This window comes from Xanthomonas sp. SS (genome assembly GCF_014236835.1).
Lineage (GTDB): Bacteria > Pseudomonadota > Gammaproteobacteria > Xanthomonadales > Xanthomonadaceae > Xanthomonas_A.
In genome coordinates, this window is the sequence record NZ_CP051190.1 from 3,535,542 (window position 1) to 3,591,735 (window position 56,194).

Below are 56,194 nucleotides of genomic sequence, written 5' to 3' on the forward strand. Positions count from 1 at the left end.
TGAAGCAACACCGAGCTCGCGGCGCCAGGGGGTGACGCGGGCCGGCCAACCACCGTCGCGCCCTCGCATCGGGCGCCGCGCCACGCTGCACCGGGGACAACCAAGCAGACCATGTCGACGTCCATGCCGTCCGCCAGATCGTGCTGTCGCGCCACTGCCTGGCTGCGTCCGTTCGCAGTTGCGGCGGCGCTGTGGCTGGCCGGCTTGGCCAGCGCCGCGGCGGCGGTCCCGGCGCATGCCGACGTGCAGGTGCGCTCGGCCGGCAGCGTCGCCGTCGAGGGCCATGGCACGCTGCGCTACGCGGCCGAGGCCGGGTTGCTGCCGATCCACGACGATCCGACCGGGCGGCTGCTGGCGTCGGTGTTCTTCGTCGGCTACAGCGTCCCGGCCAGTGCCGGCGCGGTGCGGCCGCTCACCTTCCTGTGGAACGGCGGCCCCGGCTCCAATGCCGCGCAGCTGCACATGGGCGTGGGTCCGCGGCGCCTGGATACCGCCGATCGCCTGCCGGACTGGACCCCGGCGCAGAGCGAGCGGCCGCTGGTCGAAAACGCCGACAGCTGGCTGGGCGCCAGCGATCTGGTGTTCGTCGATCCGCTGGGCACCGGCTACAGCCGCGCAGTCGACGCCAAGGACCTGCCGACGCTGTACACCTCGCATGGCGATGCGGAAGTCATCGCCGAAGCGATCCGGGTCTATCTCACCCGCCACGACGCCTGGGACCGCCCGCTGTACCTGGCCGGCGAAAGCTATGGCGTGACCCGCGCAATGCTGGTCGCCGCAGCGTTGCAGCGACGCGGCATGCCGGTACGCGGCGTGGTGTTGGTGTCCTACAACTTCGACCTGGGCACGCCGCCGGCAGCCTACCCGGAAGACGCATTGAACGTGCCGCAGTTCACCGCCGCGGCGCACTACCACCGGCGCCTCGACGCCGCGCTGCAGGCGCTGGACGAAACGACTGCGGTCGCCCAGGCGCAGGCTTGGATGCAGCAGGATTACCTGCCGTTTCTGACCACGCCAGCGACGCAGACGCCGGAGTCGCGGCGGCGGATCCTGGCCGGGCTGGCGCGCTTCAGCGGCCTGCGCGCGCAGGACATCGACGCCAGGCAACTGACCATCTCCACCGCCGATTTCGCCGACCGCCTGCTCGCCGACCAAGGCCTCGAGCTGGGCCGCTACGACCTGCGCATGACCGCGCCGCGGCGCGCCAAGGACGCCCCGTGGATGCCGGGCATCGACCCGAGCCTGCTGCCGATGGCCGGCCTGATGAACGGCACCTCGCGCGTGTTCAACCGCTATCTGCGCCAGCAGCTCGGCTTCGAGAGCGACCTGCTGTATCGCGGCCCGTTCGGCAACGCATTCCATCCATCGCCGCGCTACACCGACCCGAAGTCCGGCATGCCCGACGACTGGATGGCGCAACTGTGGGATTTCTCGCAGAAGCTTCCCGAAGGCGCCGATGCGCCGCTGCGCAAGGCGATGGACCAGGACCCGCAGCTGCGCGTGCTGAGCCTGCGCGGCCGCTACGACGGCTGGCCCTGCGAAAGCTCGGTGGAGACCGCCCGCGCCGCCGGCCCGCGCTACGCCGCGCGGGTGACCAACCTGTGCCTGCAGGGCGGACACATGTGGTACTCCGAACGCGCCAGCCGTGCCCAGGGCCGCCGCGCGTTCGAAGCCTTCCTCGCCGCCTCTCCCTCGCTTCCCAGCACGGACTAGCCCATGCGCTCCGCGACCGCACGCCCCGGCCCTGTGCCGCCGAAGACCCGACTGCTGCAGCCGCTGCTGGCGCTGGCCCTGGCGATGGCCTTGCCTGCCGGCAACGTGGTGCACGCCGCCGAGTTGGGCTTCGTCGATCCAACCACGCTGGACCAGGTGTCGTTGCCCACGCCGGTCACCACGCAGCACCGCGGCGTGTTCAACGGCCAGCGCATCGCCTACGCGGCGACAGTGGAAACCTATGCCACCACTGACGCCGCCGGGCGCCCGGCGGCACGCCTGGTCTCCACCGCCTACGTCGCCACATCCGCCGCCGGCGCGCGGCCGCTGATCTTCGCCTTCAACGGCGGCCCGATCGCCGCCAGCACGCCGCTGCATTTCGGCCTGCTCGGTCCGCAGCGGCTGGCCGTGCCCGACGACCTGCAGGCCAACGCCGCCGGCTTCAAGCTGGTGGACAACCGCTATTCGCCGCTGGACGCGGCCGACATCGTCATCTTCGATCCGGCCAGCACCGGCTACAGCCGCGTCGCCGAGGGCGTGGCGCCGGCCAGCCAGTTCTCCACCCGCGCCGACGCGCGCCAGCTCGCGCAACTGGTGGCGGCGTGGCTGGACCGGCATGGCCGCCGCGGCTCGCCGGTGTACCTGCTGGGCGAAAGCTACGGCACGCTGCGCGCACCGGAAGCGGCCACGCAACTGCAGGCCGCCGGCATCGGCGTGGACGGCATCGTCCTGCTCGGCCAGGCCGCCAACATCCTCGAATACGCGCAGCGGCGCGACAACATCGTCAGCTACGCGGTGTCGCTGCCGACCCTGGCCGCGCTCGGCTGGTACCACGGCAAGGTCGATCGCAAGGGCCGCAGCCTCGCGCAATTCGTCGATGAAGCCTCCGCCTACGGCCGCGAGCGCTACCTGAGCACCCTGTTCCTCGGCAACCGCGCCAGCGCGCAGCAACGCGAAGAGGTGGCGCAGGCGCTGCAGTCCTTCACCGGCCTGTCGGCGGACACCTGGCTCAAGGCCGACCTGAAGGTCTCCAAGGTCGCCTACGCGCGCCAGCTGTTCCCGGGCCGGATCCTGGCGTCCAGCGATGGCCGCTACCTGCTCGACGCGCAGGGCAATTCCGGCAGCGTGCCCGACTACAACGCCGTGGCCGAACGCTACTACCGGCAGGTGCTGAACGTCCCCGCGCAGGTGGGCCACTACTCCACCGCGCTGCCGACCTCCAGCGACTTCAATGCCTGGGACTGGGACGCCAACAAATCGCCGTTCGGCGACTACCCGTGGGTCGGACAACTGCGCCAGCTGCTGGTATCGAATCCGAAGTGCCGGCTGCTGGTCGGCAACGGCTACTACGACAGCCAGACCACGATCGGCGCGATGGATTATCTCGCCGCGCAGTCGGGCTTTCCGATGCAGCAGGTGCGCACTCGCTACTACGAGGGCGGACACATGATGTACACGGTCGAGCACACCGCCGCCGGCCTCGCCGACGACATCCGGCAGATGGTCCGCCGCACCTGGTGACATGACATTCCGCAGTTCCCGCAGCACCCGTGGTTCGCGCTCCACCCATCCCGCCCACCGCCCGCCAGACGAGTCCCGCCCATGTCATCCGTAGCCCGCCGCAACCGTCTCTCCCAGTTCATTTCGCGCGCCCTGTGCTGCCCGGCCAGCGCGCTCCTGCTGCTGCCGTCCATCGCGCTCGCCCAAGACGACGGCGCCACAGCGGCCAAGCAGCTGGACACCATCACCGTGACCGCGCAGAAGCGCAGCGAGCGGCTGCAGGACGTGCCGATGTCGATCCAGGTGCTCAACACCGAGAAGATGAGCAGCGAAGGCAGCTACAAGCTGGCCGACTATTTCGCGCAGTTGCCCGGCCTGTCCTACATCCAGTCGCCGATGAGCAGCAACATCGTACTGCGCGGCATCGCCACCGATTCCGGCCTCGGCAGCCGCCCGACCTCGGGCATCGTCATCGACGACGTGCCGTACGGTTCGGCGCTCAGCACCGGCGCCATCCCCGACCTGGACCCGTCCGACCTGCAGCAGATCGAAGTGCTGCGCGGCCCGCAGGGCACGCTGTACGGCGCCAGCAGCATGGGCGGGCTGATCAAGTACGTGATGACCGATCCGGACACCAGCGCGACCTTCGGCCGCGTCGAGGCCGGCGGCTCCACCGCCGCGCACGGCGGTTCCGGCTACAACGCGCGCACCTCGGTGAACCTGCCGTTCTCCGACCGCTTCGCGCTGCGGGTCAGCCTGTTCCAGCGCCAGGATCCGGCCTTCGTGCACAACACCAACAGCGGCGACGAGAACGACAGCCAGGTGCGCGGCGGCCGCGTCTCGGCGCTGTGGAACGTCAGCGACACGGTGACCGTGCGTTCCTCTGCGCTGTTCCAGGACACCGAGACCGGCTCCAGCTCGGTGGTCGACACCGATCCCGACCTGCATCCGCTGTACGGCCAGTACAGCCACGACCGCATCAGCGGCGGCGACACCTTCAAGGGCCAGGTGCGCTTCTACACCACCAAGGTCAGCTGGGATCTGGGCTGGGCGATGCTGGACAGCATCAGCGGCTACGCCCAGCACCGCAGCCGGGCCTACCAGGACGTGGGCTACACCACCATCGGCCGGCTCGCGCCGGTGTTCGCCGGCATCTTCGGCCTGGACAGCGACAACCCCAGTTCGCTGATCGACAACCGCTACAACACCGACCGCACCACCCAGGAAGTGCGCCTGGTCTCGCAGGGCGAGCATGCGCTGGACTGGCAGGTCGGCGCGTTCTACAGCGACGAGGAAGCCAAGAGCACGCAGAACTTCTACATCGCCGACAAGACCAGCGGCACCATCTACCGCGACTTCCCGCTGCTGGTCTCGCTGGGCGACAGCACCTACCGCGAGAAGGCGGTGTACGCCGACGGCACCTACCATTTCACCCCGCAGTTCGATATCCAGTTCGGCGCCCGCTACGCACGCAACAGCCTGCGCGAGAACAGCGACACCGGCGGCCTGCTGCAGGACCCGAACCAGAGTTTCGACAGCAACAAGGACAGCGCCACCACCTACCTGTTCTCGCCACGCTACCGCTTCAACGACGAGTTGATGACCTACCTGCGCGTGGCCTCCGGCTACCGTGCCGGCGGCAGCAACGGCACCCTGGTGGCCAACGTCCCGTTCTCCTACGACTCCGACAGCCTGTGGAGCTACGAGCTGGGCCTGAAGACCCAGTTGCTGGACCACTCGCTGAGCCTGGATGCGGCGCTGTTCTACATCGACTGGAGCGACCTGCAGATCTCGCAGGTCGAGCCGACCCTGGGCAGCAGCTACACCACCAACGCCGGCAAGGCCAGCAGCCAGGGCCTGGAACTGTCGGTCAACTGGGTGCCGTCGGCCGACTGGAAGGTCACCGCCAGCTACGCCTACACCGACGCCACCCTGGCGCAGGACATCCCCGGCTACACCGAGGGTTCCTCCGCCTACGGCAAGGACGGCAATCGCCTGCCGTACTCGGCGCGCAACAGCGCCTCGGCCTCGCTCAAGCGCTATTTCCCGCTGGGCAGCAACCTGGAAGGCTTCGCCGGCGCCGACGTGGCCTACATGGGCGATCGCGACATGGAGTTCACCACCTCGGCCAGCATCCCACGCATCCACCTGCCCAGCTACACCACCGTCGGCCTCAACGCCGGCGTGCAGGGCCAGGCCTGGAGCGCCACGCTGTACGTGCGCAACCTCACCGACGAGGTCGGCTACATCAACGCCAACCGCCGCGGCTCGCTGGCCAGCTCGCCGCTCGGCGCGACGATCATCCAGCCGCGCACCGTGGGCCTGACCCTGGCCTGGGATTATTGATGCGCATCGCCGGCCGCCGCACAGCGGCCGGCCCTTCTTCCCGTTGCGGAATTCCCCGATGAAATGGATCCACGGCCTGGCTCTGCTGCTGTGCACGGCGTTGCCGTTCGCCGCAGCCGCCGAAGATGCGGCGCCGCTGCCGAAACCGACCCTGCTGTCCAGCCCGCAGCAGGCCCGCCTCGGCGAGCAGCGGCTGCGCTATCGGGTCAGCTTCGACCAACTCGATTTCGCCGGCGCGGACGGCGCCCGCGTCGCCTCGATCAGCGCCATCGGCTATCTGGCCGAGCGTACCGATGCCGACACACGGCCGGTGCTGTTCGCCTTCAACGGCGGGCCGGGCGCATCGTCGGTGCTGCAGGTCGAAGGCCTCGGCCCGCGGCTGCGCGTGCGCGACGGCAAACGGCAGACACTGATCGCCAATCCGCACAGCATTCTCGATGCCGCCGATCTGGTGTTCATCGATCCGCCCGGCACCGGCTTCAGCCAGGCCCCTACCGATGCCGCCGCACGCGCGCGCTACTGGTCCGACCATGGCGACGCCAAGACGGTGGAGGCGATGATCCGGCACTGGCTGAAGACGCACGGGCGCGAACGCGCGCCGCTGTACATCGCCGGCGAAAGCTACGGCGGCTACCGGCTCGCCCTGCTCGCCGCGGACATCGCCGACCTGCGTCCGGCCGGCGTGCTGCTGGTCTCGCCGCTGCTCGATGCCAGCAGCGGCGACGACAGCCCCGGCAACGACCTGCGCGCTGTGTTCGACCTTCCCTCGCTGATCGTCGCCGCCGCCGCCCACGGCAAGGGCGAGCTGGCCGGACAACCGGTGGAAAGCGTCTATGCGCAGGCGCGTACGTTCGCGCTCGGCGATTACGCGCAGGCCCTGCTGCAGGGCAGCGCCCTGCCGGCCGACGCGCGCAGCCGCATCGCCGCGCGCCTGGCCGCGCTGCTTGGCGTGCCGGCGCAAACGCTGCTCGCAGCCGACCTGCGCCCGGACGTGGAAAGCTTCCGGCTTGGCGTGCTCGCCGCCGACGGCCAGCAGATCGGCCGGCTCGACAGCCGCGTCGCCGCGCCGCTGCCGGCGCCGCAAGCGGCGGACAACGGCCGGCCCTCGGCCGCCAACGATCCGGCGCTCGGCCTGGGCCGCAGCAACCAGATCACCTCCGCGGTAATGGCCGACTACCTGCATGGCCTGTTCGGCGACGGTTTGCCGCGCGACTACGTCAGCCTGGACATCGATATCGCCATGGCCTGGCGCTTCAGCGCCGACGATGGCGCCGGCCCGCGTCCGTTCGGCAGCGCGCTGCGCTTCAATCCCACGCCGAACCTGGCCCGCCTGGCGCAGGCCAATCCCGGCTTCCATGTGCTGGCGCTCAACGGCTATTACGACCTGGCCGTGCCCGCGCTCGGCCCCTGGTACGCGCTGCACCACAGCGCCCTGGATCCGGCGCGCATCGATTTCCGCCTGCTGCCCGGCGGCCATGCGGTGTTCGCGGAAGACGCATTGCGCCCGCAATTGCATGGCCTGCTGAAGGACTTCCTGCAATGAGCCGCACGCTGCCGCTGTCCATCGCCATCGCCATCGCCATCGCCTGCACGTTCGCCGGCCACGCCGCGTGCGCCGCCACCGCGCCGCAATCGCTGGTGCTGATCGCCAACGGCGAGAACGTCGGCTACCTGAAGGCCACGGCCAACGGCGACACCTACGAGGTCGACTACCACGTCGACAACAACGGCCGCGGTCCCAAGCACCACGAGACCATCGTGCTCGGCGCGCATGCGCTGCCGCTGGCGTGGTCGATCGCCGGCACCTCGCTGATGGGCGGCAAGGTCGCCGAGCGTTATCAATGGCGCGACGGCATCGCCGAATGGAGCAGCCAGGCCGACAGCGGCCGCACGCCGCGGCCGCGACCGGCGCTGTACATCGCCAACGACAGCAGCCCCTGGGCGATGTGGACCTACGCCAAGGCCTTGCTGGCCGCGCCGGACCACGCCCTGGACGTGCTGCCCAGCGGCCGCATGCAACTGGAACTGGTCGGCACGCTGGCATTGCAGGGCCAGGCCGGGGCGCCGCCGCTGCAGGCGCGGCTGCTGCGGCTGTCCGGCCTGGACCTGGAACCGCACTACCTCGCCGTCGATGCCGACGACGCGCTGCTGGCCGACATCGACGACGACGCCATGGCGATCCGCGACGGCTACCAGGCGCAGGTGGCGACCATCGCCGACGCGGTGAAGGCGCAGCAGTTCGCGCATGCGCAGGCATTGCAGCGCCAGCTCGCGCATCCGCTGACGCGCGATCTGTGGCTGCGCAACGTGCATGTGTTCGATCCGGTCAACGGACTGCGCAGCGACGCGGTGAACCTGCATGTCGCCGACGGGCACATCGTCTCGATGGACGCGCGCTGGCAGCCGGCGCCCGGTGACAGCGTCTACGACGGCAACGGCGGCACGGTGATTCCCGGCCTGCACGACATGCATTCGCACAGCACCCTGTCCTCCGGGCTGTGGTACCTCGCCGCGGGCGTCACCAACACCCGCGACATGGGCAACGACAACGCCTTCCTGCTCGACCTGACCGCGCGCATCGAACGCGGCGAGATCGCCGGCCCGCGCATCGTGCGCAATGGCTTCCTGGAAGGCCGCAGTCCGTATTCGGCGCGCAACGGCTTCGTCGTCGATACGCTGGACGACGCGCTGAAGGACGTCGCCTGGTACAAGGCCCACGGCTACTGGCAGATCAAGCTCTACAACTCGATGAACCCGGCCTGGGTGGCGCCGATCGCCGAACGCGCGCATGCGCTGGGCATGGGCGTCACCGGCCACATCCCGGCCTTCACCAACGCCGACGCGATGATCGCCGCCGGCTACGACGAGATCACCCACATCAACCAGCTGATGCTCGGCTGGGTACTGTCCCCCGAAGAAGACACGCGCACGCCGCTGCGGCTGACCGCGATGCGGCGCGTCGCCGACCTCGACCTGGACGCGCCGAACGTGCGCCACACGCTGCAGCTGATGCGCCAGCGCGACATCGCCCTGGACACCACCGAGGTGATCGTGGAGCGGCTGATGCTCAGCCGTGCCGGCAGCGTGCCGCCCGCCGATGCGCCGTACCTGTCGCACATGCCGATCGCCTACCAGCGCTACCGCCAGCGCACCTTCGTCCCCGACCTCGACGCGCAGGCCGACGCGCAGTACCGCCGCGCGCTGGACAAGACCCTGCAGCTGATCGGCCGCCTGCACCGCCAGGGCACCGTGCTGCTGCCTGGCACCGACGACAGCACCGGCTTCACCGTGCACCGCGAACTGGAACTGTACGTCGCCGCCGGGCTGACCCCGCAGCAGGCGCTGCGCGCCGGCACCTGGCAGAGCGAGCTGCATTTCGGCCGCACCGACCGGCTCGGCAGCGTGCATCCGGGCAAGCAGGCCGACTTCGTGCTGCTGCCCGGCGATCCGACCACCGACATCGCCGCGATCCGCCAGCCCGCGCTGGTGGTGAAGGACCAGACCCTGTACCTGCCCGCCGAGATCTACCGCGCCCTGGGCGTGGCCCCGTTCGCGCCGGCCCCGAAGAAACTTCAATGAACCCGATCCCGCATCCCATGCAGACCCCGCACGTCCTCCCCTCCGACACCGTGAGCGCGCGCCTGCGTGCGCTCGGCATGACCTTGCCGCCACCGCTGCGCGTGCCCGACGGGGTGATCCTGCCGTTCGCGCCGGTGCACGTGATCGGCACCCGCGTGCTGATCTCCGGCCACGGCCCGCAACACGCCGACGGCAGCATGGCCGGCGGCGTCGGCCGCGTCGGCGACGAACTGGATGAAGCCCAGGGCTATGCCGCCGCGCGCGCCACCGCCCTGTCGATGCTGGCCAGCCTGGAACGCAGCCTGGGCAACCTGGAACGCATCAAGCGCTGGGTGCGCGTGTTCGGCATGGTCCGCTGCGCGCCCGGCTTCCAGCGCCTGCCGAACGTGATCAACGGCTGCTCGGACCTGTTGCTGGCGCTGTGGGGGCCGGAACTGGGCCAACATGCGCGCAGCGCGGTCGGCATGGCCGAGCTTCCGTTCGGCATCCCGGTCGAGATCGAAGCCGAAGCCGAACTGCATTGAACTGACCCTCGCCTGCCGGAACGCCACCATGGACACCCGCTCGCCCCGTTTCGACCTCACCCGCCGGCAATTGCTGGCGGCCGCCGGCGCATTGCCGCTGTCCGCAGCGCTGTCCGGCCTCGCCGACGCCAGCAACGCAACAACCGCTGCTGCGACCGCCGCCTCCACGCCCGCACGCGGCCTGCAAGGCCTCGGCAATGCCTTCGAGATCGCCGGCTGCTATCTCAACGGCGCCTACATGCATCCGGTCAGCCGCGCCGCCGCGCAGGCGCAACGCGGCTTCCTCGATGCGCGGCTGATGAATGCCAATGCCGACGAGGTCGACATGGGCGGCGACCGCGAGCGCGCGATGGCCGCGCTGGGCCGGCTGCTGCATGCCGACCGCGACGAACTGGCGTGGATTCCCAGCACCATGGTCGGCGAGAACCTGGTGTTGAACGGCCTCGGCATTCCGCACAGCCGCCAGCGCGTGGTCACCGACGCCTACCACTTCAACGGCTCGCTGTTTATGTACATGGAACTGGCCAAGCGCGGCCTCGACGTGCAGGTGGTGCGCCCGCACGACAACCGCATCCGCCTGGAGGATCTGGACAAGGCGATCACCCCGGGCACGCGCCTGGTCGCGCTGACCCTGGTGTCCAGCGTCAACGGCTTCCAGCACGACCTCAAGGCGGTCTGCGACCTGGCCCACAGCCGCGGCGCGCTGGTCTACGCCGACTTGATCCAGGCCGCCGGCAACACCCCGATCGACCTGCACGGCAGCGGCGTGGATTTCGCCGCCAGTTCCACCTACAAGTGGCTGATGGGCGACTTCGGCCTGGGCGTGATGTATGCGCGCCGCGCCAGCCAGGACGCCTTGCGGCAGATCGTCTGGGGCTACCGCCAGGAAGGCGAGACGGTCTCGCACCTCCTGCCGTTCGACCCGCCCGGCGAGCCGCCGCTGGAAACGCAGGCGATCGGCGGCCTGGCCGGCAAGATCGAAGTCGGCACGCTCAACAATTCCGCCGCCGCCGCGCTGGCGACCTCGCTGGAACTGATCGAGCGCATCGGCGTGGACGCTATCCAACAATGGCGGCAACCGCTGCTGGCGCGCCTGCACGCCGCGATCCCGCGGCTGGGCTTCGACCCGATGACCCCGCCGGATTCCAACTCCGCGCTGGTGTCTTTCGCCCAGCGCGACGTCGGCAAGCGGCTGGCGCCGAAGCTGAAGGCGGCCGGCGTCGAAGTCACCCTGTACCGCAATTACTTCCGTGTGTCGCCATCGTTCTACAACGGCAGCGACGATGTCGAACGTCTGATCGAGGCCCTGTCATGAAGCGACTCCCATTGCTGCTGTGCGCGCTGCTGCCGTGGACCGCACAGGCCGCGCCGGCAGCGCTGCACCACTACGGCGCCGCGCCCGGCGCGCCGTTCTCGGCCGCGGTGCGTGCCGGCGACACGCTCTACGTCTCCGGCCAGATCGGCAGCGCCGCGCAGGGCGGATTGCCCGAGGAGTTCAGCGCCCAGGCCAACAACGCGCTGGACAACGTCGCCAGCGCCCTGGCCCTGGCCGGCGCCGGCATGGACGACATCGCCAAGTGCACGGTGATGCTGACCGACATGGCGCAATGGCCCGCGTTCAACGCCCTGTACGTGCGCCGCTTCAAACCCGGCCACCTGCCCGCACGGAGCGCCATCGGCGCCAACGCCCTGGCGCTGGGCGCCAAGGTGGAAATCGAATGCATCGCCTACCTGCCCCAGGCCAAACCATGACCGCACGCACCTCCCGCTGGCTCCCCCTCGCCCTGCTCCTGGCGCCGGCCTGCGCCGCGCTCGCCGCCGAACCGCATACGGACCGAGTACTGCTGGCCCCAATCCCGCTGGACGTGGTGCTCACGCCCAAGGCCGATGCCGGCCAGATCGGCGCGCTGCAGGTGCACCTGCACCTGCCCGCGCCCAAGGTCGCCGCCGGTGCGCCGCTGCTGCGCATGCCGGTGGAGCTGGTGTCCACGCCGACCGCCGCCTACAGCGCCGAACAGATCCAGGTGCGCGACGCGCGCGGCGCCCTGCCGCTGCGCGCCGTCGACGAAGCGCCGGACCCGTCCGGCAAGTACCGCAACTACCTCGCCACCCGCGCCAGCGTCGGCGACGTCGACGTGGACTACGCCACGCCGCCACGCAAGGTCGATGCCGACACCCGCAACGGCCCGCTGTTCGACCTGCGCGCGCAGGACGGCGGCCTGATGGGCGCCGGCGTCTACTTCATGGCGCTGCCGCCGGGCGAGGCGCCGCGCCAGATCCACCTGCGCTGGGACCTGAGCGCACTGCCGGCCGGCGCGCGCGGCGTGTGGAGCGTCGGCGAAGGCGAGCAACGCACGACCGGGCCGACCGACCTGCTGCGCTTCTCCTACTACGCCGTCGGCGCGATGCAGCGGGTGCCGGAAAACGACGACGACGTCTTCCACTTCTACTGGATGGATGCTCCACCGTTCGACGCGCAACTGCTGGCCAGGCAGACCGGCCAGCTGTACCGCTACATGGCGCGCTTCTTCGGCGACGACGGCTCGGACTATCGCGCCTTCGCCCGCCGCAACCCGTACCCGGCCGGCGGCGGCACCGGCCTGGCGCACTCCTTCATGTTCGGCTACGGGCCGCAGGGCCAGACCATCGCCGAGGGCCCGCAGGCGCTGCTGGCGCACGAAATGGCCCACACCTGGCCCAAGCTCGACGGCGAGGAACACGCGCTCACCGCCTGGTACACCGAAGGCACCGCCGAGTTCTACTCGCTGCTGCTGTCGCTGCGCGCCGGCGTGTACGCCAAGGATGCTTTCCTGCAGGCGATCAACCACCGCGCCGACGGCTACTACGACAACCCGTTCCGCGCGCTCGACAACAGCGCCGCCGGCGAACGCTTCTGGAAGGACGCGCGCGCCCAGCGCGTGCCGTACGGCCGCGGCTTCATGTATCTGGTGAGCGTCGATGCGCAGCTGCGCCAGTACGGCCGGCAGGCGCATTCGGTGGACGACCTGGTGCTGGAAGTGCTGAAGCGCCAGCGCGCCGGCGAAACCATCGGCGTGCCCGAATGGCGCGCGATGGTGGTGCGCGAACTCGGCGCCGGCGCCGGCGGCGACTTCGACGCGATGGTCGCCGGCAAACTGATCGTGCCGCCCGCGCCGGTGTTCGGCTGCTACCGCGTGGTGCCGGCGCCGCACCAGCCGTTCGAGCTCGGCTTCGATCGCATGCGCATGGGCGTGATCAAGAACCTGCTGCCCGACTCTGCCGCCGCCCGTGCCGGCGTGCAGGAAAACGACCGCATCGTCGAATACACCCCGCTGGAACAGGCGATGGCCGACGAGCACACGCATATGCAACTGAAACTGGAGCGCGACGGCAAGCCGGTGCAAATTGACTACCTGCCGCGCAGCGCGCGCGTGGACGCCTGGCGCTTCGCCGTCGATCCGGCCCTGGCCGCCCGCTGTTCGCCCTGATCCCCACCTGCCGCGACCCTTGCCGATGAAGATGCCACTCCACCGCTGCCTGTTCCTGGCCCTCGCCGCGGCCGTGTCTCCGGCCCTGGCCGCGACCGACGCGCCGTACGCGATCACCATCCACGCGCAGGCGGACACCGCCGGCAGCAGGATCGAGGCACTGCTGGTGGACGAAGCCATCCCGCTGCCGGCCACACCGGCCGGCACCACCGTGCTGGCGATGCCGCACGTGACCAGCAACGTGCCCACCATCGCCGCCAGCGTCGGCGAACTGGCCGCGAGCGACGACCGCGGCGCCGTGCAGTTGCGCTATCGCGACCAGGGCGAAGGCCCGGCCCGGCAGCGCGAGTGGTACGCCGATCGCGCTGTCGCCGGCATCCTGCGTTTCTCTTATCGCGCGGCGATGACCGAAGCGCTGGCCGCGCGCGGCGCCGCACCGCCGATCGAACTGCGCAGCGAGGAAGGCGCGTTCTCCGGCGCCGGCGCCACCTTCCTGCTGCATCCGACCAGCGGCCAGCACGACATCGACCTGCACTGGGACCTGTCGGCGCTGGGCGCGGGCGCGCATGCCGTGAGCAGCCTGCAGGACCGCAACGCGCGCGACGTCGGCATGGAAGCGCTGGACAGCAGCTACTTCATGGCCGGCAAGATCGGCCTGTACCCGCAGGCGCCCGACGCCACCGGCTTCTTTTCCGCCTGGCAGGGCAACACCCCGTTCGACGCGGAAAAACTGCTGACCTGGACCCAACAACTTCGCCAGCACTACCAGGCCTTCTTCGCCGTGCCGGCCACGCCCTATGGCGTGTTCCTGCGCCGCAACCGGGTCAACCCCGGCGGCGGCATGGGCATGTACAACTCCTTCGTCGTCACCTACGACGACGACCGCGGCAACGACCCGCAACAGCTCGAACTGACCCTCGCCCACGAGATGTTCCACACCTTCCAGCCGCACATGAGTTCGCAGTACGACGGCGAAAGCCTGAGCGAAGCCTGGTTCAACGAAGGCACCGCGGTGTTCTATCAGGCGCGCCTGCCGTTCCGCTACGGCATGATCGACGCCGACGCGTTCCTGAAGGACCTCAACTACACCGCCGCCCGCTACTACACCAACCTCCTCGGCAACGCGCCCAATGGCGACGTGGCCACGCGGTTCTGGCAGGACACCCGCATCCGCACCCTGCCCTACGACCGCGGCTTCCTGTACTTCGTCACCGTCGACGACGCCCTGCGCAAGGCCAGCGGCGGCCGCAAATCGCTGGACGACCTGATCCTGGCGATGCTGCATCGCCGGCAACGCGACAAGCCGCTCGGCATCGCCGACTGGGAAGCACTGCTGCGCGACAACCTCGGCGAAACAGCGGTACGCCAACTGCACGCCATGCTCGACGGCGCCGCACCGCTACCGGCCAGCGACGCCTTCGGCCCCTGCTTCGAACGCATCTCCCAACCCATGCGCCGCTACGAACTAGGCTTCGCCCCCGCCGTGCTGACCGAATCCCCGCGCATCGTCCGCGACCTGATCCCCGGCTCGGCGGCCGCCAAGGCCGGCATCCGCAACGGCGACGAAATCACCCGCCCGGTCGGCCAGGATCAGTTGCAGGGGGAGCAGGACGGCGTCCTCGCCTTGCAGTTGCTGCGCGATGGCAAGCAGTTGACGGTCTCGTACAAGCCGCGCGGCGAGACCGTGGCGACGTGGCAGTGGCGGCACAAGCCGGGCAGCGCGCAGACCGCCTGCTCGTTGCCCGCCACCGCGGCTGCGCCATGATCGATCGACTCCTGCCCGTGGCGTGCGCCTGACAGGGTTTCCGCCGCCAGCGCGGGCGGGACAGGCTTCACGCAGGTACGGATCGCGGGTCTGCTAGCCTCGCCCTCGAACCGCCTGCGCAAGCAATGCCGAGGCTCATCCTGCGCATCGGCGGGGCCGAGCAGGCAAGCGAACGACAGGCGCTCTGGTTCTGGTGCGTGCAGATCGTCTGGTTCCGCCACCGGATGCGGATCGCCCTATGGCGCAGCGCGGTTGCCGCCGCTATCACCCTACTGATAGGTGCGGGGATCAACTTGGGTGTTGGGCATGCATTGCCGCATGTCCAAAGTTGGAAAGCGGCATCGGTGGCGGAGCCAAACACGAAGGCCCGCTCAAGCGAATAACACTGGCGGCCCAAAATGCCAGAGCATGGAGCCGCCATTATTGCTTCGACACGTGCTCACACTTGAAAGTTAAACCCTGCTCCAGTAAAGCAATAAAGTGGACCAATCACTTATGCAACCAGATTTAGAGTTTGACTCCCGAAGCATCCACATAAACCGAGAAAAAAATGACAGCGCTATTAAGAAAACCAAAGCATCCATCCATTGATAGTAAAAATGCATGGAAGGGCGACCCCTTCAATCGCAAGCGGGATGCAGAAGTTCTATGCCGACTAATTGCATCCAGTACGGCCGACCCAATTGTCATATCACTGCAATCCCCTTGGGGAACGGGAAAAACCACCTTCCTAAGAAGGCTAGCCACCCATATCGATAGCGAATTCTCAATTCCAACAATCATTGTGGACGCGTGGAAGAATGACAGCTTTGACGATCCACTCGAAGCCATAACGACTGAACTCATCGCAAGCCTCGATGAGAAGAAAAAGAGAAGCAAAAGCGATTCAAAGAAAGCCATGACAGAGAAAACGATCCTTAAGATCGCCAAGCACAGCTGGGAAGTATTGCGGTCCACTTCTGCACCAGCCGCCGAGGCAATATATCCGGGAAGCGGACAGGTTATTGCTCCTATTGCAGAGATCGCTGATCAGTGGGTTGAAAATCAGCGATCAAAGAGAGAGGCACTGCCTAAATTCAAAGAGACACTTATTGAAATACGGGATACATTAACTAGTCGCACCAAGAATCGCCCTATCCTTCCAATCCTTCTTATTATCGACGAACTGGACAGATGCCGGCCAGACTACGCAATCAAGATGCTAGAACGCATCAAGCATTACTTCGACGTAGCCGGAGTGACTTTCCTGATTGCAACGGACCGTGGAAACTTGCCTTCTGCGGTAAACACAGTCTATGGATCACACGTGGATGGAGAGTTGTATCTGAGAAAGTTCTTTGATTTCGAGTTTCACCTTCCCCCACCATCCAAGGAGGTCTATGCCATATATCTTGCCAGCACTTACATTCTGCCTTACGCATCGCCCGATGACGCTCTCAGCTTCAGCACTGGAATTAACAGACATGCAATTGAAGAATCCTTCAATTATCTAAAAATTGATGATATAGATAAAGCGGCCTATCAGCTCCACTTTCCATCTATGGCCAACGCAATGGATCTCAGTCTTAGAGACCAATCTCAGGCGCTTACAATGTTAGCGGCGTTTATACATTCACGAGAAGACAACCCCAAAAGACTCCCAGTCATTGACTGCTTCATTTCTTGCATTCGGTTTTCTTGTCCTCAGTTCTTTAACGAGCTAATAAATGATCAATCTTTCACTCCAATTCCTAACGATGCCCCTCAGTCTCGAAAGACACTTTTCGCATCAATTGGGCGTACTGCACAGTGGGCTGCGATTGAGAAGTTTTTCTCACGACCGTCTACTGTGATGGTGATGTTCGACGGAGATATGCGACGCTCTAACGATGAAGAGACGCAGCCATGGGAACGAATGGCATCCTCTTTAAAGAGAGGATCAATGGCCACGCAAGGAGAATTTATAATTTTTGACCTGGCAATGCGCATGAAGCGTGATTTCCATAGAGATCCGTTTTCATACGCCCTGAACTTTGTTCGCCTTACCCCGCCAACACTAAAGCGAGGCAATTCCAGTTAATTTAGCCATTCAGTTCACGGTTTTAATTGTAGAGAAAGATCCGCTTGGAAGACTAATCACTCCAGAGCACCGTCCAAGTGGCGAGCCTCTTAAGCCACTGACGTCGCGTGCCTCCACGATAGTCGGCGGCATCAAGTAAACCATAGGCAGAAGAATCTTCAGCCCTCGCCTTTTCATCAGAATAGAGAGTTAATAGCTTCGAACCCATCGCAAGCTTACCTAGCCCCACTTAGTCACAGGAAGCGACCTGATTCAACTACGGATGGCCTCAACAGATTGCCCCTCGCCGATTGACGTCGAAACCACTTCGAGATGCATTAGGTAGCACGTCTAGAAGCGACACTCTGCCTCACGACTCCTGTCCCCAGCTTCAGTCCAGATAGGCCTTGTGAGAGGCAATGACCTAGATTTCATGGACTTTGCCCCAGTCCCGCCCACAAAAAACCCCGACCAAGGCCGGGGTTTTTCGCTGAATCTGGTGCCGGAAATAGGAATCGAACCTACGACCTACGCATTACGAATGCGCCGCTCTACCAACTGAGCTATTCCGGCTGAACCGCCAATTCTAGGGGGGCGCCGGCCGCCGGTCAATTGACAAGGCGCAGGCGCAGTTCCTTGGGCAGGGCGAACACCATCGACTCCGGTTCGCCGGCCAGTTCGCCGACGCCGTCGGCGCCCAGCTCGCGCAGCCGCGCGATGACCCCATCCACCAGTACCTGCGGCGCGGAGGCGCCGGCGGTCAGGCCGATGCGGCGCTTGCCGACGATCCAGGCCGGGTCGATCTCCTCGGCACCGTCGATCAGGTAGGACTCCACCCCGTCGCGCCGCGCCAGCTCGCTGAGCCGGTTGGAATTGGAGCTGTTAGGCGAGCCGACCACCAGCACCAGGTCGCACTGCCTGGCCAGGTCGCGCACCGCGTCCTGGCGGTTCTGGGTGGCGTAGCAGATGTCGTCGTTCTTCGGCCCCTGCATCGCCGGGTAGCGCTCGCGCAGCGCGTCGATGATGCCGCGGGTGTCGTCCACCGACAGCGTGGTCTGGGTGGTGTAGGCCAGGTTCTCCGGCTGCTGGATGTCCAGCGTGGCGACCTGCTCGATGTCCTCGACCAGATAGATGCGCCCGGCGCCGCGTTCGCGGTTCCACTGGCCCATCGTGCCCTCCACCTCGGGGTGGCCGGCATGGCCGATCAGCACCACGTCGCGGCCGGCGCGGCAGTGCCGGGCCACTTCGAAATGGACCTTGGTGACCAGCGGGCAGGTCGCGTCGAACACTTTCAGCCCGCGCCGCTCGGCCTCCTGGCGCACCGCCTGGGACACGCCGTGGGCGCTGAAGATGACCGTGTTGCCGTCGGGCACCTCGTCCAGTTCCTCAACGAAGATCGCGCCGCGCTGCTTCAGGTCGTCGACCACGAAGCGGTTGTGCACCACCTCGTGGCGCACGTAGATCGGCGCACCCAGGGTCTCGATGGCGCGTTTGACGATCTCGATCGCACGGTCGACGCCGGCGCAGAAACCACGGGGATTGGCGAGCAGGACGTCCATGGCTCCAATTATCCCGCTTTTCGCTTCGACTTGCCGTCGAACACGCCGAACAGGGCGATGCCCACGGCGCCGGCGACGATCGCCGAGTCGGCGATGTTGAACGAGGGCCAGTAGTGGTCGCCCACGTACCACTGGATGAAATCGACCACATGGCCATGCATCAGCCGGTCGATGACGTTGCCGATCGCGCCGCCGATGACCAGGGCGTAAGGCATGGCGCTGCGCCAGTCGCCGCGCGGGGTGCGCGCCAGCCACCAGGCCAGCAGGCCGCTGATGCCCACCGCCAGCGCGGTGAAGAACCACAGCTGCCAGCCGCCGGCCTGGCTCAGGAAACTGAACGCGGCACCGGTGTTGTAGGTGCGGTACCAGTTCCAGAAGCCGTCGATCACCGGCACCGCGGTGAACTCGGGCAGGCTGGACAGCACCCAGGCCTTGCTCCACTGGTCCAGGCCGATCACCAGCGCGGACAGCAGCAGCCAGATCAGCGCGGAGGGTTTGGGTCGTACGGTCATGCGCGGGGTCCGCCTCGGGCGAAGGGTGGGTATGAAAGACAACGACGCGGCGTAAGTCACGACGGCGACGGCGAAGGCATCGCCGCCGCCGCGCAGGAACGGATCAGAACCAGGTGCGCTCCTCGCCCGGTCCGTCGATGTTGCCGACGCAGCGGCCGCACAGTTCCGGGTGCGCCGGATCCACGCCCACGTCGGCGCGATGGTGCCAGCAGCGCACGCACTTCTGCTTGGCGGTGGCCTGGGCGCTGACGAAGATCTCGTCGGTGCTGGCCTCGCGCACCACCACGTCGCCGCTGATGAACAGGAAGCGCAATTCCTCCTGCAGCGGCTGCAGCCTGGCGGCCGTGGCCGCGTCGGCGGCGACGGTGATCTCCGCCTCCAGCGCCGCGCCGATCACGCCGTTGCCGCGCATCGGCTCCAGCACCTTGGCCACCTGCTCGCGCAGCGCCAGCAGCTGCTCGAAATCGGCCGCGCTCAGCGGCGCATCCTCCGGCAGCGGCGCCAGGCCTTCGTACCAGGTCGCGAACAGCACGTTGCCGACGTGCGCGCCGGGCAGGTAGCCCCATAGTTCGTCGGCAGTGAAGCTCATGATCGGCGCGATCCAGCGCACGAACGCTTCGGCGACATGGAACATCGCGCTCTGCGCCGAACGCCGGCCGTGCGAGTCCTCCGGCATCGTGTACAGCCGGTCCTTGGTCACGTCCAGGTACAGCGAACCCAGGTCCACGCTGCAGAAGTTCAGCAGCGCCTGCACGATCGCGGCGAAGTCGTAGCGCGCGTAGGCGGCCTTGATCTGCTCCTGCACCTCGTAGGCGCGATGCACGATCCAGCGGTCCAGCGCCACCAGCTCCGGCAGGGTGCGCAGGTGCGCGGCGGGGTTGAAGCCGTGCAGGTTGCCGAGCAGGAAGCGCGCGGTATTGCGCAGGCGCCGGTAGGCGTCGGAGTTGCGCTTGAGGATCTCCTGCGACAGCGACATCTCGTTGCTGTAGTCGCTGGAAGCGATCCACAGGCGCAGGATGTCCGCGCCCAGCGTCTTCATGATGTCCTGCGGCTCGATGCCGTTGCCCAGCGACTTGGACATCTTGCGGCCGTGCTCGTCCACGGTGAAGCCGTGGGTCAGGCACTGCCGGTACGGCGCCGCCTGGTCCAGCGCCACGCCGGTCAGCAGCGAGGACTGGAACCAGCCGCGATGCTGGTCCGAGCCTTCCAGGTACAGGTCGGCCGGCTTGGGAATGCCGCGCTCGGCCAGCACCGCCTCGTGGGTCACGCCCGAATCGAACCACACGTCGAGGATGTCGGTGATCTTGTCGTAGTCGGCGGCTTCCTCGCCGAGCAGGTCGGCGGCGTCGAGCGTGTACCACACGTCCACCCCGCTCTCCTCGACGCGGTCGGCGACCTGGCGCATCAGCTCGGTGCTGCGCGGATGCGGCTCGCCGGTCTCGCGGTGCACGAACAGCGCGATCGGCACGCCCCAGGTGCGCTGCCGGGAGATGGTCCAGTCCGGACGCCCGGCGACCATGCCGGCGATGCGCGCCTGGCCCCAGGACGGATACCAGTGCACGCCCTCGATCGCCTTCAGCGCGTCGGCGCGCAGGTTGGCCTGCTCCATCGAGATGAACCACTGCGGGGTGGCGCGGAACGCGATCGGGGTCTTGTGCCGCCAGCAGTGCGGGTAGCTGTGGACCATGCTCGCGTGCGCCAGCAGCGCGCCGCGCGCGGCGAGCACCTCGGCGATGGTGTCGTTGGCCTTCCAGATGTGCAGCCCGGCCAGCACCACGCCGTCAGCCGGCGGGGTCGAAGGCAGGTACACGCCGCGGCCGTCGATCGGGTTGATCTGCGCGGCGGTGTAGCGCTCGATCAGGCCGTACTGCTTGGCCGCCACGTAGTCTTCCTGGCCGTGCCCGGGTGCGGTGTGCACCGCGCCGGTGCCGTCCTCGTCGGAGACGTGGTCGCCCAGGATCAGCGGGATGTCGCGCTCGTCGTAGAACGGATGCGCCAGCAGTTGGTTCTCCAGCGCCGCGCCAGCGACGCGGCCATGCACCACCACCTCGGTCACGCCGTAGCGCTGCAGCGCGCGCTCGGCCAGCGCATCGGCCAGCACCAGCCAGCGGCGGCGGCCGTCGTGCGCCGGGCCTTCGACCAGGGCGTAGCTCAGGTCCGGCCCCAGCGACACCGCCAGCGAGGCCGGCAGCGTCCATGGCGTGGTGGTCCAGATCGGCACCGCGACCTCGACACCTTCCGGCAGGTCGACGCCGAACGCGGCCGCCAGCGCCGCGCCGTCGCGCGCGGTGTAGGCCACGTCCACGGTCGGCGACTGCTTGTCGGCGTATTCGATCTCCGCCTCGGCCAGCGCCGAGCCGCAATCGAAGCACCAGTGCACCGGCTTCACGCCGCGGGTCAGTTGGCCGTTGTCGACGATGCGGGCCAGCGCGCGCATCTCGTTGGCTTCGAAATGGAAGTCGAGCGTGCGGTACGGGTTGTCCCAGTCGCCGATCACGCCCAGGCGCTTGAAATCGCGGCGCTGGATGTCGATCTGCTCGTTGGCATACTCGCGGCATTTCTGCCGGAACTGCGCCGCATCCAGCTTGACCCCGACCTTGCCGTACTTCTTCTCGATCGCGATCTCGATCGGCAGGCCATGGCAGTCCCAGCCCGGGATGTACGGCGCATCGAAGCCGGCCAGGTACTTGGACTTGACGATGATGTCCTTGAGGATCTTGTTGACCGCGTGGCCGAGATGGATCGCGCCGTTGGCGTACGGCGGGCCGTCGTGCAGCACGAACAGCGGCCGGCCCTGGGCGTTGTCGCGCAGCTGCGCGTACAGCCCCTCGCTCTCCCAGCGGGCCAGCGTGTCCGGCTCGCGCTTGGGCAGATCGCCGCGCATCGGGAAGTCCGTCGCCGGCAGATTGAGGGTGGCTTTGTAGTCCTGGGTCACGGGGATTTACCGGTTGTCTTCATTGGAGAGTCCGCGCACGGAGGCGCGGGCTTGTGCGAGCGGCAGCGCGGATCGCGGCGCGGACGCGAGCAGGCGCCGGGCCAGCGCGGCGTCGCGGTGCATCTGTTCGGTCAGCGCCGGCAGATCGGAAAATTTTTCTTCGTCGCGCAACTTGGCGACGAATTCCACGGCGATGTGGCGCCCGTACAGGTCGCCGTGGAAATCGAACAAGTGCGCTTCCAGCAGCGGCTCCACACCCTGCACCGTCGGCCGCGTGCCGAAGCTGGACACCGACGGCCACGGCTGCTCGCTCACCCCGTGCACCCAGGTCGCGTAGATGCCCGACAGCGCCGGCGTGCGCGGGAAGCGCAGGTTGGCGGTGGGATAGCCGAGGGTGCGCCCGAGCTGCTTGCCGCGCACCACGCGGCCGTCGATCGCGTACGGACGGCCGAGCAGGTCGGCGGCGTGGGCGAATTCGCCGGCCACCAGCAGTTCGCGGATGCGGGTGCTGGAGATGCGCTCTTCGCGCAGGTGCACCGGCTCGATCTCGCCGGCGGAAAAGCCCAGTTGCGCGCCCATCTCGCGCAGCAGCGCGATGTCGCCGCCGCGCTTGTGGCCGAAACGGAACGCCGGGCCGATCCACACTTCGCGCGCCTGCAGCCGATCGACCAGGGTGCGCTGCACGAAGTCCTGCGCGCTCATCGACGACAGCCGCCGGTCGAAGCGCAGCAGGCCCACGCTGTCCACGCCGAGCTGCTGCAGGCCTTCGACCTTGGCCCGCGCCAGGGTCAGCCGCGGCGGCGGCGCGGCCGGCGCGAAGAACTCGCGCGGCAGCGGCTCGAAGCTCAACGCCACCGCCGGCACGCCCAGCGCGCGGGCACGCGCCAGCGCATGGCGCACCAGCGCACGGTGGCCCAGATGCAGGCCATCGAAGGCGCCGATGCAGACCACGCTTCCCTGCGGGAACAAAGTCCCGCCCTCGACGTCTCTAAACAGCCTGCTCATTCCTCGGTCCGAAGCGCCGGCGCTGGAGTGCGCCGGCCGATGATGCGTAACCGTCGAGTATAGCGGGGTGCGGCAAGACCCGGGACAGCAGGGCCGCCGGAGGAACCCGCGCCAAGCGATCGGCCCGGGGCGGGCAAGCACCGCTCTTCTGTAGGAGGGGCTTCAGCCCCGACGCCTTACCGGTAGAGCATCGGGGCCTGAAGCCCTCCTACAGAAAGCGCAAGTGCCGCACTTGCGAATCCCCAATCCCGAATCCCCAATCCCGGCCCTTAGTGCTCGCGCAGATCCCGCGGCCTGAACCCCAGCGCCAGCAACGCCAGCAGATACACCAGCCCACCACCACATACCAGCGCCAGCAGGCTGCCGATGCGGTGCCACTTGTCCATCGTGGTGAACCCCGGCAGCCAGTGCAGGCCCAGCCCCAGCACCGCGGCCATCGCCGCGCAGGCCACGCCCAGCCGCAACAGGTAACCCGCCCAGCCCGGCCGCGGCCGGTACACCTCGGCGCGGCGCAGCCAGCGCCACAGCAGCGACAGGTTGATGTAGCTGGCTACCGCGCTGGCCAGGCCCAGCGCCAGGTGCAGGCCCGGCACCGCCGCCAGCGCCGCGCGCACGCCCTGCGCGCGCAGCTCGGCCGGCACCCACAGGTGGTACAGGATCGCCAGGAACAGCAGGTTCAGCACCATGTTGGCGACCAGCGCGACCACGCCGGCGCGCACCGGGGTGCGCGTGTCCTGGCGCGAGTAGAACGCCGGCAGCAGCACCTTCAGCAGCGCGAACGCGGGCAGGCCGAAGCTCAGCCCGAACACCGACATCGCCGCCATGCGCGTGTCGAACGCGGTGAACTTGCCGTACTGGAACAGCGTGGCCACCAGCGGCTGGCTCAGCAGCATCAGCCCCAGCATCGCCGGCACCGCGATCAGCAGCGTGGTGCGCAGGCCCCAGTCCAGCGCGTTGGAGAAGCCGACATGGTCGGTCTTGACGTGGTGCCGCGACAGCGCCGGCAGGATCACCGTGCCCAGCGCCACGCCGAACACGCCCAGCGGCAGCTCCAGGAAGCGGTCGGCCTGCGACAGCCAGCTCTGCGAGCCGGCGAACAGAAACGAGGCGATCACCGTGTCCAGCAACAGGTTGATCTGCGCGATCGAGGAGCCGAACAGGGTCGGCACCATCAGCGTCAGCACCCGGCGCACGTCCGGGTGACTCCAGCCCCAGCGCGGCAGGGTCAGCAGGTCGATGCCGCGCAGCGCCGGCAACTGGAACAGCAGCTGCAGCAGCCCGGCGACCAGCACCGCCCAGCCCATCGCCAGGATCGGCACCTCCAGCTTCGGCGCCAGCCACAGCGCACCGGCGATCATGCACAGGTTGAGGATCACCGGCGTCAGCGCCGGCAGGCCGAAGCGATTGAAGCTGTTCAAGGCACCGCCGGCCAGCGCGGTCAGCGACACGAACAGCAGGAACGGGAAGGTCAGCCGCAGCAGATCGACGATCAGCCCGAACTTGGCCGGATCGTCGCTGGAGCCGGGATTGAACAGCAGCGCCACCTGTGGAGTGAAGATCAACCCCAGCGCGGTGACCAGCAGCAGGATCCCGCCCAGGGTGCCGGACACCCGCGACATCAGCGCGCGCAGGTCGGCATGCGGCCGGGTTTCCTTGACCTCGGTGAACACCGGCACGAACGCCGTGGCGAACGAGCCCTCCGCGAACAGCCGGCGCAGGAAGTTCGGAATGCGGAACGCGACCCAGAAAGCGTCGGTGGTCGCGTTAGCGCCGAACGAAATGGTGATAGCCTGATCGCGTACCAGCCCCAGCACGCGCGAGACCATGGTCATGCTGCTGAACGAGAGTAGCCCGCGGAGCATGCGCGGCGTGCTCATGCAGCGACCCTCTTGACAATTGGCTTGACGCAGTTGTTTAGAACCTTCATACTCTCCCGCTTGTTTTTATCCACCACACAGCTTTCCAGGAAACCACCACCGTGGCCAATATCAAGTCCGCCAAGAAGCGCGCCAAGCAGACCGTCGTGCGCAATGCGCGCAACACGGCTCAGCGTTCGATGCTGCGCACCGCCGTCAAGAAGGTCATCAAGGCCCTGGACGCCAACGACGCCGCCGGCGCCGAAGCCGCTTTCGCCGTTGCCCAGCCGATCCTCGACCGTTTCAGCTCGCGCGGTCTGATCCACAAGAACAAGGCTGCGCGCCACAAGAGCCGCCTGACCGCCCGCATCAAGGCGATCAAGACCGCCGCCTAACCGGCTGCGGTCGTTGCCGGAAGCGCTCGCGCTTCCGGCACTACGAAAAAGCCCGGCCTCGGCCGGGTTTTTCGTGTGCGTGCGATCCGCTGGCGACAACCGCGCGCCGGACCGGCCGCCGCGCTCAGAGCGCATCGGCGGCCGGGGCATTGGCGGCCGCTTCCAGCGCATCCTCGCGCTGGCGGTCGAAGAACGCCATCACGTCCTTCATGATCGGCCAGGTGCCGTCGCGACCCAGCGCCGACACCAGGTACCACGGCTGGGTCCAGCCGAGTTCGGCGACGACCTGCTCGGCCAGCGTGCGCGCCTCGTCCTCGAACAACAGGTCGGCCTTGTTCAGCACCAGCCAGCGCGGCTTGGCCAGCAGCTCCGGGTCGTGCTTTTCCAGTTCGCGCTCGATCGCCCGCACCTGCTCGGTCGGCGACACGCCATCCACGCCGCCCTCCATCGGCGCCAGATCCACCAGGTGCAGCAGCAGACGCGTGCGCTGCAGATGGCGCAGGAACTGCGCGCCCAAGCCGGCGCCGTCGGCCGCGCCCTCGATCAGGCCCGGAATGTCGGCGATCACGAAGCTGCGGTAGGCCTCGACACTGACCACGCCCAGGTTCGGATACAGCGTGGTGAACGGATAGTCGGCGACCTTCGGCGTGGCCGCGGACACCGCGCGGATGAAGGTGCTCTTGCCGGCATTGGGGAAGCCGAGCAGGCCGACGTCGGCGAGCAGCTTCAGCTCCAGCTTCAGCGCGCGCTCCTCGCCCTCCTCGCCCGGCGTCGCCTTGCGCGGCGCGCGCGTCACCGAGCTCTTGAAATGCATGTTGCCCAGGCCGCCCTTGCCGCCCTGCGCGACCAGCAGCTTGTCGCCGTGCGCGACTAGGTCGCCGATGGTCTCGTCGGTATCGACGTTGATCACCACGGTGCCGACCGGCACGGTGATGACCAGATCTTCGCCAGCCTTGCCGTACATCTGCCGGCCCATGCCGTTCTCGCCGCGCTGCGCACGGAACGCGCGCTGGTGGCGGAAATCGACCAGGGTATTGAGGTTCTCGTCGGCGACCAGCCACACGCTGCCGCCGTTGCCGCCATCGCCGCCGTCCGGCCCGCCCAGCGGGATGAACTTCTCGCGGCGGAAGCCGATGCAGCCGTTGCCGCCATTGCCGGCACTGACCTGGATTTCTGCTTCGTCTACGAGTTTCATGAATTTACAACCGGGAATGGGGAATGGTGAATCGAGAATCGGAAAAGCCAACCGGCGCCGCGGCGTCGATTCTAATTGGCAGCACCCGATCGGCAAAATCCGACCAGCTGCATGACCAGGAAACGGAACGAGTCGACGGGAGACGCCTTTGCCATTCCCAATTCCCCATTCCCGATTCCCAGCCGTAAAAACAAAAACCCCGCCGAAGCGGGGCTTTCGTCAGCAAGCCCGCGCCGTGGCGCAGGCCCTGGAGGCGAAACGCTTACGCCTCGGCGGTAGCCGCTTCGGTCACCACGCTCACGGTGCGACGCTTCTTGGCGCCCTTCACCGAGAACTCGACCTTGCCGTTCACCAGCGCGAACAGGGTGTGGTCGCGGCCCAGGCCGACGCCCGAACCCGGGTGGAACTGGGTGCCGCGCTGACGCACGATGATGTTGCCCGCCTCGATCGCCTGGCCGCCGAAGATCTTCACGCCCAGGTATTTCGGGTTGGAGTCGCGGCCGTTGCGCGAGGAACCTACGCCTTTTTTATGTGCCATGACTGCTGCTCCTTACTTCTTTTCGCCACCGGCAATGCCGGTGATCTCGATTTCGGTGTAATGCTGACGATGTCCCTGACGCTTCATGTGGTGCTTGCGGCGGCGGAACTTGATGATGCGCACCTTGTCGGCACGGCCATGGGCCACGACCTTCGCGGTGACGGTGGCGCCGTTCAGCGCGTCACCGAGCTTGATGCCGTCGCTGTCGCCCAGCATCAGGATGTTGTCGAACTTGATCTCGTTGCCGGCTTCGACTTCGAGCTTTTCCACGCGGAGCGTTTCGCCCTGCGCGACGCGGTATTGCTTACCGCCAGTTACCAGTACTGCGTACATGACCAGACTTCCTCTGTAGTTATTGTGGTCGCCCCTGCCGTGCCTCTTCGGGCAGACAGGAGCGGAATTGTAATGGCTTCAGCGGGTTAGGGTCAAGTCCCCACCCCGGCGCGGGCGCGGTCCCGGCGCCCCGTCACGATTGGCTGAACCGGCCAGCCGCGGCAGCCCCCGAATCCTGGCAAATCCGGCAATTGCCCCCACCTGACAAGCTGGGTACGCTGATCGATTGCCGTCCCCTCTCCGCCCCCACGCTGGCCCTGGCTGACGCCCGGCCGGCACAACACGGACCCCTCATGGCGATGGATTTCATCCGCATCCGCGGCGCGCGGACGCACAACCTCAAGAACCTCGACCTCGACCTGCCGCGCGACAAGCTGATCGTGATCACCGGCCTGTCCGGCTCGGGCAAGTCGTCGCTGGCGTTCGACACCATCTACGCCGAAGGCCAGCGCCGCTACGTGGAGTCGCTGTCGGCGTACGCGCGGCAGTTCCTCAGCGTGATGGAAAAGCCCGACATCGACCACATCGAAGGCCTGTCGCCGGCGATCGCGATCGAGCAGAAGTCGACCTCGCACAACCCGCGCTCCACGGTCGGCACCATCACCGAGATCTACGACTACCTGCGCCTGCTGTACGCGCGCGTCGGCCAGCCGCGCTGCCCCGACCACGGCTATCCGCTGGAAGCGCAGACGGTCAGCCAGATGGTCGACCACATCCTGGGCCTGGACCCGGAGCAGCGCTACATGCTGCTGGCGCCGGTGATCCGCGACCGCAAGGGCGAGCATGCGCAGGTGTTCGAGCAGCTGCGCGCGCAGGGCTTCGTGCGCGTGCGCGTGGACGGCGAGCTGTACGAGATCGACGCGGTGCCGGCGCTGGCGCTGCGCCAGAAGCACACCATCGAGGCGGTGATCGACCGTTTCCGCCCGCGCGAGGACATCAAGCAGCGCCTGGCCGAGAGCTTCGAGACCGCGCTGAAGCTGGCCGACGGCATGGTCTCGGTGCAGTCGCTGGACGACACCGCGGCCGCGCCGCAGCTGTTCTCGTCCAAGTACAGCTGCCCGGTCTGCGACTACTCGCTGCCGGAGCTGGAGCCGCGGCTGTTCTCGTTCAACGCGCCGATGGGCGCCTGCCCGAGCTGCGACGGCCTGGGCGTGGCCGAGTTCTTCGACCCCGAGCGGGTGGTGGTGCATCCGGAGCTGTCGCTGTCGGCCGGCGCGGTGCGCGGCTGGGACCGGCGCAACGCCTACTACTTCCAGCTGATCGCCTCGCTGGCCAAGCACTACAAGTTCGACGTGGACGCGCCGTGGCAGTCGCTGCCGGCGAGCGTGCGCCAGGCGGTGCTGTACGGCAGCGGCGACGAGACCATCACCTTCACCTACTTCACCGATGCCGGCGGCCGCAGCCAGCGCAAGCATCGCTTCGAAGGCATCATCCCCAACCTGGAACGCCGCTACCGCGAGACCGAATCGCCGGCGGTGCGCGAGGAACTGGCCAAGTACATCAGCCAGCGGCCGTGCCCGGACTGCAAGGGCGCGCGCCTGAACAAGGCCGCGCGCAACGTGTTCGTCGCCGACCGTCCGCTGCCGGACCTGGTGGTGCTGCCGATCGACGACGCGCTGAACTTCTTCCGCCAGCTCGACCTGCCCGGCTGGCGCGGCGAGATCGCCAGCAAGATCGTCAAGGAGATCGCCGAGCGGCTCGGCTTCCTGGTCGATGTCGGCCTGGATTACCTGACCCTGGAACGCAAGGCCGACACCCTGTCCGGCGGCGAGGCGCAGCGCATCCGCCTGGCCAGCCAGATCGGCGCCGGCCTGGTCGGGGTCATGTACGTGCTCGACGAACCGTCGATCGGCCTGCACCAGCGCGACAACGAGCGCCTGCTCGGCACGCTGACGCGGCTGCGCGACCTGGGCAACACGGTGATCGTGGTCGAACACGACGAGGACGCGATCCGCCTGGCCGACTACGTGCTGGACATCGGCCCCGGCGCCGGCGTGCACGGCGGCGAGATCGTCGGCCAGGGCACGGTGGCGGACCTGCTGAAGGCGCCGCGCTCGCTGACCGGCCAGTACCTGTCCGGCAAGCGCCGCATCGAGATCCCGGCCAAGCGGCACAAGGCCAACCCGAAGATGACCCTGCACCTGCGCGGGGCCACCGGCAACAACCTCAAGAACGTGGACCTGGACATCCCGGCCGGGCTGCTGACCTGCGTCACCGGCGTGTCCGGTTCGGGCAAGTCGACGCTGATCAACGACACCTTGTTCACCCTGGCCGCCAACGAGATCAACGGCGCCTCGCATACGGTGGCGCCGTACCGCGAGATCGAGCATCTGGACCTGTTCGACAAGGTGGTGGACATCGACCAGTCGCCGATCGGGCGCACTCCGCGCTCCAACCCGGCCACCTACACCGGCCTGTTCACGCCGCTGCGCGAGCTGTTCGCACAGGTGCCCGAATCGCGTGCGCGTGGCTATTCGCCGGGCCGTTTCAGCTTCAACGTGCGCGGCGGCCGCTGCGAGGCGTGCCAGGGCGACGGCCTGATCAAGGTCGAGATGCACTTCCTGCCCGACGTGTACGTGCCCTGCGACGTGTGCCACGGCAAGCGCTACAACCGCGAGACGCTGGAGATTCTGTACAAGGGCTTCAACATCAACGACGTGCTGCAGATGACAGTGGAGGACGCGCTGCGGCTGTTCGAGCCGGTGCCGACCATCGCGCGCAAGCTGGAGACGCTGGTCGATGTCGGCCTGAGCTACATCAAGCTCGGGCAGAGCGCGACCACGCTGTCCGGCGGCGAAGCGCAGCGGGTGAAGCTGTCCAAGGAACTCTCGCGCCGCGACACCGGCCGCACCCTGTACATCCTCGACGAGCCGACCACCGGCCTGCACTTCCACGACATCGAGGCGCTGCTGGGCGTGCTGCACAAGCTGCGCGACGAAGGCAACACCGTGGTCGTGATCGAGCACAACCTGGACGTGATCAAGACCGCGGACTGGGTGGTGGACCTGGGTCCGGAAGGCGGCCATCGCGGCGGCACCATCCTCGCCACCGGCACCCCGGAGGACATCGCCGCGCATCCGGATTCCTACACCGGCCATTTCCTGGCCAAGCTGCTGCCCGCCGGCACCGCGGCCAAGCCGACCAAACCGGCGGCGATGGCCAACAAGCCCGACGCGCTGCCGCCGCGCAAGAGCAAAGCCGAGAAGGCCGCCGCCAAGAAGGCGGCCAAGAAGACCACGACCAAGAAGGCCGCACGATGAGCACATCCCCCGCCGATTCCTCCCCCTCGCACAAGCCGCTGGCGCGCGTGCCGATCAGCGTGCGCTGGCGCGACATGGACAGCATGGGCCACGTCAACAACGCCAAGTACATCTCCTACCTGGAAGAAGCGCGCGTGCGCTGGCTGCTGCAGGTGGAAGGCTTCTCGATGCGCAACCGCATCGCCCCGGTGGTGGCCGCGACCAACGTCAACTACCGGCGCCCGATCGTGTGGCCGAACGACATCGTGGTGGAACTGTTCGTCGAGCGCATGGGCAGCAGCAGCATCACCGTCGGCCACCGCATCGTCGACCAGAAGGACGACAGCGTGCTGCACTCGGACGGCAACGTGGTGGTGGTGTGGATCGACACCGAAACCGGCAAGAGCGCGCCGCTGCCGGACGAGATCCGCGCAGCCTGCGGCTGATTGAAAAGCCGGGATTGGGGATGACCAGCCGTTCGGCTGTGGAAAGCCGAAATTCGGGATTGGCAGAGCCACACAAGATCGCTTTTGCGAATCCCAAATCCCCAATCCCCGCCCTTGTAGGAGCGGCTTCAGCCGCGACAGGCACCATCCGAAATCCTGGCACCGAACCGGTCGCGGCTGAAGCCGCTCCTACAGAAAAGCCAGGATGCAGCGCACTCGGGACCATCCCCCGGGTCCCCGGTCCCCGGTCCCGAGTCCCGCCAAAAGCTACGGCTTGCTCGCACTCACCTTCAACTCACCCTGCACTTCGCGCCCGTCCTCCAGCACGAAGCTGATCGGCAGACTCGCCCCCTCGCGCAGCGGCTGCGCCGGCTGCATCAGCATCAGGTGCAGGCCGCCGGGCTGCAGCACCGCATCGGCGCCGGCGGCCAGCGGCAGGCGCTCGATCTCGCGCATCTTGCTGACCCCATCCACCTGCGTGCTCTGGTGCAGGCTCACGTCGGCGAACGCTGGGCTGCGCGCCGACACCACCGCCAGCGCCTGCTTGCACGGGTTGTGCAGCCGGCCGAAACCGGCGGCCATCGGCATCGCCGCGTTCGGCGGCAGCCGCACCCAGCCCGCCTGCCACTGCGGCAAACAGCCAGCGGCCTTGGGCGCGGCCGGCGCCGCGAAGGCGGCTCCCGGCGCCAACCCGGCCAAACACGCCAGCCCGATGGCCAGCCCCCGTACGCATGCGGATGGTTTGAGCTTCATGGCTCTATGATAGCGGTCCCGCACCGCGCCGCCTTCGGAAGCTTTCGCATGACCTCGCTGATCCAGGTTCTCGACCACGGCCCCATCCGCCAGCTGCGCCTGGCACGCGCGCCGGTCAACGCGCTCGACACCGCCCTGTGCGCCGAACTGGCCGCGGCGGTCGCGCAGGCGCAGGCCGACGCGGTGCACGCGCTGGTGCTGTCCGGCAGCGAACGCATCTTCTCCGCCGGCATGGACGTGCCGCACCTGCTCGGGCACGGCGACGACCGCGCCAAGCTGCTCGCCAGCTGGCAGCAGTTCTTCGGCGCGGCCCGCGCGCTGGCCAACAGCGCGATCCCGGTGGTGGCGGCGCTGACCGGGCACGCGCCGGCCGGCGGCTGCGTGCTGGCGCTGTGCTGCGACTATCGGGTGATGGCGCGCAGCCCCGAGCCGGCGCATCCGGTCAGCATCGGCCTCAACGAGACCCAGGTCGGCCTGGTCGCGCCGGAAGGCATCCAGCGCCTGCTGCGGCGCGTGGTCGGCGCGCACCGCGCCGAGCGGCTGCTGGTCGGCGGCGACCTGGTCAGCGCCGAGCGCGCGCTGGAAATCGGCCTGGTCGACGAACTGGTGGACGCCGAACTGGTCGTCGCGCGTGCGGTGGCCTGGCTGCAGGAACTGCTGCAGCGGCCGCGGCAGCCGATGCTGCAGACCCGCGCGATCGCCCGCGCCGACCTGCACGCCGCGCTGGCCGACGAGCACATCCAGCTCGAGCGCTTCGTCGACAGCTGGCAGGCGCCGGACACCCAGGCCGCACTGCACGCGCTGGTGGCCAGGCTGGGCAAGCGCTGAGCGGCGCCTGCACGCAGGCGGGCGCGGGCGGCCCGGTATAATCGTCGACACTCATTGCCCAGGCCCCGCCTCTTGTCCGCCAAGCCGCCCGCTCCCGTCGTCTCCGAACTGATCGAACTGCTGTCGCTGGAACGGCTGGAGGACAACCTGTTCCGCGGCCAGAGCCGCGACATCGGCACCAAGTACGTGTTCGGCGGGCAGGTGCTGGGGCAAGCGTTGTCGGCGGCGCAGGCGACGGTGGACAACGGCCGCCGCGCGCATTCGCTGCACGCCTATTTCCTGCGTGCCGGCGACATCGATCACCCCATCGTCTACGACGTGGACCGCACCCGCGACGGCGGCAGTTTCTCGGTGCGCCGAGTCACCGCGGTGCAGCACGGCAAGGTGATCTTCTTCTGCGCGGCCTCGTTCCAGGAGCAGGAAGACGGCGCCACCCACCAGCTGAAGATGCCGGAAGTGCCACAGCCGGAGGACATCGAACCGACCCAGGCGGCGCGCCCGGACGTGCTGGCGACGCTGCCGACCAAGGTGCAGCGCTGGCTCTCGCGCGGCGGCCCGTTCGAGTTCCGCCACGTCTACCCGCGCGACGAACTCAACCCGCCCAAGCGCCCGCCGTTCCAGCAGATGTGGCTGCGCCTGAGCGAGCCGGTCGGCGACGCGCCGGAACTGCACCAGGCGCTGCTGGCCTACGCCTCGGATTTCCACCTGCTCGGCACCGCGACCTTCCCGCACGGCATCAGCTACTACACGCCGAACGTGCAGATGGCCTCGCTCGACCACGCGCTGTGGTTCCACCGCCCGTTCCGCGCCGACGACTGGCTGCTGTACTCGCTGGACAGCCCCAGCGCGCAGGGGTCGCGCGGGCTGGCGCGCGGCCAGTTCTTCACCCGCGACGGGGTACTGGTCGCCAGCACCGCGCAGGAAGGCCTGATCCGCGTGGTGCCCGAGGCCGGCGCCGCGGCGCAGGTTCCGGCCAAGGACTGAGGCGACGACGATGCGGCAGATCTTCAGCAGTCAACGCGTGGAAACCGCCGAAGGCGTGGCCAAGCTGTTGCGCGAGCAAGGCATCGAGGTGCGGCTGAGCAACGGCCGCTCCTATCGCAGCCGGCGCAGCGGCCAGTTCAGCTACATCGACCCGGTGGCGACCCAGGTGCAGCCGACCGTGTGGGTGGTGCATGCCGACGACCAGCCGCGCGCGCGCGCCTTGCTGCGCGAGTCCGGCCTGATCGACAGCACCCGCCAGGACCCGGCGCAGACGCTGCCGTACCTGAGCGAATTCCGCTCGCAGGCGGTGCCGGACAGCGGCAAGCGCTGGGCGTGGCGGCTGCGCGTCGCGCTGCTGCTGGCGATCGGCGCGGTGGCGCTGGTGACGGTGCTGCGCCATCGCGGTAACCAGGCCCCCGTCCCCGCTCCGGCCGCAGCGCCAGCCTCCGCACCGGCGTCGCAACCGGCGCAGGACAGCGACGAAGTGCGCGTGCGGGTGCAACCGGCGCAGCGCGGCAACTGAGCCGTCATCGTCAGCGAAGGCATGCTGTTTTTGCAGGGTTTGGAGTGGCCGTTGACGATCGACGGCCGCCGAAGCCGGCGATTTCGTCACAGCGTCCGTGGCAGTTGAAACCGCTCGCGACCGACCGACTGACCGACTGACTGACTGGCGGCACTGTTGGCTGGCTTCACTGTAGGAGGGGCTTCAGCCCCGACAGGCTGCCGAAGTTCTCCACTTCGCCAAGGTGCCTGTCGCGGTTGAAACCGCTCCTACAGGAGCATGGCGATTGACCCGGTGTGCTGCGGGAACGCTGCTTGGACAAATAAAACAAAAACGCCCCTGCGCATCGCTGCGCAGGGGCGGTTGTCGATCGGCGCCTTGTTGCTGTTGCTTGTTGCTTATTGCCTGTTGCGGGTTATCTGTTGCGTGGTGGAACGATCAGTGCGCGTCGGGTGCGGCCGGCATCGGCTTCGCGCCATGCTTCTGACCGGGCTTCTGGCCGGGCTTGTGCATCCACATCGATTGCGCCGCATCGAACTCGGCGCGGCTGAGCATGCCGTCCTTGTTGGTGTCGGCCTTGGCGAACCATGCGTCGCGATGCTGCTTGGCGCGCAGCTCGAAATCGGCGCGATCGACGAAGCCGTCCTTGTTCGCGTCCATCTTGTCGAAGCGCTCAGCGAACTTCGGATCGGCCTTGGCCTCGTCGCGGCTGATGCGGCCGTCCTTGTTGGTATCCAGCTTGGCCCACATCGCGCCGTGCTCGCCGCGTCCGCCGCGCTCGCCGTGACGGCCATGGCGCGGGAACTCGTCGGGGCTCAGCTTGCCGTCGTGGTTCTTGTCCATCGCGTCGAAGTGCTCGGCCAGGCGCGGGTTGGCCGCAGCCTCGCTGCGATCGACGACGCCGTCGCCGTTCTTGTCCAGCTTGGCGAACCAACCGGCGTCGGCCGGCGCGGCGGAATCGGCCGGGGGCGGATTGGCGGCATAGGCACCGCCGGACAGCACGGCGAGCATGGCCAGGGCGAGCAGCGGATTGCGGTAATTCATGGAAAACTCCCTGAGGGAAAGGAAGACACCTGCCGGCGCGGCAAGCGCGTGCGGCAGTCACCAGCGCAGCAGCGACGGACCGCAAAGCGGGCCGGCGCAGCGGCGCCTTCACTGCAATCAACGCCCCGTTGCAGGCGCGGTTGACCCGTGCCGGGGCGCATTCATGCGGCGGACAGTCGCGGCCGCTGCGATCGCGAAGCGCTATGCTCGGTGCATGGCCATCCACACCGACGCCAGCGACGACCTGCGCCTGTTCCAGACCGGCCAGCACGCGTGCGGCTATTGGCCCGAGCGGCAGGCGCGCGATCTGGTGCTGGACCCGCACGACCCGCGCCTGGGCGCGCTGTATCCGCTGGCGCTGAGCTGGGGGTTCCGCCGTTCCGGCGACCTGGTCTACCGGCCGCATTGCGACCACTGCCGCGCCTGCGTGGCGGTGCGCATCCCGGTCGCCGAGTTCGTGCCCGATCGCAGCCAGCGCCGCTGCCTGGCGCGCAATGCCGACATCGACACGCGCATCGTCGCCGCCGAACGCAACGAGGAACAGCTGGCGCTGTACCAGCGCTACCTGCGCATGCGCCACCCGGGCGGCGGCATGGATGCGCACGGCGCCCACGAGTTCGACCAGTTCCTGATCGGCCGCTGGTCGCACGGACGCTTCCTGGAGATGCGCCAGAAGACCGCCGACGGACAGCGCGGGCCGCTGCTGGGGGTGGCGGTCACCGACATCGCCGAGCAGGCCCTGTCGGCGGTCTACACCTTCTACGATCCCGACGTCGCCGCGCGCGGGCTGGGCACGCTGGCGATCCTGCAACAGATCGCCTGGGCCAAGCGCGAAGGCCTGAGCCATCTGTACCTGGGCTACTGGATCCGCGGCCACCAGAAGATGGACTACAAGCGTCGCTTCCGGCCGCTGCAGGCCTACGACGGGCGCACCTGGCGTGACTTCGACGACAGCGCCGGCCGCCTCGGCGACTGAGCCTGCAGCCAGTCGAGCGCGCTGCGCGCAACACATGCGCCGACCCGCCCCGCTGCAACACTGTAGGAGGGGCTTCAGCCCCGACCCGACCCCATCCGATGCCGCGAACAACCGCGTGCACCGCCCCACACCACCGCGCAATGCCGCCCCGCGCACCGCCACCGCGCCATCGTTCCGACATGCGCCGCATGCGAACATGCGCGCATGAACCCACGCGCCCTGTTGCTCGCCCTGACCCTGCTGTGCGGCGCCTGCTCGCACACCGGCTCCGCCCCGACCGCCACCACGCCCGCGCCGCCCGCCGCCGCGGCACTGCGCCTGGCCACCTTCAACACCTCGCTGAATTCGGACGAGGACGGCGGCCTGATCGCCGCACTGCAGGGCGACAGCGCGCAGGCGCGCAAGATCGCCGCGGTGCTGCAGCAGGTGCGCCCGGACCTGGTGCTGCTCAACGAATTCGACTACGACGATGCGCACCGCGCCGCCGACCTGTTCCAGCAGCGCTACCTGGAAGTCGCCCAGCCGCTCGGCGGCGCCGCGTTGCACTACCCGTACCGCTACCTGGCGCCGGTCAACACCGGCGTGCCAAGTGGACTGGACCTGGACAACGACGGCAGCGTCGGCGGCGACGGCCGTGCGCTCGGCAACGACGCCTGGGGCTACGGCCTGCATCCCGGCCAGTACGGCATGCTGCTGCTGTCCAAATATCCGATCGACGCCGCGGCGGTGCGCAGCTTCCGCCTGTTCAAGTGGAGCGCGATGCCCGGCGCGTTGCGCCCGACCGTTCCGCCCGACGGCCGCCCGTTCTACAGCGATGCGGTGTGGGCGCAACTGCGGCTGTCGTCGAAGTCGCACTGGGACGTGCCGGTGCGCACGCCGCTGGGCCTGGTCCATGCCCTGGTCGCGCATCCCACGCCACCGGTGTTCGACGGCGCCGAGAAGCGCAACGCCGCACGCAACCACGACGAACTGCGGCTGTGGCGCGAGTATCTGGACAACAATGCCAGCGCGACATGGCTGTGCGACGACGCCGGCCGTTGCGGCGGCCTGGCCGCCGACGCGCGCTTCGTGATCCTGGGCGATCTCAACAACGACGTCATCGACGGCGAAGGCCGCCACGACGCGATCCGCGCGCTGGTCGAGCACCCGCGCGTGCTGCACTACCCGACCCCGCACAGCGCCGGCGGCGAAGAAGCCGCGCGCGCCTATGCCGCGCACGGCATCGCCCACCGCGGCCCGCCGCAGCAGGTCACCGGCGATTTCGGGCCGAAAGCCGGCGCGATGCGGCTGGACTACGTGCTGCCGTCCAATGGCTTCCGCTACCTGGACAGCGGCGTGTTCTGGCCGGCCTCCAACGTCCCGGCCGCGGCGATCGCCGACGGCAGCGACCATCACCTGGTGTGGGTGGATGTGGCTGGGGAGCCGGGATTGGGGAGTCGGGATTAGGGAGTCGTAGCGCTGGCGGTCGCCGGCGACTGAGCTGATCCGGGCTTTGGGGGTCGCCGCGCCGCGGCCTTGATCCAGATCAAGGGCAAGACTGCGCAAACGCTATCCAATGCATCCCGCACCCCGTCGGGATGCATCACCGGATAGCGAGCATGCGAACGCAACAGCTGCAACAGGCGCTGGAGGGACTCAACGGCGCCACCGCCGACATCGAGGCCTCGGCGCTGATCTCCCTGGATGGACTGACGATCGCCTCGGCGATGCCGCAGGGCATGGACGAGGACCGCGTCGGCGCGATGTCGGCCGCGCTGCTGGCGCTGGGCGAGCGCAGCGCGCGCGAGCTGGCACGCGGGCCGCTGGAACGGGTACTGATCCAGGGCGAACTGGGCTACGTGATCATGAGCGCGGCCGGGCGCGAAGCGGTGCTGACCGTGCTGGCCAAGCCCAGCGCCAAGCTCGGCCTGGTGTTCCTGGACATCAAGCGCGCCGCCCACGCGCTGCAGCAGATCCTCTAGGAGCGACGCCATGCCGCTGCCGCCGATGGATCCGCCGCACGAACCGCACCGCAGCGCCGAGCTGCGCTACCACGACGGCAGCCGCCGCCTGGTGTACTGGAGCGAACGCGAAGTGGCCTACCCGGACGGGCGCCTGATCGTCTCGCGCACCGATCTGGACGGCGTCATCACCCACGCCAACGACGCCTTCGTCGAACTCAGCGGCTGGCCGCGGGCGACGCTGATCGGTGCGCCGCACTGCATCCTGCGCCATCCGGACATGCCCAGGCGTGCGTTCGCCGACCTGTGGGACACGGTACTGGACGGCGAAAAGTGGCACGGCTACGTCAAGAACCTGCGCCGCGACGGCGCCTGTTACTGGGTCTACGCCACCGCGCTGCCGAACGTGCGCAACGGCCAGGTGGTGGGCTTCACCTCGGTGCGGCGCAAGCCCTCGCGGCGGCGCATCGACGCGCTGCAACCGCTGTACGCGCAGTGGCTGCAGGACGAATGCGCGGAGAGCCCGGCATGAGCCTCGATTTCCTGGTCGCGCCGGATTTCGCACCGGAAAACTTCGGCGGCTGGTACCTGCTCAGCACCGTGCTGCAGCGCCGCGCCGGGGTCGGCCTGCACCTGCTGATGCCGGCCGATGCGGCCGAACAGAAGCAGTTGCTCGACCGCAGCGTGGTCGATCTGGTGTACGCCAGCCCGTTCGATGCCAGCGCCTTGATCCGCACACACGGCTATCTGCCGGTCGCACGCCCGCGCGGTCACGCCGACGAAGTGGTGATCGCCGCCGCCGCGGACGCGCCGGCACGCTGCGTCGAAGACCTGGCCTACGGCTGCCGCATCGCGCTGACCGACAACCACGACGTGCGCCTGATCGCGTTGCGCCTGCTGGAGCCGGCCGATCTCGATCCCGAACGCATCGCCTGGCGCCCGGCGAGCAGCTACGCCGCGGTGGCGCGGCTGCTGCTGGAAGGCGAGGCCGATGCCGGCCTGTTCCTGGCCGACGCCTACCACCGCCTGTCGCGGCTGACCCGGGAGCGATTGCGGCCGCTGGTGCAGAGCGCACTGTGCGACATCGGCCATGTGCTGCTGGCGCACCCGCGGATCGCCGCGCAGGTGCCCGCGCTGCAGGCGCAACTGCTGGCGCTGGGCGATGCCGTGCACCGCGAGGATCGGGGCGTCCTCGATGCGCTCGGCCTGGAGCAGGGCTTCGAGGCGATGGCGATGGAAGACGCGGAATTCATGATCGACCTGATCGACACCTTGCTGGACTGAGCGTACCGCCATGGCCAACCGCCCCGCTCCAGATCCGGCCCGCTTGCTGATGCGCACCCATGCGCGCGCGCTGCTGCGCGATCCGCACGACACCGGCGCGCACCTGGCGCGGCTGCATGCAGCGCTGCAGTTGGCCGACGACGAACCGGTGCAAGGCGTGCTCGCCGACCTGTTCGTCGGCCTGCCGCGCCACGACAGCGCGCTGCGCCACGCCGCGCTGCAGATGGCCGAGCAGCGCCTGCCGCCGCACATCGCCGCAGCGTTCCTGCGCCACAGCCAGGGCCATGCGCTGCTGCCGATCACCGCGCTGGCCACGCGCTGGAGCGTGCTGGCGCGGCCGTCGGCCGACGTGCCGGCGCGCATGCGCCGGGCCAATCCGGATCACTCGCGGCGGCTGGCGCGCGAGGTGGTGGAGGCGCTGTGCGATGGCGAGCCGCTGGCGGCCGCGCGCAGCGAGCGCGAATTCCTCGACTACTGCGTCAGTTGCCAGGACAAGCTCGCCTTCATGCTCGCCAGCCGCGACCTGCGCCGCCACGCGCTGGCGCTGGACGACCGCTGGGACCGCGCCGCGCGCTGGTTGCAGCAACGCGATCTGCTCGGCGGCCGCAGCGTTTCCGCCGCCTTCCCTCTTCCCACCGCAAGCCACTGGCCATGAACGATCAAGACCCCACCTGGCTGATGCCGACGCCGCACGGCGTGCTGCACGGTTTCGCCAGCGCCGCACCGGACCGCATGCAGCGCGCCTTGCAACTGCTGCTCAGCGCGCACGGCGCGCTGTCGCTGCCGGAATGGCGCATGCGCGTGGACGGCGACGTGCAGCGCCTGCTGCACGAGGCGCGCGAGCGGCAGTGGATCCAGTTGCTGCGGCGCCCGGTGCCCGGCCCGGAGATCCGCCTGGACGATTTCGCCCAGCACGTGATCGCGCCGCTGTCGGCCGAACGCCGCGCGGTGCTCGCCTCCGACGGCGGCTTCCGCCTGGGCCATGCCGGGCTGAGCCAGGACGAGGCCGACACGCTGAGCGTGGCCGCGGCCGATTTCTCCGACTTCGCGCAACGGCAGAGCGCACGCGGCTGGAGCGGGGCGCAGGGCTATGTGTCGTTCTACAGCGAGCCGCAGCTGTTGCTGCCGGACTGGTCGTTCGTCCCGTTCTGGGTGGACGGCAGCGGCTACTGGCTGATCCTCGGCGGCGAAGCGCTGCTCAACAACCTGGCGATGGTGGAACTGGTGTGGAGCATCCGCCTGGCGGCGGCGCGGTTCGCGCCGCCGGGTTGAAGAGCCGGGATTGGGGAATCGGGATTGGGGATTGGGAACGGCGTGACTGGCGCGTCCCTTTTCCGTGCCGTCAGGCCTTCAGTTCGATGGTCAGCGCGGCTGCCGCATCGCGGGCGGTCTGGCGCGCTTCGTCGATGCTGGCGCCGCGCGCCAGGGTCACGCCGACGCGGCGGTGGCCGTGCACGCTGGGCTTGCCGAACAGGCGCAGTGCGGTGTCCGGGGCCTGCAGCGCGGCGGCGACGTTGCCGAACAGCGGCACGCCCTCGCCGTGCGCCAGCAGCGCGCACGAGGCCGACGGCCCGCTCTGGCGGATGACCGGGATCGGCAGGCCCAGGATCGCGCGCGCATGCAGCGCGAACTCGCTCAGTTCCTGCGAGACCAGGGTGACCAGGCCGGTGTCGTGCGGTCGCGGCGACACTTCGCTGAACCAGACCTCGTCGCCCTTGACGAACAGCTCCACGCCGAACAGGCCCCAGCCGCCGAGGTCGTCGGTGACCGCGCGCGCGATCTCCTGCGCCCGCTGCAGCGCCAGCGCCGACATCGGCTGCGGCTGCCAGCTCTCGCGGTAGTCGCCGTCCTTCTGCCAGTGCCCGATCGGATCGCAGAACGAGGTGCCGGCGGCATGGCGCACGGTCAGCAGGGTGATCTCGTAGTCGAAGTCGATGAAGCCTTCGACGATGCAGCGGCCGGCGCCGGCGCGGCCGCCGGTCTGCGCGTATTCCCAGGCGGCGTCGATCTCGGCTTCGCTGCGCAACGTGCTCTGGCCCTTGCCCGAGGACGACATCACCGGCTTGACCACGCATGGCAGGCCGACCGTGGCGATCGCGGCGCGGTACTCCTCCGGCGTATCGACGAAGCGGTACGGCGAGGTCGGCAGGCCCAGCGTCTCGGCGGCCAGGCGGCGGATGCCCTCGCGATCCATGGTCAGCCGCGCCGCGCGCGCGGTCGGGATCACCCGCTGGCCGTGCTCGCGCTCCAGCGCCACCAGCGTCTCGGTGTGGATCGCCTCGATCTCCGGCACGATCAAGTGCGGCTGCTCGCGCGCGATCAGCTCGCGCAGCGCCATCGCATCGAGCATGTCCAGCACGTGCGAGCGGTGCGCCACCTGCATCGCCGGCGCGTCGGCATAGCGGTCGGCGGCGATCACCTCCACGCCGAAGCGCTGCAGCTCGATCGCCACTTCCTTGCCCAGTTCGCCCGAGCCCAGCAGCAGCACGCGGGTGGCGGAAGCGGACAGCGGGGTTCCCAGGGTGGTCATGGCGGCGGTGCCTGCGCGGAAAGAGGGGCGCCATTCTAACGGCCCGACGCGCCCGTCCCATTGCGAACGTGCCGGACACCCCCTTGCAAAGAGATATCAAAGTGATATCTTTCCGCCACACACCTGGGGAGACCGCCATGAAAGAACGCACGCTTCGCTCACTGCCCGGCATTCCGCTTCTGCTCGGCGTCCTGGCGCTGTCCGCGCTGGCGCTGTGGCTGTTCGTGATGGGCATCATCAAGGACCCGGTCAGCGGCGGGCCGAGCTCGCTGCCGCTGGTGCTGCTGTCGCTGCTGCTGGGCGCGGCCGCCCTGTTCAGCCTGTGCGGCCTGTACACGGTGCAGCCGAACCAGGCCGCGGTGCTGAGCCTGTTCGGCAAGTACGTGGGCACGGTCAAGGACAACGGCCTGCGCTGGAACAACCCCTTCTATTCGAAGAAGAAGGTCAGCCAGCGCGTGCGCAACTTCGAGAGCGGCCGGCTCAAGGTCAACGAACTGGACGGCAGCCCGATCGAGATCGCCGCGGTGATCGTGTGGCAGGTGATCGACGCGTCCGAGGCGGTGTACAACGTCGACGACTACGAGAGCTTCGTGCACATCCAGTCCGAATCGGCGCTGCGCGCGATGGCCACCAGCTATCCCTACGACCAGCACGAGGACAACCAGATCTCGCTGCGCAGCCATCCCGCCGAGATCAGCGAGCAGCTCAAGCGCCATCTCGACGAGCGCCTGACCCAGGCCGGCGTGGACGTGATCGAGGCGCGCATCAGCCACCTCGCCTATGCGCCGGAAATCGCCCAGGCGATGCTGCAGCGGCAGCAGGCCAACGCGGTGATCGCCGCACGCACGCGCATCGTCGCCGGTGCGGTGGGCATGGTCGAAATGGCGCTGGCCGAACTGGAGAAGAACGGCACCGTGCAGCTGGACGAGGAGCGCAAGGCGCACATGGTCAGCAACCTGTTGACCGTGCTGTGCTCGGACCGCGGCGCGCAACCGATCGTCAACGCCGGCTCGCTGTACTGATGCGCGAGCCGCGCCACTTCCGTGCGACAGCGGCCGCACGGATGCACAGGAGCCGTCCCGCATGAGCGAGAAGAAGGCCTATCCGCTGCGCATCAACGCCGACGTGCTGGCAGCGGTGCAGCGCTGGGCCGACGACGAGCTGCGCAGCCTCAACGCGCAGATCGAATACGTGTTGCGCGACGCGCTGCGCAAGGCCGGACGGCTGCCCAAGCCGCAGGACGACAAGGAACCGGAAGCATGAGCAAGCGCTGGGAATACCTCACCCTCGAAACCAAGACCAATCTGCTGATGGGCCTGAAGATGGAGGAACTGCAGGCCGAACTGAGCAAGCAAGGCAAGCTGGGCTGGGAACTGATCAACGTCCTCACCCTGCCGGGCACCAAGCCGCTGCTGATGTTCAAGCGGGAGCTCTGACATGCGCCTGCGCTGCGCGTCGCGGCTCGCGCTGCCGTTGCTGCTGGCGTGCTCCTGCGCGCTGGCGGCCACGCCGCAACAGGCTGCCGACACGCTGCTGGATCGCTTGCAGGCCGGCGACATCGCCGCGGCCGAGCGCGACTTCACGCCGGCGATGGCGCAAGCGGTGCCGGCCGAGAAACTGGCCGAGGCCTGGCACATGGTGTCCGCGCAGATGGGCGCGTTGCAGCATCGCGGCACGGCCAGCGAACGCCAGCAGCAAGGGCTCAGCCTGATCGAGCGACGCCTGCAGTTCGAACGCGGGGCGATGCTGTTGCATGTCTCGGTGAACGCCGAAGGCAAGATCGCCGGCCTGCTGCTGACCCCGGCGGCGCCACCGGCCCCGCCGCCGCCCGCCGCCGATGCCGGCTTCGCCGAACAGGCGTTCGCGGTCGGTCCGCTGCCCGGCACCCTGGCCTTGCCGGCCGGCAAGGGGCCGTTCCCGGCCGTGGTGCTGGTGCAGGGCTCCGGCCCGCTCGACCGCGACGAGACCATCGGCCCGAACCGGCCGTTCCTGGATGTCGCGCGTGGCCTCGCCGCGCAAGGCATCGCGGTGCTGCGCTACGACAAGCGCACCTTCGCCCTGCCGGAAAGCTTCGCCGGGCGCATGGAAGACGGCTTCACCATGGACGACGAAACCACCGACGATGCCGTCGCCGCGGTCGCGGCGCTGGCGCGCACACCTGGCATCGACCCCAGGCGCATCTTCGTGATGGGCCACAGCCAGGGCGGCATGCTCGCCGCGCGCATCGCGCGCATGTCCGGCAAGACCGCTGGCATCGTCCTGTGGGCGGCACCGGCGCGCTCGCTGCTGGACCTGCTGCTCGACCAGAACCGCTACCTGCTCGGCCTGCAAGGCACGCCATCCGCCGAGGGCAAGGCGCGCGTGGCCGAGATCGAGCGGCGCGTGACCAAGGTTCGCGGCGACGGCGCGGTGGCGCGGACCGATTCGCCGCAGGACTTGCCGGCCGCGTACTGGCGCGCGTTCGACAAGGTGGATCCGGTGGCCGACGTCCTCGCCCTGCGCCAGCCGGTGCTATGGCTGCAAGGCGAGCGCGACTTCCAGGTCACCGCGCCGGACTGGCAGCGCTGGCAGCAGGCGCTGGGCGACAACCCACACGCGACCCTGCACCGCTATGCGCAGCTCAACCACCTCGGCATCGCCGGCAGCGGCGCGCCCGGCCCGGCCGAGTACGGGCAACCCGGGCATGTCGACCCGCAGCTGATCGCCGATACCGCGCAGTGGATCCGCGCACAACGAATCCGCGCACAACAATGACCGCCATGCACAGCCGTTCCCGCGCCGCACCGACCTCCCGCGACTACCGCGTGGCCACGCCCGGGCGCCTGCCGCTGCTGGGCCTGTGGCTGCCGCTGCTGCTCGCCGCCGGCCTGGTCGCCGCCGTGGGCCTGTCCAGCCCGGACCGCGGCCATCGTCTGCACTGGGCCACCCTGGTGCTGCTGCCGGCGACCGGTACGGTGCTGAGCCTGTTCTACCTGCGGCGCGGCATCCGCCTGCAGGAACGGACGCTGCTGGTCCGCTCCAGCATGTTCGCCGCGCGCACCGACATCGCGCAGATCGATCTGGCGCATGCGCGCGTGGTGGACCTGGCCGAGCACGGCGAATTCGCGCCGACCCGCAAGACCATCGCCTACGCGTTGCCCGGCTTCAAATCCGGCTATTTCCGCATGCGCAACGGCCAGCGCGCGTTCTGCCTGGTCACCGACGCCAGCCGCGTGCTGGCGCTGCCGCTGCGCAACGGGCGCTGGCTGCTGCTGAGCCCCGAACAGCCGCGGCAGTTGCTGCAGGACCTGCAACGGCTGGCCGCGCACCGCGCTTAGCCCTACCCTGTGCGGATGCGCCCCACTCCCGCCCTGCTGCTCAATACCGAATGCATCGAACTGCTGCCGGCCGGGTTGCTGCGCGCGCGCAGCAACCTCGATGCGCGCCTGCTCGCGCAGGCGACCTGGCTGCTGCGGCGCAAGTGCGACGGCCGCTACCTGGCGGCCGCCTCCGCGCGCGGCCTGCACGCGCTGCTGCCGCGGCTGATGCACGAACCCGGCATCGAGGCGGCGCTGGATCGCCTCGACGCCCTGCCCCTGCGCCGGCAACCCGGCGACGCCGGACTGCTGCCGCTGAGCGCCTTGCACGAACGCCTGGCCGGCCTCGGCCTGGACGCCGAGGACTACGCGCGCGACACCGGCCTGCCGCTGCAGGCCGAACCCGCCACCCTGCATGCCGCCGGTCGCGACCGCTACCGGCGCCCGCTGTGGCTGAGCGCCGGCGCCGCGCGCGCCTGGCCGGCGCTGCAGCGCGCCGCCGCGCGCGACGGCGTGGTGCTGGAGGCGATCTCCGGCTACCGCAGCCACGACTACCAACTGGGCATCTTCGCGCGCAAGTTCGCGCGCGGGCAAAGCTTGCAGAAGATCCTGCAGGTCAATGCCGCGCCCGGCTACAGCGAACACCACAGCGGCGATGCGCTGGACATCGGCACGCCCGGCGAGCCGCCGGCCGAGGAGAGCTTCGAGCGCACCGCGGCCTTCGCCTGGCTGCGCGCGCATGCCGCCGGCTTCGGCTACCGGATGAGCTATCCGCGCGACAATCCGCACGGCATCGTCTACGAACCCTGGCATTGGCGCTGGCACGCGGGAGCGTCGGCATGAAGGTCGGCATGGAGCATCGTATTGAACGCTTGTTGCGCGGCGGCCTGACGTGGTGCGCCCTGGGATTGCTGTTGCTGCCGGTCGGCGCCTCCGCGCAGTGGCACGACCGCCAGGGCAAGCCGGTCGCCGACAGCGCCGAGCGCGCGCACGACAAGAACTTCGCGGCGACGGTCCACGTCGCCGACGAAGCCGCATTCGCGCGTTTCGGGAAAGAGTGGACCGAGACCGACAGCAGCCACGGCCCGCAACTGCGCACGGCCGCCCGCGTGCGCCGCGGCGAACCGCTGCGCGTGGTCGTGCTGTATTCGGGCTGCGCGCCCAGTCCCAACAACGACGGCGCCTGCGACGCGCGACTGAGCCTGCGCATGCTCGGGCCGGACGGCCAGGTCGCGCTGCAGGAACCTGCGCGAGCGCTGACCACCGGCGGCAAACCGGCCGCGCCGGGCATGCTGGAACTGGCACCGCTGTCACTGCAGCTGCGCTTCGAACCGGCGGATCCGCTCGGCACCTATACGCTGCACGCCACGCTCAACGATCCCAGCCAGGATGCCTGGGTGCGCGTGCAGACGCAGGTGGAACTGGTCGCCGATTGACATACACCCCCTGCCAATCCCACTGAGAACACCTTGCTTATGGACGAGCACATCGACAAACAGCGCCGTGCGGCCACTGCCGCCCTGATCGGTGCCGGCGCCGCACTGGCGATGCCTGGCTGCCGGCGCGAGACTGCCGCCGCTGCGCAGGTCACCGACATCGCCGGCATCGACCGCACCGCGGTCGCGCGCATCGCCACGCCGCGCAGCGTGGCCGACGTCGCCGCGCTGTTGCGCGGCAGCCGCGGCGCGGTCTCGATCGGCGGCGCGCGCTACAGCATGGGCGGGCAGATCGGCGCCGCCGGCTCGCTGCATCTGGATCTGCGCGAACTGGTCGGGCTGGTGCGTCTGGACCCGGCCGCGCAGCGCATCCGCGTGCGCAGCGGCATGCGCTGGCGCGACGTGCAGGACCTGATCGACCCGCACGACCTGGCGGTCGCGGTGATGCAGAGCTACAGCAATTTCAGCGTCGGCGGCTCGGTCGCGGTCAACTGCCATGGCCGCTACCTGCATGCCGGGCCGATCGCGCATACGGTGCAGGCACTGCAACTGGTGGATGCGCAGGGCGAGGTGCACGAACTCGACCGCGAGCGCGATGCCGAGCTGTTTTCCGCGGCGATCGGCGGCTACGGCGGACTCGGCGTGGTCACCGAAGTGGAACTGTCGCTGGCCCGCAACGACATGCTGGAACGGCATGCGCAGCGCGTGGCGCTTGCGGACTATCCGGCCTTCTTCGCCGAACGCATCGCCGCCGACCCGCGCGCGGTGATGCACAACGCCGACCTGATGCCGCCGCATTTCGATCGCCCGCTGGCGGTGACCTGGCTGCGCAGCGACGCGGCGCCCACCGACACGCGCCGGCTGGTGCCGCGCGGGCAGGACTACGCGCGCGAACAGAACCTGATCTGGGCCGCCTCCGAACTGCCGCTGGGCGAATCGTTGCGCGAGCGCTATCAGACCGAACCGCTGCTGCAAACGCCGGCGGTGATGCGCCGCAACTGCCAGGCCAGCCTGGACGCGCGCTCGCTGGAACCGCGCACGCGGCGCATGTCCACCTACCTGCTGCAGGAATACTTCCTGCCGCTGCCGGCGTTCGCCGCCTTCGCGCGCGAGATGGGCGCGATCCTGCGCCGCCACGAGGTCAACGCGCTCAATGTGTCGATCCGCCACTCGCCGGCCGATACGGTGTCGCTGCTGCGCTGGGCGCCGCAGCCGGTGTTCTCCTTCGTGCTGTATTACAAGCAGCGCAGCGGCGCCGCCCCGGATCGGGCCGCGGCAGTGTGGACCCGGCAATTGATCGACGCGGCGCTGGCGCACGGCGGCCGCTACTACCTGCCGTACCGGCTGCATGCCACCCCGCGCCAGTTCGCCGCGGCCTACCCCGAAGCCGAGGCCTTCGCGCGGATCAAGCGCCGCATCGATCCGCAGCACCGCTTCCGCAATCGGCTGTGGGACAGGTATTTGCCGGCATGACGCTGGATGCGATGACGCGCGCCGCCACGGTGGTCGACGGCAACTCCCCTGTAGGAGCGGCTCCAGCCGCGACCGGGCTTTTCCTATCCCAGGCTGTCTAGACATTCATTCCAGCCACATTGGGATGAAGGCCAGATACAGAAAAGCCAGGACATGCCTGGCGAGCCGCCGGCCGAAGAAAGTGTCGAACGCACCTCGGCATTCGCCTGGCTGCGCGCGCCGGTGCCGTCGGGTACCGGATGAGCTATCCACGCGACAATCCGCACGGCTTCGCCTACGAGCCCTGGCGCTGGCAGGCGTCCGCTTGCGCATGACCTGGCGCAGCGGCAGCCGACATCGCCGTCTCATTCGTCAGGGACCTCGAAAAGCCTTAGGTGGGGAAACTCCACGCTGAGCGCATCAACGGCGAACCGGCGCATCGCTACGCTTTCTCGTGTGATTGTCTGCCGACCGGCGCGTAGCCGGCCGCACATCGCGCAAGTGCATCGCGATGACGCGCCCAGAAGCGCAGCGCGCTTCAAGTTTCCGCCGCGACGGCCGCTATCGGCTCTCTGACACCTCGATGCAAGGACGCCAGGCCGATGCCGGACAATCCCTACGCCGCCCCACAAGCGCACATGCCCGCCGCCGCGCCACCGCTGGCCAAGGCGCCCGACACCATCGTGCGCAAGATCATGGTCGGCTGCATCCTCGCCAGCATTCTTGCGGCGATGGACCTGATCGCCGCCGTGCGCGGATTCGTCGCCGGCCAGGTGGCAAGCGGCGTCACCAGCGGCATCGAAGCGGCGCTGGTCTCCGCGCTCGCCTACGGCCTCTACCGCAACAGCCGGGTGGCCGCCATCCTGTTGCTGGCGTACTACGTGCTGGTGCGCGTGGTGTTCTTGGTCACAGGCAACCTCACCGGCCTGGGTACGGGCGTGTTGATCGTCTTGGCCTTTCTAAGCGCGGCGCGCGCCACCTTTCAGTACAACGGCTGGCTGCAGCAGGAACGGCGCTTCCCGTCCTCGCAGCGTCCACGCCTAAGCGACGACCCGTTTTTCCGGACGCCAGCGCCCGCAGCAACCGCGCAGCCGGCAGCGGAGCAAGCCGCACGTCCTTCGCCCACGCCCTGAACGGGCGCCAGGGTCCGCGACGACACCCCGGCCGAGCGTCGCTCGGCCCTACTCCTGCGAACGCGGCGTGGGCAGCTTGGTGGCGTCGCTGAAGTCGGCGATCTTCCACAGGTAGAAACTGGCATAGCTGCGATACGGACCCCAGCGTTCGCCGCGCGCGTCCAGCGACTGCGGCGTGGGCATCTGCTCCAGCGTGTCCACCCGCTGCGCGCCCTTGCGCACGCCCAGGTCGTCCACCGGCAGCAGGTCGGGACGGCCCAGGCGGAACAGCAGCATCATCTCCACCGTCCAGCGGCCGATGCCGCGGACCGGCAGCAGCGCCTGCACGATCGCCTCGTCGTCCATGAAGGCGAGTTTGCGCAACGAAGGAATCTCGCCGGCTGTCTCGCGCCGCGCCAGATCGCGCAGCGCCAGCGCCTTGTTGCCGGACACGCCGCAGGCGCGCAGGCCGGGATCGTCGATCCGCGCCAGCGTGTCGGCATGCAGCCGGGTGCTGCCGATCGCCGCCTCGACGCGGCCGACGATGGTCGCCGCGGCCTTGCCGCTGAGCTGCTGGAACAGGATCGCGCGCGCCAGCGCATCGACCGGATCGAACGGCTTGGTCCAGCCCGGCTGCGGCGCGATCGGGCCGATCCGGCGCATCCACGCGCCGAGCTTGCGGTCGCGCCGGCTCAAATAATCGAAGGCGGCCTGAGTGTCGAATCCGCGCGCGTGATGTGGCATCTCAACGCCTCAGCGCATCCAGCGCGTACAGCACCCAGCCCAGCATCAGTGTCGTCCCGCCGACCGGGGCCAGCCGGGTCGGCCACTGCGCCAGCGCGTTACCGGCCAGGCTGCCGGAGAACAGCAGCGTGCCGAGCAGCAACAGCGCCAAGGCGGCGCGGCCGAGCAGGCGTTCGCTGCTGCGAGCCAGTGCCGCCAGCGCCAGGCCATGGCCGAACGCGTATAGGGCCGCGGTCTGCAGATGCGATTGCGCCAGCGGCTCGGCGACGCCGTGCGAGGCATAGGCGGACAGACCGATCGCGGCGGCCGCCAACAGGCCGCCGGCGCAGGCCAGCCACGAGCGTTTGCGCGAACGCCGATCGAGATTCAGCATGACGGTGCTCCGTTGCGGCCGGTTTCCGGCCCCACAAACGAAACGCGCCGCAAGAAGCGGCGCGTTTCGGGTCACTCATCCATCCAGGCGACGGCTTACTTGATCGCCCAGTAGATGTCGTACGTGCCTTCCGGCGTGAACGCCTTGTCCACGCCGCCCTTCCAGGCCTCGTACGGACGGTCGGTCACGTCGTAGCCGCTGGTGGCGGCCCAGGCGCGGACCGCATTGCGCGCCGCATCCAGGCCCGCCATGTGGCCGGTGTAGCTGGCGAACGCGGAGCGGTGCGCTTCGGTACGCAGGTAGGTGACCGGCGCGCCCTGCGGGATGGTCAGCTTCATCGGATCGCCGCTGGCGGCGACCGGGGTCGCATCGACCGGAGCCGCAGGAGCAGCCGCATCGTCCTTCTTCTCTTCCGGCTTGGCCGCCGCGTCCGGCTTCGGCGCGCCACCGGCACGCTTGCGCACCGGCTGGGTCACGTCGAAGGCGTACTTGTCGGAACCGAAATCGGTGGTGACGATGCGCACCGGACCGGCCGCTTCCAGGCCGTTGGCGTCCATCACCCGCTTGATCCACTCCTGGTTGTCCTTGATGGACTTCTTGATGGAGTCGTTGTCGCGGTCGATGTTGCCGGCGTTGACCACCAGCAGATCCTCGGACGGGACGTCGACGACCTTCAGGTCGGTCAGCGGGGTTTCCTCGGCGCGGTAGTCGACGTTCGGCACGGTGGCCAGCACGTTGCTCAGCCGCGACAGGCCCAGCTTGATGTCGTCGCCGACATGGCGGCTCACGTACAGGCCGGCATAGCGACCGAACAGGTCCCAGCCGTACTTGACCGTGTAGTCCTGGGTGATCTTGACGTTGCGACCGCTCTTGCCGGTCGGCTCGAGCTTGAACGACGTGGTCTTGTCGCTGCCCTTGCTCTCGTCTTCGATGCCGATGACGACCTGCTTGTTCTTTTCGGTCGAGGTGATGGTCCAGCTGCCCTTGCCGATGTAGCCCTCGCTGGAGGTGTAATCGAGGCGGGCGCCGACGCCGGCTTCAGGACCGGAAAGCTTCAGTTGGATACGCGGATCGCGTAGCACCAGAGGGTTCCAGTCCTTAAAACGACGCAGGCTGTTCACCGTGTCATAGACAATGGTCATACGCCGATTGGTTTCGACGCTCTCGGACATGTGACGCTCCGAAGGCAGCACCAGGCCGACGATGACGAACAGGCCAGCCACGATCCCCAGTGCGATCAGGAATTCGATAATACGGGTCATTCAGGAGGTCTCCGGGGCCGATCCCACGGCCGGGTTAATGAAGCGAAGCGGCCATCCTAGCAGGCTTCGCGGTTCGTGGTCATGCACATCGCGGCGCGGAATTCGGCACAGTGGCCAATTCCCCGCGAAGGCGCCGTGCACAGGGCCGCCGCACGGTCCAGCCGGCGACCAGACCATTGTCGCGCAAACGGTGGCCGACAGGGTTGGCGCAGGGCCGCGGCGCTGCAGGCCAGCCAGCTTCGGCGCGGCCTTTGCGCCTGCGCGCGCGCGATGCCGCCTGGCCGGGCGGCCAGACCAATGCGTCCGGGACGGTGTGACGCAAAGGCCATCGGCTCTGACCCCATCCAGGCTCGGCGGGCCTACTGCTGCGTTCGTCGCGACTGAAGTCGCTCCCACAAGGGGCTGACGCGGCGTCGGCGCGCGCGAACGCCCAGCGCGCTGCGCCGGGCCGGGCATCCTGGCCCGTCAGACCAACTGCAGCTCGAACGCCTTCAGTACCGCCCGGGTGCGATCGCGTACGCCGAGCTTGGACAGGATGTTGGACACGTGATTCTTGATCGTGCCCTCGGCCACGCCCAGCGAGTTGGCGATCTCCTTGTTGGAGAAGCCGCTGGCCATCAGCCGCAGGATCTCGGTCTCGCGGTCGGTCAGCGGGTCGGGCCGATCCAGGCTGACGAAGTCGTTGCGCATGTGCTCCAGGCCCGACAGCAGGCGCTGGGTCACCGCCGGCTGCACCAGCGAACCGCCGGCGGCCACCGCGCGGATCGCGCCGACCAGTTGTTCCAGCGACACGTCTTTGAGCAGGTAGCCCTTGGCCCCGGCCTTGAGCCCGGCCAGCACCAACTGGTCGTCGTCGAAGGTGGTCAGGATGATGGTCGGCGGCAGCGTGCCGTTGCGCGACAGCATCTGCAGCGCCTCCAGCCCGGACATCGCCGGCATGCGCATGTCCATCAGCACCACGTCCGGCTTCACCTGCGGGATCAGCTCCACCGCCTGGCGGCCGTCGTTGGCCTCGGCGATCACCTCGATCCCGCCGTCCAACGCCAGCAGCGAGCGGATTCCCTGCCGCACCAGGGTTTGGTCGTCGACCAGGCAGACACGGATCATCACAACACTCCTTGTGAAACGGCGGGCGGCAGCAAGGCGGCCGCGCTCGGGACCGAGGCGCGCAGGCGGAAGCCCGTGCCCTGCGGCGCATCGATTTCCAGGCTGCCACCATACTGGCTCAGCCGCTCGCGCATCCCGCGCAGGCCATTGCCGGGCAGCAGCGCCTCGCAGCCGCGGCCATCGTCGTGGGCGCGGATCACCACCTGCGGGCCTTCGCGGCGCACCTGGATCCACAGGTTGTCGGCCTGCGCGTGGCGCACCGTGTTGGTGATGATTTCCTGGGTGCAGCGCAGCAAGACATGCGCGCGCTCCGGATCCTCGACGGTCAGCGGCTCGTCCACCTGCAGGTGGATCCGCAGCGACGGCACCCGCTCGACCAGCGGCCGCAGTGCCGCGGCCAGGTCGATCGCGCCGCTGTCGCGCAGATGGCTGACCGCCTCGCGCACGTCGGTCAGCAGCAGCTTGGCCAGGGTATGCGCCTGGTGCACATGCTCCTGCGCGCGGCCCTCGGTGATGTGGCCGGCCACTTCCAGGTTCAGGCTCAGCGCGGTCAGGTGGTGACCGAGCAGATCGTGCAGCTCGCGCGAGATGCGGGTGCGCTCGTTGACCCGGGCGCTTTCGGCCAGCAGCGCGCGGGTGGCGCGCAGCTCGGCATTGAGCTGGCGCTGCTCCTCGCGGGCCTGGGCCTGCTGCCGCGCGACCAGGCTGGTGACGAAGATGAACATGGAGAAGCCGCCGTACAGCAGCGACTGCATCAGCGCATCGAACATCGGAAAGCCGACCAGCAGGTAGTACACCGGCAGCACCGCCAACTGGCTCAGCACCAGCCACAGCACGCCGATCCGCACCGGCAGCAGCCACGGGATCACCCCCGCCGCCACCATCATCAGGATGCTGCCCAGCCCGCTTCCGGTCAGATAGCTGACCGCCAGCGCGCAGACCGTCAGCAGCAGCAGGATCAGCCGATCGTACCAATGCGCGTGGCCGCCACTGCCCAGCCCGCGGGTCAGCCAGTAGTAGCTGCCGCCGAAGGCGATGAAGAAGCCGGACATCATCGCCGCTTCCCAGCCGCCACGCCGGTTCAAGCCCTCTTCCGGGATCCAGTAGGTGTAGACCAGCGGCATGGCGATCATGGCCCAGGTGAACAGGCCGGCGAAGCGCAGGACGCGGGTATGGCTGAGGTTTCCCAACATGCACGCATCTTAGGATGAACGGTGCGCAATGCACTCCCACGGAAGTCATGCATGCGCGGCTCGCCGCCCCGGGCCACGCGTGCGATAATCCGGCTGGCGGTCCGCATCTGGCCGCGCGCGCATCAGCAACGGAGTCCCAATGTCGATCGTCATCCGCGACGTGCGCGAGCACGAGCTCGATTCGGTCCTGGCCCTGAACAACAACGCCGGACTGGCGATCCTGCCGCTGGATTCGGCCAAGCTGCACCGCTTCTACGAGACCGCAGAATACTTCCGCGTCGCCGAGCGCGACGGCAACCTGGCCGGCTTCCTGGTCGGTTTCGGCGGCGACAGCGATCACGACAGCAGCAATTTCGCCTGGTTTCGCGAGCGCTATCCGGCCTTCTTCTATATCGACCGCATCGTGGTGGCCAGCCGCCGCCGCGGCGGTGGCGTCGGCCGCGCGTTCTATGCCGACGTGCAGAGCTACGCCGAGCTGCGCTACCCGCAGCTGGCGTGCGAGGTTTTCCTGGACCATGGCGCGGACGCGGCGCTGCTGTTCCACGGCAGCTTCGGTTTCCGCGAAGTGGGCCAGAACACGATGAACGAGGTGGAAGTGCGTGCCAGCATGCTGTTGAAGGATCTGTGCAGTTACGCCTGGGTCCGCGAGACCTACGGCGAGCAGTTGCCCGACCTGCCCTGGGTCGGCCATGCCCGTCGCCTGCAACGGGCCCAGCGCCCGACCGGGACCTGAGCGTGTCGTCGGTGAATCTGGATTTCGAGCAGGCAGGCGAACTGAAGATCGGCCAGGTCGGCATCGCCAACCTGCGCATCCGCACCCTGGACGTGGCGCGCCTGACCCAGGAAATGCGCGAGCGCGTGCAGCGCGCGCCCAAGCTGTTCGGCCGCGCCGCGGTGATCATCGATTTCGGCGGCCTGGCGCAGACGCCCGACACCGCCACCGCGCGCGCGCTGCTGGAAGGCCTGCGCGCCGCCGGCGTGCTGCCGGTGGCGCTGGCCTACGGCACCCGCGAGACCGAACAGCTGTCCGAGGCGCTGGGCCTGCCGCTGCTGGCCAAGTTCCGCGCCCAGTACGAGCGCATCGACGGCGGCGCTCCCGCCGCAGCGCCCGCCCCGGTCTCGCCGCCGCCCCCGCCGCCGCCCGCCCCTGCGGCGCGCCCGCAGCCGGGCCGCATGCAGAAGACCGCGGTGCGCTCGGGCCAGCAGCTGTACGCGGAGAACTGCGACCTGACCGTGGTGGCCACGGTCGGCGCCGGCGCCGAAGTGATCTCCGACGGCAGCATCCACATCTACGGCAGCCTGCGCGGTCGCGCGCTGGCAGGCGCGCAAGGCAACACCGAGGCGCGGATCTTCTGCCGCGACTTCCACGCCGAACTGGTCGCCATCGCCGGCCACTACAAGGTGCTGGACGATATTCCCAAGGAACTGCGTGGCAAGGCCGTCCAGGTCTGGCTGGAGCAGGACCAGATCAAGATCGCCGCGCAAGATTGACGCGGCCCTACAACCGAACGTATCAGGAGACATTCCTTTGGCTGAAATTATCGTAGTCACCTCCGGCAAGGGCGGCGTCGGCAAGACCACCACCAGCGCGAGCCTGGCCTGCGGGCTGGCGCGACGCGGCAAGAAGGTCGCCGTCATCGACTTCGACGTGGGCCTGCGCAACCTCGACCTGATCATGGGCTGCGAGCGCCGGGTGGTGTACGACTTCGTCAACGTGGTGCACGGCGAGGCGACGCTCAAGCAGTCGCTGATCAAGGACAAGCGCTTCGACAACCTGTACGTGCTGGCCGCCTCGCAGACCCGCGACAAGGACGCGCTGACCCAGGAAGGCGTGGAGAAGGTGCTCAAGGACCTGGTCGCCGAAGGCTTCGAATACATCGTCTGCGATTCGCCGGCCGGCATCGAGAAGGGCGCGTTCCTGGCGATGTACTTCGCCGACCGCGCCGTGGTCGTGGTCAACCCGGAAGTCTCTTCGGTGCGCGACTCCGACCGCATCATCGGCCTGCTCGACTCCAAGACCCGCAAGGCCGAGGAAGGCCAGACCGTGCCGGCGTTCCTGTTGCTGACCCGCTACAGCCCGGGCCGGGTGGAAGGCGGCGAGATGCTCAGCATCACCGACGTGGAGGAAGTGCTGGGGCTGAAGGCGATCGGCGTGATCCCCGAATCCGGCGACGTGCTCAACGCCTCCAACAAGGGCGAGCCGGTGATCCTGGACGGCGAGTCCCCGGCCGGCCAGGCGTACGACGACGCCGTGGCCCGGATCATGGGCGAAGAGCGCCCGATGCGCTTCATCTCCGTGGAGAAGAAGGGCTTCTTCACCAAGTTGTTCGGAGGGTGAGCATGGGACTATTCGACTTTCTCAAGGCCAAGAAGAACACCGCCGAGACGGCCAAGAACCGCCTGCAGATCATCATCGCGCAGGAACGCAACCAC

At 68.5% G+C, this 56,194-nt stretch carries 53 protein-coding genes, 1 tRNA gene and 1 pseudogene (1 of these 55 running past the window's edge); 38 read left to right on the forward strand and 17 right to left on the reverse strand.

Annotated features, from left to right (window positions below):
• Positions 1-111: 111 nt before the first annotated feature.
• From HEP74_RS14615 to HEP74_RS14665, 11 genes are all read left to right on the forward strand, one after another.
• Positions 112-1,713 (forward strand): S10 family serine carboxypeptidase-like protein, encoded by a 1,602-nt coding sequence (locus tag HEP74_RS14615; protein WP_185813498.1) that lies wholly within the window; start codon positions 112-114, stop codon positions 1,711-1,713.
• 3 nt (positions 1,714-1,716) lie between these two features.
• Entirely contained in the window at positions 1,717-3,234 is a 1,518-nt protein-coding gene (locus HEP74_RS14620; RefSeq protein ID WP_185813499.1) for a S10 family peptidase, read from the forward strand.
• Positions 3,235-3,315: 81 nt separating this feature from the next.
• Entirely contained in the window at positions 3,316-5,559 is a 2,244-nt protein-coding gene (locus tag HEP74_RS14625) for a TonB-dependent receptor (RefSeq protein ID WP_185813500.1), read from the forward strand.
• 58 nt (positions 5,560-5,617) lie between these two features.
• Positions 5,618-7,102, forward strand: coding sequence for a S10 family serine carboxypeptidase-like protein (locus tag HEP74_RS14630; RefSeq protein WP_185813501.1), 1,485 nt, complete (start codon positions 5,618-5,620; stop codon positions 7,100-7,102).
• Entirely contained in the window at positions 7,099-9,138 is a 2,040-nt protein-coding gene (locus HEP74_RS14635; RefSeq protein ID WP_185813502.1) for an amidohydrolase family protein, read from the forward strand. Before HEP74_RS14630 ends, HEP74_RS14635 begins: the two co-directional genes overlap by 4 nt.
• A complete protein-coding gene (locus tag HEP74_RS14640; RefSeq protein WP_221893127.1) occupies positions 9,135-9,662 on the forward strand; it encodes a RidA family protein in 528 nt (175 codons plus the stop codon). The genes HEP74_RS14635 and HEP74_RS14640 overlap by 4 nt, the downstream gene beginning before the upstream one ends.
• 28 nt (positions 9,663-9,690) lie before the next feature.
• Complete coding sequence (locus HEP74_RS14645) at positions 9,691-10,977, forward strand: aminotransferase class V-fold PLP-dependent enzyme (protein WP_185813503.1); 1,287 nt, start codon at positions 9,691-9,693, stop codon at positions 10,975-10,977.
• Positions 10,974-11,414 (forward strand): RidA family protein, encoded by a 441-nt coding sequence (locus tag HEP74_RS14650; RefSeq protein ID WP_185813504.1) that lies wholly within the window; start codon positions 10,974-10,976, stop codon positions 11,412-11,414. Before HEP74_RS14645 ends, HEP74_RS14650 begins: the two co-directional genes overlap by 4 nt.
• Complete coding sequence (locus tag HEP74_RS14655; protein WP_185813505.1) at positions 11,411-13,129, forward strand: M61 family metallopeptidase; 1,719 nt, start codon at positions 11,411-11,413, stop codon at positions 13,127-13,129. Before HEP74_RS14650 ends, HEP74_RS14655 begins: the two co-directional genes overlap by 4 nt.
• A gap of 25 nt (positions 13,130-13,154) precedes the next feature.
• On the forward strand, positions 13,155-14,894 hold the full coding sequence (locus tag HEP74_RS14660; protein ID WP_185813506.1) for a M61 family metallopeptidase: 1,740 nt from the start codon (positions 13,155-13,157) through the stop codon (positions 14,892-14,894).
• Positions 14,895-15,444: 550 nt separating this feature from the next.
• Complete coding sequence (locus HEP74_RS14665; protein WP_185813507.1) at positions 15,445-16,953, forward strand: KAP family P-loop NTPase fold protein; 1,509 nt, start codon at positions 15,445-15,447, stop codon at positions 16,951-16,953.
• Positions 16,954-17,429: 476 nt separating this feature from the next.
• On the opposite strand, the gene HEP74_RS14670 is transcribed toward HEP74_RS14665, so the two are convergent.
• The 6 genes from HEP74_RS14670 to murJ form a co-directional block, all read right to left on the reverse strand.
• Positions 17,430-17,505, reverse strand: a tRNA-Thr gene (locus tag HEP74_RS14670).
• A gap of 35 nt (positions 17,506-17,540) precedes the next feature.
• Complete coding sequence (ispH, locus tag HEP74_RS14675) at positions 17,541-18,491, reverse strand: 4-hydroxy-3-methylbut-2-enyl diphosphate reductase (RefSeq protein WP_185813508.1); 951 nt, start codon at positions 18,489-18,491, stop codon at positions 17,541-17,543.
• A gap of 8 nt (positions 18,492-18,499) precedes the next feature.
• Positions 18,500-19,003 (reverse strand): signal peptidase II, encoded by a 504-nt coding sequence (gene lspA / locus HEP74_RS14680; protein ID WP_185813509.1) that lies wholly within the window; start codon positions 19,001-19,003, stop codon positions 18,500-18,502.
• Between the two features lie 103 nt (positions 19,004-19,106).
• Positions 19,107-21,938: an isoleucine--tRNA ligase gene (gene ileS / locus HEP74_RS14685; protein ID WP_185813510.1), complete on the reverse strand. Its 2,832-nt coding sequence runs from the start codon at positions 21,936-21,938 to the stop codon at positions 19,107-19,109.
• 6 nt (positions 21,939-21,944) lie between these two features.
• A complete protein-coding gene (locus tag HEP74_RS14690) occupies positions 21,945-22,943 on the reverse strand; it encodes a bifunctional riboflavin kinase/FAD synthetase (RefSeq protein ID WP_185813511.1) in 999 nt (332 codons plus the stop codon).
• A 269-nt stretch (positions 22,944-23,212) separates the two neighbouring features.
• A complete protein-coding gene (gene murJ, locus HEP74_RS14695) occupies positions 23,213-24,805 on the reverse strand; it encodes a murein biosynthesis integral membrane protein MurJ (RefSeq protein ID WP_185816652.1) in 1,593 nt (530 codons plus the stop codon).
• 116 nt (positions 24,806-24,921) lie between these two features.
• Between murJ and rpsT the strand changes: the two genes are divergently transcribed.
• A complete protein-coding gene (rpsT, locus tag HEP74_RS14700; protein ID WP_003469619.1) occupies positions 24,922-25,194 on the forward strand; it encodes a 30S ribosomal protein S20 in 273 nt (90 codons plus the stop codon).
• A 124-nt stretch (positions 25,195-25,318) separates the two neighbouring features.
• Here rpsT and cgtA read toward each other — a convergent pair whose 3' ends face one another.
• The 3 genes from cgtA to rplU form a co-directional block, all read right to left on the reverse strand.
• A complete protein-coding gene (gene cgtA, locus HEP74_RS14705; protein ID WP_185813512.1) occupies positions 25,319-26,389 on the reverse strand; it encodes an Obg family GTPase CgtA in 1,071 nt (356 codons plus the stop codon).
• 262 nt (positions 26,390-26,651) lie between these two features.
• On the reverse strand, positions 26,652-26,927 hold the full coding sequence (gene rpmA / locus HEP74_RS14710; protein ID WP_003479072.1) for a 50S ribosomal protein L27: 276 nt from the start codon (positions 26,925-26,927) through the stop codon (positions 26,652-26,654).
• 12 nt (positions 26,928-26,939) lie between these two features.
• Positions 26,940-27,260, reverse strand: a complete 321-nt coding sequence (gene rplU, locus HEP74_RS14715) for a 50S ribosomal protein L21 (protein WP_003468913.1) — start codon at positions 27,258-27,260, stop codon at positions 26,940-26,942.
• Positions 27,261-27,553: 293 nt separating this feature from the next.
• On the opposite strand from rplU, the gene uvrA reads away from it, so the two are divergent.
• On the forward strand, positions 27,554-30,520 hold the full coding sequence (gene uvrA / locus HEP74_RS14720) for an excinuclease ABC subunit UvrA (RefSeq protein WP_185813513.1): 2,967 nt from the start codon (positions 27,554-27,556) through the stop codon (positions 30,518-30,520).
• The gene (locus HEP74_RS14725; protein ID WP_185813514.1) at positions 30,517-30,945 is read left to right on the forward strand and encodes an acyl-CoA thioesterase; all 429 of its coding nucleotides are present in this window, start codon (positions 30,517-30,519) and stop codon (positions 30,943-30,945) included. Before uvrA ends, HEP74_RS14725 begins: the two co-directional genes overlap by 4 nt.
• A gap of 267 nt (positions 30,946-31,212) precedes the next feature.
• On the opposite strand, the gene HEP74_RS14730 is transcribed toward HEP74_RS14725, so the two are convergent.
• Positions 31,213-31,698, reverse strand: a complete 486-nt coding sequence (locus HEP74_RS14730; protein ID WP_255427757.1) for a copper chaperone PCu(A)C — start codon at positions 31,696-31,698, stop codon at positions 31,213-31,215.
• Between the two features lie 48 nt (positions 31,699-31,746).
• Here HEP74_RS14730 and HEP74_RS14735 point away from each other — a divergent pair, with 48 nt between their 5' ends.
• The 3 genes from HEP74_RS14735 (at position 31,747) to HEP74_RS14745 (ending at position 34,033) form a co-directional block, all read left to right on the forward strand.
• Positions 31,747-32,526, forward strand: a complete 780-nt coding sequence (locus HEP74_RS14735; protein WP_185813515.1) for an enoyl-CoA hydratase/isomerase family protein — start codon at positions 31,747-31,749, stop codon at positions 32,524-32,526.
• 72 nt (positions 32,527-32,598) lie between these two features.
• The gene (gene tesB, locus HEP74_RS14740; RefSeq protein ID WP_185813516.1) at positions 32,599-33,510 is read left to right on the forward strand and encodes an acyl-CoA thioesterase II; all 912 of its coding nucleotides are present in this window, start codon (positions 32,599-32,601) and stop codon (positions 33,508-33,510) included.
• A 10-nt stretch (positions 33,511-33,520) separates the two neighbouring features.
• Complete coding sequence (locus tag HEP74_RS14745; RefSeq protein WP_185813517.1) at positions 33,521-34,033, forward strand: putative signal transducing protein; 513 nt, start codon at positions 33,521-33,523, stop codon at positions 34,031-34,033.
• A gap of 417 nt (positions 34,034-34,450) precedes the next feature.
• Here the strand turns inward: HEP74_RS14745 and HEP74_RS14750 are convergent, their stop codons facing one another.
• Positions 34,451-35,056, reverse strand: a complete 606-nt coding sequence (locus HEP74_RS14750) for an EF-hand domain-containing protein (protein ID WP_185813518.1) — start codon at positions 35,054-35,056, stop codon at positions 34,451-34,453.
• A gap of 214 nt (positions 35,057-35,270) precedes the next feature.
• Here HEP74_RS14750 and HEP74_RS14755 point away from each other — a divergent pair, with 214 nt between their 5' ends.
• The 7 genes from HEP74_RS14755 to HEP74_RS14785 all read left to right on the forward strand — a co-directional run bounded on the left by HEP74_RS14755 (position 35,271) and on the right by HEP74_RS14785 (position 40,528).
• The gene (locus HEP74_RS14755; RefSeq protein WP_185813519.1) at positions 35,271-36,032 is read left to right on the forward strand and encodes an arginyltransferase; all 762 of its coding nucleotides are present in this window, start codon (positions 35,271-35,273) and stop codon (positions 36,030-36,032) included.
• 204 nt (positions 36,033-36,236) lie between these two features.
• Complete coding sequence (locus HEP74_RS14760; RefSeq protein ID WP_185813520.1) at positions 36,237-37,478, forward strand: endonuclease/exonuclease/phosphatase family protein; 1,242 nt, start codon at positions 36,237-36,239, stop codon at positions 37,476-37,478.
• A 152-nt stretch (positions 37,479-37,630) separates the two neighbouring features.
• A complete protein-coding gene (locus tag HEP74_RS14765; protein ID WP_185813521.1) occupies positions 37,631-37,993 on the forward strand; it encodes a roadblock/LC7 domain-containing protein in 363 nt (120 codons plus the stop codon).
• Positions 37,994-38,003: 10 nt separating this feature from the next.
• The gene (locus tag HEP74_RS14770) at positions 38,004-38,504 is read left to right on the forward strand and encodes a PAS domain-containing protein (protein ID WP_185813522.1); all 501 of its coding nucleotides are present in this window, start codon (positions 38,004-38,006) and stop codon (positions 38,502-38,504) included.
• Positions 38,501-39,256 (forward strand): PhnD/SsuA/transferrin family substrate-binding protein, encoded by a 756-nt coding sequence (locus HEP74_RS14775; protein ID WP_185813523.1) that lies wholly within the window; start codon positions 38,501-38,503, stop codon positions 39,254-39,256. The genes HEP74_RS14770 and HEP74_RS14775 overlap by 4 nt, the downstream gene beginning before the upstream one ends.
• Positions 39,257-39,266: 10 nt before the next feature.
• A complete protein-coding gene (locus HEP74_RS14780) occupies positions 39,267-39,911 on the forward strand; it encodes a hypothetical protein (protein ID WP_255427758.1) in 645 nt (214 codons plus the stop codon).
• Positions 39,908-40,528 carry a hypothetical protein gene (locus HEP74_RS14785; protein WP_185813524.1) on the forward strand — a complete coding sequence of 207 codons (621 nt, stop codon included), beginning with the start codon at positions 39,908-39,910 and terminating at the stop codon, positions 40,526-40,528. Before HEP74_RS14780 ends, HEP74_RS14785 begins: the two co-directional genes overlap by 4 nt.
• A gap of 70 nt (positions 40,529-40,598) precedes the next feature.
• Here the strand turns inward: HEP74_RS14785 and purT are convergent, their stop codons facing one another.
• Complete coding sequence (gene purT, locus HEP74_RS14790) at positions 40,599-41,786, reverse strand: formate-dependent phosphoribosylglycinamide formyltransferase (RefSeq protein WP_185813525.1); 1,188 nt, start codon at positions 41,784-41,786, stop codon at positions 40,599-40,601.
• Positions 41,787-42,013: 227 nt separating this feature from the next.
• Here purT and HEP74_RS14795 point away from each other — a divergent pair, with 227 nt between their 5' ends.
• The 10 genes and pseudogenes from HEP74_RS14795 (at position 42,014) to HEP74_RS14840 (ending at position 49,103) form a co-directional block, all read left to right on the forward strand.
• Positions 42,014-42,808 (forward strand): SPFH domain-containing protein, encoded by a 795-nt coding sequence (locus HEP74_RS14795; RefSeq protein WP_524540800.1) that lies wholly within the window; start codon positions 42,014-42,016, stop codon positions 42,806-42,808.
• 61 nt (positions 42,809-42,869) lie between these two features.
• Positions 42,870-43,049: a type II toxin-antitoxin system antitoxin gene (locus tag HEP74_RS14800; RefSeq protein WP_185813527.1), complete on the forward strand. Its 180-nt coding sequence runs from the start codon at positions 42,870-42,872 to the stop codon at positions 43,047-43,049.
• Positions 43,046-43,222, forward strand: a complete 177-nt coding sequence (locus tag HEP74_RS14805) for a DUF4177 domain-containing protein (RefSeq protein ID WP_146093497.1) — start codon at positions 43,046-43,048, stop codon at positions 43,220-43,222. The genes HEP74_RS14800 and HEP74_RS14805 overlap by 4 nt, the downstream gene beginning before the upstream one ends.
• A gap of 1 nt (position 43,223) precedes the next feature.
• The gene (locus HEP74_RS14810; RefSeq protein ID WP_185813528.1) at positions 43,224-44,540 is read left to right on the forward strand and encodes an alpha/beta hydrolase; all 1,317 of its coding nucleotides are present in this window, start codon (positions 43,224-43,226) and stop codon (positions 44,538-44,540) included.
• A 5-nt stretch (positions 44,541-44,545) separates the two neighbouring features.
• Complete coding sequence (locus HEP74_RS14815) at positions 44,546-45,103, forward strand: PH domain-containing protein (protein WP_185813529.1); 558 nt, start codon at positions 44,546-44,548, stop codon at positions 45,101-45,103.
• Positions 45,104-45,118: 15 nt separating this feature from the next.
• On the forward strand, positions 45,119-45,925 hold the full coding sequence (locus HEP74_RS14820) for a M15 family metallopeptidase (RefSeq protein WP_185813530.1): 807 nt from the start codon (positions 45,119-45,121) through the stop codon (positions 45,923-45,925).
• A gap of 8 nt (positions 45,926-45,933) precedes the next feature.
• Entirely contained in the window at positions 45,934-46,518 is a 585-nt protein-coding gene (locus HEP74_RS14825) for a hypothetical protein (protein WP_255427759.1), read from the forward strand.
• Positions 46,519-46,557: 39 nt separating this feature from the next.
• Positions 46,558-47,991 carry an FAD-binding oxidoreductase gene (locus HEP74_RS14830; RefSeq protein WP_185813532.1) on the forward strand — a complete coding sequence of 478 codons (1,434 nt, stop codon included), beginning with the start codon at positions 46,558-46,560 and terminating at the stop codon, positions 47,989-47,991.
• 156 nt (positions 47,992-48,147) lie between these two features.
• Positions 48,148-48,305: pseudogene (locus HEP74_RS14835) on the forward strand (D-alanyl-D-alanine carboxypeptidase family protein); the annotation flags it as partial.
• Positions 48,306-48,608: 303 nt separating this feature from the next.
• Positions 48,609-49,103, forward strand: coding sequence for a hypothetical protein (locus HEP74_RS14840; protein WP_185813533.1), 495 nt, complete (start codon positions 48,609-48,611; stop codon positions 49,101-49,103).
• A 48-nt stretch (positions 49,104-49,151) separates the two neighbouring features.
• Here HEP74_RS14840 and HEP74_RS14845 read toward each other — a convergent pair whose 3' ends face one another.
• The 5 genes from HEP74_RS14845 to HEP74_RS14865 form a co-directional block, all read right to left on the reverse strand.
• Positions 49,152-49,826, reverse strand: coding sequence for a DNA-3-methyladenine glycosylase family protein (locus HEP74_RS14845; protein WP_185813534.1), 675 nt, complete (start codon positions 49,824-49,826; stop codon positions 49,152-49,154).
• A 1-nt stretch (position 49,827) separates the two neighbouring features.
• Positions 49,828-50,199 (reverse strand): DUF423 domain-containing protein, encoded by a 372-nt coding sequence (locus HEP74_RS14850; RefSeq protein WP_185813535.1) that lies wholly within the window; start codon positions 50,197-50,199, stop codon positions 49,828-49,830.
• Between the two features lie 95 nt (positions 50,200-50,294).
• Positions 50,295-51,461: a polyketide cyclase gene (locus HEP74_RS14855; RefSeq protein WP_185813536.1), complete on the reverse strand. Its 1,167-nt coding sequence runs from the start codon at positions 51,459-51,461 to the stop codon at positions 50,295-50,297.
• A gap of 465 nt (positions 51,462-51,926) precedes the next feature.
• Positions 51,927-52,568, reverse strand: a complete 642-nt coding sequence (locus HEP74_RS14860; protein WP_003465620.1) for a response regulator — start codon at positions 52,566-52,568, stop codon at positions 51,927-51,929.
• Positions 52,568-53,761 carry a sensor histidine kinase gene (locus HEP74_RS14865; RefSeq protein ID WP_185813537.1) on the reverse strand — a complete coding sequence of 398 codons (1,194 nt, stop codon included), beginning with the start codon at positions 53,759-53,761 and terminating at the stop codon, positions 52,568-52,570. Before HEP74_RS14865 ends, HEP74_RS14860 begins: the two co-directional genes overlap by 1 nt.
• A 139-nt stretch (positions 53,762-53,900) precedes the next feature.
• Between HEP74_RS14865 and HEP74_RS14870 the strand changes: the two genes are divergently transcribed.
• The 4 genes in view from HEP74_RS14870 to minE are tightly spaced (at most 37 nt apart) and all read left to right on the forward strand, a layout consistent with a single transcriptional unit that may run on beyond the window.
• Positions 53,901-54,494 (forward strand): GNAT family N-acetyltransferase, encoded by a 594-nt coding sequence (locus HEP74_RS14870; RefSeq protein ID WP_179570765.1) that lies wholly within the window; start codon positions 53,901-53,903, stop codon positions 54,492-54,494.
• A gap of 2 nt (positions 54,495-54,496) precedes the next feature.
• A complete protein-coding gene (minC, locus tag HEP74_RS14875; protein WP_185813538.1) occupies positions 54,497-55,252 on the forward strand; it encodes a septum site-determining protein MinC in 756 nt (251 codons plus the stop codon).
• Between the two features lie 37 nt (positions 55,253-55,289).
• Positions 55,290-56,099, forward strand: a complete 810-nt coding sequence (gene minD, locus HEP74_RS14880) for a septum site-determining protein MinD (protein WP_185813539.1) — start codon at positions 55,290-55,292, stop codon at positions 56,097-56,099.
• A gap of 2 nt (positions 56,100-56,101) precedes the next feature.
• A protein-coding gene (gene minE / locus HEP74_RS14885; RefSeq protein WP_009608870.1) for a cell division topological specificity factor MinE crosses the window boundary here: on the forward strand, positions 56,102-56,194 show its 5' portion. The gene runs 165 nt beyond the window's last position; 93 of the gene's 258 nt are visible here — the first part of the coding sequence; the start codon lies at positions 56,102-56,104; the stop codon falls past the right edge of the window.

Bases quoted from the DNA above. Each gene is read 5' to 3' on its own strand.
- HEP74_RS14615 (WP_185813498.1), top strand. From the start codon at position 112: ATGTCGACGTCCATGCCGTCCGCCAGATCGTGCTGTCGCGCCACTGCC.
- HEP74_RS14620 (WP_185813499.1), top strand. From the start codon at position 1,717: ATGCGCTCCGCGACCGCACGCCCCGGCCCTGTGCCGCCGAAGACCCGA.
- HEP74_RS14625 (WP_185813500.1), top strand. From the start codon at position 3,316: ATGTCATCCGTAGCCCGCCGCAACCGTCTCTCCCAGTTCATTTCGCGC.
- HEP74_RS14630 (WP_185813501.1), top strand. From the start codon at position 5,618: ATGAAATGGATCCACGGCCTGGCTCTGCTGCTGTGCACGGCGTTGCCG.
- HEP74_RS14635 (WP_185813502.1), top strand. From the start codon at position 7,099: ATGAGCCGCACGCTGCCGCTGTCCATCGCCATCGCCATCGCCATCGCC.
- HEP74_RS14640 (WP_221893127.1), top strand. From the start codon at position 9,135: ATGAACCCGATCCCGCATCCCATGCAGACCCCGCACGTCCTCCCCTCC.
- HEP74_RS14645 (WP_185813503.1), top strand. From the start codon at position 9,691: ATGGACACCCGCTCGCCCCGTTTCGACCTCACCCGCCGGCAATTGCTG.
- HEP74_RS14650 (WP_185813504.1), top strand. From the start codon at position 10,974: ATGAAGCGACTCCCATTGCTGCTGTGCGCGCTGCTGCCGTGGACCGCA.
- HEP74_RS14655 (WP_185813505.1), top strand. From the start codon at position 11,411: ATGACCGCACGCACCTCCCGCTGGCTCCCCCTCGCCCTGCTCCTGGCG.
- HEP74_RS14660 (WP_185813506.1), top strand. From the start codon at position 13,155: ATGAAGATGCCACTCCACCGCTGCCTGTTCCTGGCCCTCGCCGCGGCC.
- HEP74_RS14665 (WP_185813507.1), top strand. From the start codon at position 15,445: ATGACAGCGCTATTAAGAAAACCAAAGCATCCATCCATTGATAGTAAA.
- ispH (WP_185813508.1), bottom strand. From the start codon at position 18,491: ATGGACGTCCTGCTCGCCAATCCCCGTGGTTTCTGCGCCGGCGTCGAC.
- lspA (WP_185813509.1), bottom strand. From the start codon at position 19,003: ATGACCGTACGACCCAAACCCTCCGCGCTGATCTGGCTGCTGCTGTCC.
- HEP74_RS14690 (WP_185813511.1), bottom strand. From the start codon at position 22,943: ATGAGCAGGCTGTTTAGAGACGTCGAGGGCGGGACTTTGTTCCCGCAG.
- murJ (WP_185816652.1), bottom strand. From the start codon at position 24,805: ATGCTCCGCGGGCTACTCTCGTTCAGCAGCATGACCATGGTCTCGCGC.
- cgtA (WP_185813512.1), bottom strand. From the start codon at position 26,389: ATGAAACTCGTAGACGAAGCAGAAATCCAGGTCAGTGCCGGCAATGGC.
- rpmA (WP_003479072.1), bottom strand. From the start codon at position 26,927: ATGGCACATAAAAAAGGCGTAGGTTCCTCGCGCAACGGCCGCGACTCC.
- rplU (WP_003468913.1), bottom strand. From the start codon at position 27,260: ATGTACGCAGTACTGGTAACTGGCGGTAAGCAATACCGCGTCGCGCAG.
- uvrA (WP_185813513.1), top strand. From the start codon at position 27,554: ATGGCGATGGATTTCATCCGCATCCGCGGCGCGCGGACGCACAACCTC.
- HEP74_RS14725 (WP_185813514.1), top strand. From the start codon at position 30,517: ATGAGCACATCCCCCGCCGATTCCTCCCCCTCGCACAAGCCGCTGGCG.
- HEP74_RS14730 (WP_255427757.1), bottom strand. From the start codon at position 31,698: ATGAAGCTCAAACCATCCGCATGCGTACGGGGGCTGGCCATCGGGCTG.
- HEP74_RS14735 (WP_185813515.1), top strand. From the start codon at position 31,747: ATGACCTCGCTGATCCAGGTTCTCGACCACGGCCCCATCCGCCAGCTG.
- HEP74_RS14745 (WP_185813517.1), top strand. From the start codon at position 33,521: ATGCGGCAGATCTTCAGCAGTCAACGCGTGGAAACCGCCGAAGGCGTG.
- HEP74_RS14750 (WP_185813518.1), bottom strand. From the start codon at position 35,056: ATGAATTACCGCAATCCGCTGCTCGCCCTGGCCATGCTCGCCGTGCTG.
- HEP74_RS14755 (WP_185813519.1), top strand. From the start codon at position 35,271: ATGGCCATCCACACCGACGCCAGCGACGACCTGCGCCTGTTCCAGACC.
- HEP74_RS14760 (WP_185813520.1), top strand. From the start codon at position 36,237: ATGAACCCACGCGCCCTGTTGCTCGCCCTGACCCTGCTGTGCGGCGCC.
- HEP74_RS14765 (WP_185813521.1), top strand. From the start codon at position 37,631: ATGCGAACGCAACAGCTGCAACAGGCGCTGGAGGGACTCAACGGCGCC.
- HEP74_RS14770 (WP_185813522.1), top strand. From the start codon at position 38,004: ATGCCGCTGCCGCCGATGGATCCGCCGCACGAACCGCACCGCAGCGCC.
- HEP74_RS14775 (WP_185813523.1), top strand. From the start codon at position 38,501: ATGAGCCTCGATTTCCTGGTCGCGCCGGATTTCGCACCGGAAAACTTC.
- HEP74_RS14780 (WP_255427758.1), top strand. From the start codon at position 39,267: ATGGCCAACCGCCCCGCTCCAGATCCGGCCCGCTTGCTGATGCGCACC.
- HEP74_RS14785 (WP_185813524.1), top strand. From the start codon at position 39,908: ATGAACGATCAAGACCCCACCTGGCTGATGCCGACGCCGCACGGCGTG.
- purT (WP_185813525.1), bottom strand. From the start codon at position 41,786: ATGACCACCCTGGGAACCCCGCTGTCCGCTTCCGCCACCCGCGTGCTG.
- HEP74_RS14795 (WP_524540800.1), top strand. From the start codon at position 42,014: ATGGGCATCATCAAGGACCCGGTCAGCGGCGGGCCGAGCTCGCTGCCG.
- HEP74_RS14800 (WP_185813527.1), top strand. From the start codon at position 42,870: ATGAGCGAGAAGAAGGCCTATCCGCTGCGCATCAACGCCGACGTGCTG.
- HEP74_RS14805 (WP_146093497.1), top strand. From the start codon at position 43,046: ATGAGCAAGCGCTGGGAATACCTCACCCTCGAAACCAAGACCAATCTG.
- HEP74_RS14810 (WP_185813528.1), top strand. From the start codon at position 43,224: ATGCGCCTGCGCTGCGCGTCGCGGCTCGCGCTGCCGTTGCTGCTGGCG.
- HEP74_RS14815 (WP_185813529.1), top strand. From the start codon at position 44,546: ATGCACAGCCGTTCCCGCGCCGCACCGACCTCCCGCGACTACCGCGTG.
- HEP74_RS14820 (WP_185813530.1), top strand. From the start codon at position 45,119: ATGCGCCCCACTCCCGCCCTGCTGCTCAATACCGAATGCATCGAACTG.
- HEP74_RS14825 (WP_255427759.1), top strand. From the start codon at position 45,934: ATGGAGCATCGTATTGAACGCTTGTTGCGCGGCGGCCTGACGTGGTGC.
- HEP74_RS14830 (WP_185813532.1), top strand. From the start codon at position 46,558: ATGGACGAGCACATCGACAAACAGCGCCGTGCGGCCACTGCCGCCCTG.
- HEP74_RS14840 (WP_185813533.1), top strand. From the start codon at position 48,609: ATGCCCGCCGCCGCGCCACCGCTGGCCAAGGCGCCCGACACCATCGTG.
- HEP74_RS14845 (WP_185813534.1), bottom strand. From the start codon at position 49,826: ATGCCACATCACGCGCGCGGATTCGACACTCAGGCCGCCTTCGATTAT.
- HEP74_RS14850 (WP_185813535.1), bottom strand. From the start codon at position 50,199: ATGCTGAATCTCGATCGGCGTTCGCGCAAACGCTCGTGGCTGGCCTGC.
- HEP74_RS14855 (WP_185813536.1), bottom strand. From the start codon at position 51,461: ATGACCCGTATTATCGAATTCCTGATCGCACTGGGGATCGTGGCTGGC.
- HEP74_RS14860 (WP_003465620.1), bottom strand. From the start codon at position 52,568: ATGATCCGTGTCTGCCTGGTCGACGACCAAACCCTGGTGCGGCAGGGA.
- HEP74_RS14865 (WP_185813537.1), bottom strand. From the start codon at position 53,761: ATGTTGGGAAACCTCAGCCATACCCGCGTCCTGCGCTTCGCCGGCCTG.
- HEP74_RS14870 (WP_179570765.1), top strand. From the start codon at position 53,901: ATGTCGATCGTCATCCGCGACGTGCGCGAGCACGAGCTCGATTCGGTC.